Below are 57,287 nucleotides of genomic sequence, written 5' to 3'. Positions count from 1 at the left end.
GCGCGCGACGTCCCAGAACGCGATGGCCTGGCCCCGCTGGACGGCGACGAACCTGCCGTCGGGGCTGAGCGTGGCCACGCCATTGAGCGTCGCGTCGTGGGCGATCTCGCGGCGGCCCGCGACGTCCCAGAGCCGCAGGCCGTCTGTGCCGGACGTCAGCAGCGTCCGCCCGCCGGGAGTGAACGCGATCATGGCCACGGAGCGGCGAGCCCCCCGGCGAACCAGCGGCGGACCGGCGGGCTGCTGCGTGGCCGCGTCCCACAACTGGATCGCGGGGTCCTCCCCGTCGGCCACGCCGGTGGCCAGGGTCCGCCCGTCGGGGCTCAGCGCGACGGCCGCCAGCGCGGGCATGGAGGTCCCGATCTGCAGGTGGACCTGCGGGTCCGCGAGGCGTACCACGCCGTCGTAGCCGGCCGCGGCGAGCAACTTCCCGTCGGGGCTGAACGCCACGCGCTCGACCGCGCTGACGTTGTCGGCGAGCACGAGCATCTGCTCCCTGCCGGCGGTGTCCCACAGAATGGTACGGCCGGTGGCGCCGGCGGTGGCGAGCCGGGTGCCGTCCGGGCTGAAGGCGACCGCGTTGAACCCGGCACTGCGATCCCTGATCACCCCCGTCTGCCTGCCTGTGGCCACGTTCCACAACCGGGCGGTGTCGTCCCAGCTCACGGTCGCGAGGGTAGCGCCGTCCGGGCTGATGGCGACATCGACGACGGCGTCGGCGTGCCCGGTGAACGGGGCGCCGAGCGGGCGGGACGTGGCGGTGTCCCAGAGCCGGGCGGTTCTGTCGTGGCCGGCGCCGGCCAGCGTCCCGCCGTCCCGGCTGAACGTCAACCCGAAGATCTTGCTCGATCGGTCAGGACCGTCCTCGGCTCGGCCCATGGGAGCCCCGTGCGGACGGCGCGTGACCGCGTCCCACTGCTGGATCACGCCTCTGCTGTCGCCGGTCGCGAAGGTCTTCCCGGCCGGGTTGTACGCGAGCGCCGTCACGACCCCCTCGTGCTTCAGCGGAGCGCCCAGCTCACGGCGGGTGGCCACGTCGTAGAACCGGACGGTGCCGAGACATGACGTGGCCAGCGTACGGCCGTCGGGGCTGAAGGCCAGCAGGACGTCTGAGCACTCGAACTTCGGCCGGGCGATCGGCGCGCCGAGCTGCCGCCGCGACGCCGTGTCCCAGAGCCGCGCGGTGCCGTCGTCGCTCCCTGTCGCGACGATCGAGCCGTCGGGGCTGAACGCCAGCGCCATGACGCCTCGCGTGTGCCCGGTGAGCGTTCCACGGCCGGTGCGGGTCGCCGCGGACAACACGCGGTTGCCGGCCTCGTCGGTGGGCGCTATGCGCCACGCCGCCACGGCCAGCATCGAGGACAGCGCGGTGTCGCCGGTGACCTCGCTCTGCGCGGAGAGCTGGCGGGAGATCGCCACCTTGCGCTGGTGGTCGGCCTCGTTCGCCGCGTTGACGGCGACGCCGGCCGCGAGGAGGGCCAGCACCGACAGCACCCCCAGGCCGGACATGACGAGACGACGGCGGCGGCTCGCCCGCCGTGCCTCCCGCGCGGACGCCGCGATGAAGCTCTCCGCGACGGGGCCGGGCGGGGGGAAACTGTCGGGGTCGCGGTCCCAGTTGGGCCGGCTGTCCTGGACGGCCAGCAGCCGGGGGCCCCGATAGAGGAAGGCGGGGTCTCGGTGGTTGTCGGCCCACTGCGCGGCGGCGTCCAGGAGCAGGTCGTACACCGCCTGCGCGGCGAGGTCGGGTTCGAGCCACTGCCGCAGGGTCGGCCAGGCTGTCAGGAGCGCGTCATGGGCGAGCTCGGCGGTGTCCTCGTGCAGGGTGAGCAGGCGCCGGTCGGCGAAGGCGGACAGCAGCGCCGCGGCCCGCTCCCGGCCCTCCTCCGAGCCCGCGGACACGGCGGCGCGCAGCTCGGCCAGCGTCGCCCTGCGCCGCGCCACCTGACCTCCCGCGGTGATCACCGTCATCCGCCGGAAGAACCTGAGCGCGGCCTTGCGATCCTCCGGCGGCAGCCCTGCGAGGGCCTCGTCGGCCGTACGCCGCACGGAGTCGCGGACCCGGCCGGAGTCCTCGTAACCCCGGACGGTCAGGGTGTCGTTCTCGCGCCTCTCCCAGGTGTTGCGCAGCGCCTGCGAGAGCAGGGGCAGGGCCCCGGCCTCGTAACGATCGCCGGCGGCCCGGCCGGCACGCAGCTCGCCGAGGATGATCTCCACCAGACCGGGTTCGAGCTCCAGGCCCACCGCGGCCGCGGGGCCGGTGATGGCCAGCCTGAGGTCCGGCTCCGTCATCGGCTCGACGATGACCTGGCCGTCCTGAATGGCCTCGGCGAACTGCGGGTAGGCGGCGCAACGATCCCAGTAGTCGGCGCGCACGCCGACGATCACCGCGGCGCCGTTCCGGCCCTCGGCCATGGCGTGCAGAGCGCGCACGAACGCCTGGCGCTCGTGCTCGTCGGTCACCAGGGTGAACAGCTCCTCGAACTGGTCCACCACGAGGACGAAACGGCCGGTCCGCGAGGCCGCCTCCCCCGGATCGTCCCGTAATCGTGCGGCCGCCGCGTCGACGAGCCCGCCGAACGCCTGCGCCCATGCTTCGGCGAGCGCGCGAAACGGCTTCGCTGTCGGCGTCATGAGCAGGCGTGGCCAGTCCTGTGATCCGGGGAGCGGCAACATTCCCTCCGCCAGCGCCGGCATCAACCCCGCGCGCAGCAGCGACGACTTGCCCACACCCGAGGCGCCCGAGACCAGGAGGATGGAACCATGCCGCGCCGATCGCCGTCCGAGGCGGTCCAGGAGGTTGTGGGTCGCCCGCGCACGCCCGAAGAACAGCTCGGCTTTGCCTCCCTCGAACGGCACAAGACCTTGGTAAGGGCACACATCGTGGGAATGGCCGCCCCCAGCTCGCTCGCCCATGGCGCTCATTCTGGCCAATCGCCCGCATCCCCATCAATCACATTGCGACCGGCAGCCGGCCCATTCCACCCGTCCAATTCCGTGCAATGTCGTCCGACCAGTGGCCTGAACAGCCGGGACACGGTTTCGATGGTCCTGTTCGTCCGCACCTGCCAGGGCGACGAAGAAGACGGGGGTGTCGCAGTCGTGGATCCCGGTGCCGGAATGTCGCTGGGGGCGCTGCTGCGCATGTGGCGCCGGCGGGCGCTGCTGACGCAGGAGCAACTCGCCGAACGGGCCGGTCTCAACGTCAGGACCGTACGCCGGCTGGAGAACAGGGCGCTCCTGCGGCCGCGCGCCACCTCTGTTCTGCTGCTGGCCAAGGCGCTGGAGCTGGACGGCGCGGAGCTGGCGATGTTGAACGCCGCCGCTCGCGGCCGCCCCGCTCCCGCTGGACGCGACGATCCGGCGGTGACCGATTCGCGGCCGTGGACGGTTCCCCGGCAGTTGCCCGCCGATGTCGCCGTGCCGGCCGTGCGGGAACGCGAGCTGGCGATCGTGGCGGACCGCCGCAGCGTCGTCTGCGTCAACGGCATGGCCGGCACGGGCAAGACGACGCTGGCCGTGCGCGCCGCCCACCGGCTCGCACCGCTGTTTCCCGACGGTCAGCTCTTCGTGGACCTGCACGCCCATTCCGGGGCGACGGCACCGGTCGAGCCGGGCGCGGCCCTCACCCGCGTGCTGCGCACGCTCGGCGTTCCCTGCGAGCACATCCCCTGGCATCTCGACGACCGCGCCGCGCTGTACCGCAGTGTGCTGGCCAGGCGGAAGATCCTGATCGTCCTGGACGACGCCGCCGACGAACACCAGCTCCATCCGCTGCTGCCCGCCGCCCCGGGCTGCCGGGTCATCATCACCAGCCGTCGCCGCCTGACCTGTCCGGGCGATGCCCGAAACCTGTCGCTGGACGTCCTGCCGGTGACGGAGGCGGTCGCCCTGTTCACCCGCCTGGCCGGGCGGGAGGGGGACGCGGGCGCCCCGGTGGGCGTCCTGGTCGAGGTCGTGCGGCGCTGCGGGCTGCTGCCCCTCGCCATCCGCATCGCCGCCGCCCGGCTCCGGGCGCACCCCGCCTGGGACGTGCGTCATCTGCTCGACTCGCTGGCCGGCGACCGGCTGGGCGAGCTGGCGGCCGGGCGGCACAGCGTCGCCGCCGCCCTGGACCGGTCCTACGAACGGCTGCCCGCCGAGCAACAACAGGCGTACCGGCTGCTGGGCTCGGTCGTCCGCCCGGAGTTCGGCCTCGACGCGGCCGCCGCTCTGCTGGACATGACCGCGGTGCAGGCGAGACGGCTGCTGGACCACCTGCTGGACGCCCATCTCCTGCAGGAGCCGGGCCCCGGCCGATATCGGCTCCACGACCTGGTCCACGGCCACGCCTCGGCGTTGTGGTTGTCGGCCGGTCTCAGCGGGCCGGCGGAGTGCGAGGTCGCATCGCTCCACGAGATGGCAGGGGTCCACTTCGGCGTCGAGTGACAGCCCCGGCGCGGGTCGCCTTCACCCGCGGGAGTCCGGCCCCGCGTCCGGCGAGCCGGGCGGTGAAGTGCGCACCATCCGCCGGGCACCGCGGTCGTCGCGGAGTTAGGCTCAAAGCCGTATCCGTCCCGCGACCTCCGAGGGGTCAGCATGTCAACCATGGTGATGACCGGCGGCACTGCGGGATTCGGGGCCATCGCCGCTGAGCGGCTGATGTCAGGTGAAACCCGGCTGATCCGGGGCGCGCGCCGGCCGACCTCCGCAGGCGAGTCCGTTCCTCTCGACCTGACCGGGCTCGACTTGGTGCGAGCGTTCGCGACATCGGTCCGCGAACGGCTGGGCGACACGTCCGTCAACGCGTTGCTGCTCAACGCAGGCGTGATCCTTCCCGATGTCGATGGCCGAACCGTCGACGGCTTCGAGAAGACTTTCGCCGTCAATCACCTTGCCCACTACCTGCTGTTACGCCTGCTCCTGCCCACCCTGGCGGACGGGGCGATCGTCGTACTCACCACCAGCGGCACACACGATCCCGCCACCCGCGCCGGGCTGGCGACGCCGCGCCACGCCGACGCGAACCTGCTGGCGCACCCCGATCGCGATCCCGGCCGTGACACCCGGCCGCGCAAGGCGGGAGAGCACGCCTACACCGCGTCCAAGCTGTGCGCCGTCCTCACGGCCCGAGCATTGTCCCATCACCCCGATTCCCAGGCCAGACGCCTCAGGGTGGTCGCCTACGATCCGGGGCAGGTGTTCGGGACAGGACTGGCCAAGGGCATGCCCTTCCCCTTGCGCACGGCCTGGTCGCTGCTCGGCACGCGGACGCTGAGCCGGCCGATGAGCCGGCTCAACCGCAGTTTCAACAGCCGCGACGCCGCTGGAAACACCTTGGCCGACCTGGCTCTAGGACGCGCGGCGCCCCCGGACGGGCACACGTACGCCGCCCTCCGGCGAGCGCGGCTCACCTGGCCGGAACCGTCGGAGCTGGCACGCGGCGACGAGCTCGCACAGGCGCTGTGGAAAGACAGCGCCAGGCTCGTCGGCCTGCCGGACTGACGCGGATCACCACCTCACGCCCGCCGCCTCCACGACGGCAGGCCAGGAGGCGCCGCGGTGCTGCCGGCCCCGGCTTGGGCGGCGCTCGTCGTCGCCGTCCTCCCGACGATCCGCAAGCGCCGCGAAAGGGGCGTTCACCGAGGACGACGAGGCAGCTCGTCGGCAAGTTTCATGAAATTTCATGAGCCGGGTGATGGCCTGGCCGGGGCGTTCGGGCTGCTCACAACACCTGCGAAGGAGTCCGTGCGCGGCCCACGGGAGCCCGCCGTTGTTGACAGCCGGCAAGGCCGCCCGTGAAGGTAGCAGTCAACCGCCGCCTCCACATCGACATGAACAGGACGGTGACGGTTGGGAGCGCTCCCATCATCCCGGACCCACTTCGCCGGACAGACGGAGAACGCACGATGCAACCTCACGAGCCCGCCGTACCCACCCGCCGGGCGCTTCGCGTCCTCACCATCGTGGCCGCGGCCCTGCTCTGCCTGCTGCCGTGGGCCGAGTCGGCCTCGGCCCACGGGTCGATCGTCGACCCCGCCTCACGCAACTACGGCTGCTGGCAACGCTGGGGCAACGACCACCTGAACCCCGCCATGCAGCAGGAAGACCCCATGTGCTGGCAGGCATGGCAGGACAACCCGAACGCCATGTGGAACTGGAACGGCCTCTACCGCAACAACGTCGGCGGCAACCACCAGGCAGCCGTCCCCGACGGCCAGCTCTGCAGCGGCGGCCACGCCGAGGGCGGCCGCTACCGCTCCCTCGACGCCGTGGGCGCGTGGAAGACCACCAACATCGGCACCAACTTCCGGCTCCACCTGTACGACCAGGCCAGCCACGGGGCCGACTACTTCCGCGTCTACGTCACCCGCCAAGGCTTCAACCCCGCCACCCAGCCGCTCACCTGGAGCAGCCTGGAGCTGGTACGCGAGACCGGCCGCTACGCCCCGAGCCAGGACATCACCTTCGACGCCAGCGCGCCGGGCCGCAGCGGTCGCCACGTCGTCTTCACCATCTGGCAGGCCTCGCACATGGACCAGGCGTACTACATCTGCAGCGACGTCAACTTCTCCTGAGGACCCTGACAGCTGAGAGCCCGGCGAGCCGACGGCCCGATGCTGACCCCGCACGTGATCCCCGCCGGGCGGCCCGGCGGGGATCACGGCGCGGACGGCAGGGACAGCGGGGACACCGCAGCACACCGCAGGGACACCGCGGGCACACCGCGGGCACACCGCGGGCACACCGCGAAGACACCGCAGGGACGCTGCGAAGACACCGCGGTGGCACGGTCGCCCCGCAGGTGGTGTCGCATGCCCGCGAAACGCGAGGCGACGCCTCGACCTCACAGTTCGGTGCCGTGTCTCGTCGTACGGGTAAGTTCAGATGCGACCGAGGGAGCCTGCGGCATTATGACCACCCCACCCGAGCCGGCACACGCCCGGCCCGATCCGGGCCTGAACGCGATCATGAGCGAGCGGCGTCACCTGATCAATCTCGCCTACCGGCTCCTCGGCTCCCTGGCCGACGCGGAAGACGTCGTGCAGGAGACGTACACCCGCTGGTACGCCATGTCCCGCCAGCAGCAGGACGCCATCGACTCTCCCGGCGCCTGGCTGACAAGGGTGGCCAGCCGCATCTGCCTCGACCTGCTCAGGTCGGCACGGGCCCGGCGCGAGCGCTATGTGGGCGAATGGATTCCTGAGCCGCTGCCCGAACACACGGAGTGGAGCGCCGCCCGGCCGGGCGCCACCGGGACCGACCCGGCCCAGCATGTCACCCTCGACGAGTCGGTCAACATGGCCTTCCTCGTCGTGCTCGAATCCATGACTCCCGCCCAGCGGGTGACGTTCATCCTGCACGACGTCTTCCGCTACTCCTTCGCCGAGGTGGCCGAGATCGTCGGGCGCACCCCGGCGGCCTGCCGCCAGCTGGCCACCTCGGCCCGCCGCCGCATCCGCACCGCGCAACCGCCCTCGGCCCCCGCGGCCCGGCAGGCCGGCATCGTCAGGGACTTCAAGCAGGCGTGGGAGGCCAAGGACATCGACGCCCTCGTCAACCTCCTCGACCCCGACGTCACGGGCACCGCCGACGGCGGCGGAGTCGTCAACGCCGTGCTCCGCCCGATCGAAGGCCGCGAGCGCCTCGCGCGGCGCTTCGTCGAGATCGCCCGCATGGCGCCCGACGTGAGCATCCTGGAGCGCACGGTCAACGGCCGGCCCGGACTGGTGGCCCAGCAGGACGGCGCCACCGTCGTGGTGATGGCGTTCGACGTCGCAAGCGACCGGATCAAGCGCATCTGGGCCGTGCTCAATCCAGAAAAACTCCGGTCTTGGACGGAAAACTGACCGTACGCCAGGGCGATTGAATATCTGAAGCGGAAATATCATTCCGCCGGCCATGCCGGCGCGGACGGGTTTTCGGATAGGCCAGGAATTTCGACGGTCAGGAAATCGCCCGCGCCGGGAATGAGAGGCGGGAATAGGTATCGCGGGTTCGAGGGCCGGCGCAGCCGTCGTCATCTCCTTTCGTGTGCGAGAGGGCGCGACGGCGCGAGCAGCGTGGACAGCGCCCAGCGTCCGGGGCCGAGGACGGCGACGAGCAGGAAACCCCAGCAGAAGAGCGCGGCCTTCTCCCCTCCGTTCTGGATCGGGAGGAGCGCTTGAGGCTGGTGGACGAAGAAGTAGGCGTAGGCCATGCTGCCTGAGCAGATGACGGCGGCGGCACGCGCGCCCAGGCCGAGCATGACGAGGACGCCGCCGATCAGCTGGATGACCGCGGCCCACCAGTCGGGCCACTGTCCGATGCCGGGCACCGCGCCGTGCGGACCGCCCAGCACGTCGAAGAGCGTCGCCGCGCCGTGGCAGGCGAACAGCAGCCCTATCACGATCCGGCACAGAGCCAGGAAGAGCCCCTGATTCTTGATCTGTGAATCCACCGCGGTGTCCTTTCAAGGGGGGAAGGTACGGGTGTGGTGCCGGGCTCGGGGAAAGAATCGTGGGAGCGCTCCCAAACTGGTTCTACAAAAAAGTCGACACATGTCAATGCCGGGTCAACCGGTGGGCCCGCCACCCAACGCGGGATATACGCGCCAAAATGGCCGGACACTTCCATGGCGATTATTCCGGTCCATGAAACTTTCATCCGCGCACGAAGGCGGTCCGGCCGTCACGAGACTCTCCAGGGCCGTCGCGGGGCGACGCCCCGCCCGGCGGGCGCCGCACCCGGGGTGACGCGGGGCCCGCTCGGCGCCACCGTCGTCCTCGGTCCGCTGTGGGGCCTCTGGCACCTGCCGCTGTTCCTGAGCGAGTGGGGTGGATGGCCGGACGTCACCTGGTTGAGGGTCGGCGAGTTCGTCGCCTTCGCCTGCGTCTTCAGCGTGATCGTCACCTGGGTGTTCAACCGGACCGGTCAGAGCCTGCCGCTGGTCATGCTGCTGCACGTCAGCGTCAACAACTTCATGTCGATCGTCTACTCGGACATGTTCCCGTCGATCGCCACCGCCGAGCACGCGGGCCGGGTCACTCTCCTCGCGGGCACCACGGCGGCGTTCCTGGTGATCGTCGCGACCCGAGGCCGGCTCGGCTACCGCCCGGCCGAGGAGCCCGTACAGGAGCCCTCACAGGAGATCACCCATCGGCGGTGAACTGCCACGGCGCAGAAGCGGGCGTGGGACCGGCAGCCGGTCCCACGCCCGACGCGTGTCAGCCCCGGCTTAAGCCGGTCGGTATCGGCGAAAGACAGGTGTCATTCCGGCGCAAACGGGACATCACGGCAGCGCCTTCTCAGCCGCCGTGACGGATGATCCACTTTTTCTGTCAACCGCATTGACAACGGCCTTGTTCCGGCCGATGCTTTCTTCGCTGCACGCCCGATTTTTGACCACCGCGCCCATTATTTGGGCATCCGGGAGAAGCCCACGCCGTGTTCGCGATTGATCGCCAGAAACCCGAGGCCGGACGCGCCCCCACGCGCCCCATGGAGGGCGGCGTGGGATCGGGAGTCCGCATCGGTGGCACACTGACCTGCCATTTACTGCCGGCGAGAGCGAGCGCGCCGTGAATGTCCTCACCGATGCCACGAGCCGGCTGCTCTCCCGCTGGTGCGACCTGCCCTGCTCGCCGATCGCCTCATCCATCGCCCGCCGCTGGGTGTCGGGGATGCTCACCTCCTGGGAGCTGCCGCTCTCCCCCGCGAACGAGGCGACGATCGCCGAGCTGACCAGCGAGCTGGTCACGAACGCGGTCCAGCACGCCGCCCCGCCGCCGTGCGGATCCTCCGCGATCAGGATCAACGTACGGGCCGGAGCCGCCACGATCTGGCTGGCGGTCTGCGACCACGACCCCACCCTCCCCACACGCCGGGCTCCCGACTTCCTCGCCGAGAGCGGGCGCGGGTTGTTCCTGGTGGAGGCGCAGGCCGACCAGTGGGGTGCGGTCCAGCACGAGAACGGCAAGTACGTCTGGTTCAGCCTGCAGTGCCACGGCGGCGCCCGGCCCGCGAGCACGATGCCGCCCACCGACCCATCCGGTTGCCACGAACGCTAAGGAGAACACCATGGCCCCCGTCGTCCTCCCCCACGACGTCACCGGCTCCGGGCCGCACCACGTGATCGTGTTGCACGGCTGGTTCGGCGACCGCAGCTCCTTCAGGAAGGTCCAGCCCTACCTGGACGGCGACGCCTTCAGCTACGCCTTCCCCGACTACCGGGGGTACGGCGAAGCGCGCGACCTCACCGGCGAGTACTCCCTCTCCGAGATCTCCGGCGACGTGATCGCGCTCGCCGACAAGCTGGGCTGGGAGACGTTCTCCCTGGTCGGTCACTCGATGGGCGGGACGGCGATGCAGCGCGTGATGCTGGACGCGCCCGGGCGGGTGCGCAGGCTCGTCGGCATCTCCCCGGTGCCGGCCTCCGGCGTGCCGTTCGACGACCAGAGCTGGGCGCTGTTCTCCGGGTCCGCCGAGGAGCCCGCCAACCGCCGCGCCATCATCGATCTCACCACCGGCAACCGGCTTCCCGGCGCGTGGCTCGACGAGATGGTGGCCGGCTCGCTGGGCAACTCCACGGTGACGGCCTACCGCACGTACCTCGACGCCTGGGCCAAGACCGACTTCCACACCGAGGTGACCGGTTCCGCCACGCCGGTGCTCGTCATCGCCGGCGAGCACGATCCCGCGCTCTCCGCCGACGTCATGCGGGGCACCTTCCTGCAGTGGTACACCGACGCCGAGCTGCTGACCTTCGCCGACGCCGGCCATTACGCGATGGACGAGACGCCGCTGGCCCTGGTGTCGGCCATCGAACGTTTCCTGGCCGCCTGACCGATCCCTTGGAGGGTTGCCCGTGAGTACGACGGTCAACGTGTTCGACCCGCGTATCTACGCACAGGGCATCCCGCACGAGACGTACCGCCTGCTACGTGACCACGACCCCGTGCACTGGCAGGAGGAGCACGAGGTCGGCGACTGGCCGGCCGGGCCCGGGTTCTGGGCGGTGACCCGCCACGCGGACGTCGTGCGCGTCCTGCGGACGCCCACCGAGTTCAGTTCCTGGCTCGGCGCCACCCAGATCCGCGACCCCGACCCCGCCGACCTGTCGTTCATCCGGCGGATGATGCTCAATCTCGATCCGCCGGATCACGGGCGGCTCCGGCGGATCGTCTCCGGCGTGTTCACCCCCAGGCGCATCGGACGTTTCACCGCCGGGATCGCGACGCGGGCCCGGCTGCTCGTCGACGAGATCGCGGAGCGGGGCGAGTGTGACCTGCCGGTGGACGTGACCGACGACTACCCGATCCACAACCTCGCGGACCTCCTCGGCATCCCGCTCGCCGATCGCGGCCAGATCCTGGAGTGGACCAACCGCGTGATCGGCTATCAAGATCCCGACCATGCGACCGTCGCCCGCGGCCCGGACGGCGAACCGGTCAACCCGCGTTCCCCGGCGATGCTCAAGGACATGTTCGCGTACGCCCACGCGCTCGCCGCCCGCAAGCGCCGGGAGCCGGCGGACGACCTCATGACCGCGCTGGCCACGGCAGAGGTGGACGGGCAGCGTCTCACCGACCCCGAGCTGTCGATGTTCTTCTTCCTCCTGGTCATCGCGGGCAACGACACCGTGCGTTCGGCCCTGCCCGGCGGGCTGGCCGCGTTGCTCGGCCATCCCGACCAGCATCGCCGGCTGCTCGGCGACCCGGAGCTGCTCGATACGGCCGTCGAGGAGATGTTGCGCTGGCATCCGCCGGTGCTCAGCTTCCGCCGCACCGCCGTACGCGACCTGGTGCTGGACGAGCGGCCCATCACCGCAGGGGACAAGGTCGTCGTCTTCCACGGCGCGGCCAACTTCGACGAGCGGCGGTTTTCCGACCCGATGCGTTTCGACATCGCGCGCCGGCCCAACGACCACGTCTCGTTCGGGGACGGGCCGCACGTGTGCCTCGGCGCCCGGTTCGCCCGGCTGCAGCTGCGCACCTTCTACCGGGAGCTGCTCTGGCGGCTGCCGGACGTGCGGCTCGGCGGACCTCCCGAGCGGCTGGTGTCGAACTTCATCGGCGGCATCAAGCACCTGCCGCTGCGCTACACCCCCGCACCTCGCCTGGGCGCCGCATGAGCGCCGACCAGCCCGGCGCGGCGGGATCGAAGACGATCGACACCGGCCTGCGGCTGCTGGAAATCCTGAAGGACCATCCGGACGGGTTGACGATCAGCGAACTCGCGCGGCTGGCCGCGATCCACCGCAACGCGGTCTCCCGCCACCTCGTCGCGCTCGGCAACCACCGGCTGGCCGCCCGGGTCGGCAACCGCTTCACCCTGGGCCTCGGCATCGTGGAGCTCAACGCCGCCGTGCAGCACCGGCTGCGCAGCGCGGCCTCCGCGGCGTTGCAAAGGCTGGCCGACACCTGCAACGCCACCGCGTTCATCACGGTGCTCGACATCGACGAGAACCAGGCGGTCGTGCTCACCGTGGCCGAGCCGCGCGCCTCGCAGATCCACGTCACCTATCGCGCGGGCACCCGGCACCCCGCGAACCGCGGCGCCTCGGGGATCGCGATCCTGGCGGGCCGTCCGCCCCGCCCTGGCGAACGCCCCGAGATAGCGCAGGCCCGCGCCGCCGGCTACTCGGTCACCGAAGGCGAGCTGCAGCCGGGGGCCTGGGGTGTCGCCGCCCCGATCTCCATCGCAGGACGTCCGGCCCACGCGAGTGTCGGCATGGTGACCATCGGAGAGCGGGACGCGAACGAGATCGCCCCCATCGTGCTCCGCACCGCGACGGAGATCGCCCGGTTCCTCTAGCTTCCGTGTGGGGCGGGCCCGCGCGCGTGGTGAGCCGGTGTTGAGGTCAGCGTTCTGAGGCGGCGGTCCGGGTCTGGACCTCGCGCACCCGCTCCACCTCCAGCTTGCTCGTCCGGTCGAACCGGTAGATGCCGTTCTCCTCCTGGAACACGTCGGTCAGCTGCGTGTAGCAGTATCCGAACATGTCCGGATCCTCCAGCAGCACCTCGGTCAGCCCGGCGAACCGCGCGTGGAACTCGTCCTCGGTCCGCACCCGCTGCCCGTATCCCCAGGACGTCTGCCGGTCCGCCCTCTGATCGGTCCCGGCCAGCTCTGGGTTCCACCAGATCCCGCCGTACTCGCTGACGAAGTACGGCTGCCCCCGGTACGCCACGGAGATGGGCCGGCCGTCGGCGTCGTTGACGAACGGCTCGTCCCTCTTCAGGCCGGACATCAGCCCGGCGAAGGCGGTGGGCTCCTGCTCGTAGTTGTGCGAGTCGTAGATGTCGGTCTCCGGCACCCGGTGGCTGTAGCCGGACGCATCGATGACCGGGCGGGTGGGGTCGGCGAGCTTCGTGGCCAGGTACATGCCGTGGGTGACGTCGTCGAGCTGGGAGACGTGGTCGTGGATCGGCTGCCGGGTCTCGTTGAGCGGGCACCAGCCGATGATCGACGGGTGTGAGACGTCCCGTTCCAGGACCTCCAGCCACTGCGTGATGAAGGACGCGGCCGGCAGCTGCTCGCTCCCGTCGTGGGCGCCCCAGTCGCCGAACTCCCCCCACACCAGGTAGCCCAGCCGGTCGGCGTGGTACAGGAAACGTTCCTCGAACACCTTCTGGTGCAGGCGTGCCCCGTTGAAGCCCGCGGCCAGCGCCAGCTCGATGTCCCGCAGCAGCGCGGCGTCGCTGGGCGCGGTCATCAGGCCGTCGGGGTAGTAACCCTGGTCGAGGACGAGCCGCTGGAACACGGGACGGCCGTTGATGAGGACGCGCTTGCCGTCGATCGCGATGGAGCGCAGCCCGGCGTAGGCATCCACGGAGTCCGTGACGGCGCCGCCGGCGTCGAGCAGCTCCACTTTGACGTCGTAGAGGTGGCCGTCGCCCGGCTCCCACAGGCGCACCCGCTCCTCCGGTATCTCCAGGCGCACGGAGGGGGCGAGGTCGGCGTCGGCGCGGGCGGTCGCGGTGGCGACGGCACCGTCCTTGTCGGCGACGGTCACGCGGATCGAGCTGCCGGGGCGGTTGCCGGACAGCGGGGTGACCACGGCGAAGGAGGAGGTCGCGACGTCAGGGGTGATGCGCGGGCGGCGCAGGTGCACGTCGGGGACGGGCTCCAGCCACACGGTCTGCCAGATCCCCGTCGTGCGGGTGTAGAGGCACTCGTAGTTCGCGTACCGGGTCGACTGCTTGCCCCGCGCCTGGGGTCCGCGGCGGGGGTCGCGGGCGCGTACCACGATCGTGGCGTCCTCACCGGGACGCGCCACGCCCGACAGGTCGGCCGTGAACGGGGAGAAGCCGCCGCGGTGGCGGGCCACCTCGACGCCGTTCACCCACACGGTGGCGTCGTGATCGACGGCGCCGAAGTGGAGCAGCGTCCGGCGGCCCGCCCACGCGGCCGGGACCGTCACGGTGCGGCGGTACCACACCGCCTCCATGAAGTCGGTGTGCCCGAGGCCGGACAACCCCGACTCCGGCGCGAAGGGGACGGTGATCGTCCCGGAGAGCTCACGTTCGCGCAGGCCGCGCTCCAGGCCGGAGTCTCCGGCGTCGACCTCGAACTGCCACCATCCATTGAGGTTGAGCCAATCCTGCCGGACCATCTGCGGGCGGGGATATTCCGGTCGGGGCACGGCGGAACTCGGCATCTGTCAACCTTCCGGAATTGGCAAATACGGGCAAGTCAAGACCTTTTGCTACGTAGCAGAGTGTGCCACACTCCCTCCAACCGGAGTCAACATCCGGCTAACCCCCGGTGTGAGGGCTGGCCGGACCCTCTGCGAGGAAGCACCTTATGAGCAAGTGGCCCGATCCCCGCCTCTCCCGGCGAAGGGTGCTGCAGGCCGCGGGACTCTCCGCCCTGCTCGCCGGCTGCGGTACGGGACCCGCCGCGCGAAGCACGCGAGAGATCGTCTTCTGGCACCTCATGACCGGCGGTGACGGCGAGCGGATGAACGCGATCGTGACCAAGGCCGACGCCGACATGCCCAACGCCGAGATCAAGCAGGTCGTGCTGGCGTGGGGCGCCCCCTACTACACCAAGCTCGCGATGTCGGCGGCCGGCGGCCGTGCACCCGACCTCGGCATCGTGCACATGTCGCGCCTGACCGGGTACGCCCCCGGCGGCCTGCTCGACCCCTGGGACCTCGCCCGGCTCGCCCCCTACGGCATCAGCGAGTCGACGTTCACGGCCCCGGCGTGGAAGAGCTCGATCGTCAACGGCAAGGTCTACGCCCTGGCCCTCGACTCGCACACGTTCGTGGCGTTCTTCAACACCGAACTGGCCGACAAGGGCGGGCTGCTCGAATCCGGCGGGAAACTGCCCGAGATCAAGAGCCTGGACGACCTGAAGAACCTCGGCCGGGAGTTCAAGAAGCTCACCGGCCACAAGTACGGCATCTCGTACGGCTTCCTCGGCGACGGCGCCCAGCTGTGGCGCCTGTTCTGGACCTTCTACACCCAGCACGGCACCACCTTCGACCTGACGGGTGACACGTTCGGCTACGACGCCGAGGCGTTCGGCGAGTCGGTCGAGACGATGCGCAGCCTGGTCGACGGCGAGGTCGCCTCCAACAGCGCCGACTACGCCACGGCGAGCTCGTGGTTCATCGGCGGCGACACCGGCCTGGCCTTCTCCGGCGTCTGGGAGCTCCCGCAGTACCAGGACGCGAAGATGCCCCTCGGCGCCATGCCGATCCCGAACATGTTCGGCATGGACGTCGACTCGACCTGGGGAGATTCGCACACGTTCGTCCTGCCCCATCAGGACGACCCCGACGAACAGCGGCGGGAGCTGGCCTACGAGGCCGTCGCGAACATCCTCAAGAACTCGTTGCCCTGGGGTCAGGCCGGGCACACGCCCGCCTACCAGCCCGTCGTCACCACACCGGAGTTCAAGGCGCTGCGGCCGAACAACGACTACGCGGTCACGGCGACGTACCTCCACTACGACCCGCCGTCCTCCTTCACCGGCTCGGCCTCGAGCTTCATGGACCAGTTCCGCAACAGCATCCAGAACGCGCTCACCGGCCAGACCTCGGTCAAGGACGCCGTCGCCACCTTCGCCGAACGCGTCAACGTCCTCATGTCCAAGGCGGTGCAGCGATGACGTCGGCCACTCTCGCGAAGAAGGGCGCCACGACCCAGGCGGCCACGACGCGGTCGAAGTCCCTCAGGAGCCGGAGCGGGCTCCTCTACGTGCTGCCGTTCTTCGTGACCTTCGTGCTCTTCCTGCTCTGGCCCCTGATCTACGGGATCTGGATGAGCTTCACCGACCGCGACCTCGCGGCCGGGGCCGAGCCCGAACTGGTCGGGTTCGCCAACTACGCCGAGGCCCTCACGGACCCGATGGTGTGGACGACGTTCGGCAACACGGTGCTGTTCACCGTGATGACCACGATCCCGCTGGTCGTGCTGGCCCTCGCGGCGGCACTGCTGGTCAACATGGGGCTGCCGGGGCAGTGGGTCTGGCGCATGGCGTTCTTCGTGCCGTACCTGCTCGCCTCGACCGTGGTCAGCCTCTTCTGGGAGTGGCTCTACAACCCCGAGCTCGGGTTGATCAACTCCGTGCTCGGCGTCTTCGGGATCGAGGGCGAGAGCTGGTTGCAGGACCCGGGCTTCGCCATGGCAGCCATCGCGGTCGCCACCACGTGGTGGACACTCGGGTTCAACTTCCTGCTCTATCTGGCCGCGTTGCAGAACATCCCCGGCACGGTCTACGAGGCCGCCTCGATCGATGGGGCGGGCAAGTGGCGGCAGTTGTTCTCGATCACGATGCCGCTGCTGCGGAACATCACCATGCTCATCCTCGTGCTGCAGGTGCTGGCCTCGCTCAAGGTGTTCGACCAGATCTTCCAGATGACGGCCGGCGGCCCTGACGACTCCACCCGCTCGATCCTGATGTACGTCTACGACACCGGTTTCACGAACTACCGGCTCGGCTACGCCTCGGCGATCTCGTACATCTTCTTCGCCATCATCCTGATCCTGTCGCTGCTGCAGCTGCGGTTCGCCCGGAGGTCCGACCAGTCATGAGAAGCATCAATCCCGGGCGCGTCGTGGCCTTCGTGGTGCTGGCCCTGTTCAGCCTCCTGATGCTGGCGCCGTTCCTGTGGGCGATCAACACCTCGTTCAAGACCGAGGTGGACGCCGGCGCCAGCCCCGTGACGATCCTCCCCGAGGGCGGCTACACCTGGGACACCTACGCGAACCTCTTCCAGATGGGCAGCATCCCCACCTGGATGATCAACAGCCTGATCGTGGCGACCGGCGTCACGATCATCACGCTGGTGATCTCCGCGCTGGCGGGCTACGCGTTCTCGCGGCTGGACTTCACCGGGCGCAAGGTGCTCCTGGGCCTCACCGTCGCCTCGATCATGGTCCCCGGGACGATCTTCATCGTGCCGCTCTTCGACGAGATGCTCGCCTTCAACATGGTGGACACGTACTGGGGAATCATCCTTCCCCAGGTGGTCGCGCCGGTGATGGTGTTCATCCTCAAGCGGTTCTTCGACAACATCCCCCGCGAGCTGGAGGACGCCGCGCGGGTGGACGGAGCGGGGTCGTTCCGCATCTTCCTGCAGATCGTGCTGCCGCTGTCGCGGCCGATCATCGCGGCGGTGGCGATCTTCACGTTCGTCGGCGCGTGGAACAACTTCCTGTGGCCGTACATCGTGACCAACGACCCCGATCTCATGACCCTGCCCGTCGGCCTGGAGACCGTCTCCACCGGCTTCGGCGTCGTCTTCGCCGAGAACATGGCCAAGTCCGTGCTGGCCGCGCTGCCCCTGATCGTCGTGTTCCTGTTCTTCCAGCGGCAGATCATCAAGGGCATCGCCACCACCGGGCTCGGCGGTCAGTGACCGGCCTCACCACGGGACGCAGGCGTCGCGGTCGTCCCTACTGACTCGACTCGCGCACCTTCAGATGGAAGTCGACCATGATGTGCGGCTTGCGCCCACTGGGCTTTCCGGTGATCTGCTCGTGGAGCATCGCGACGGCGTTGGCGGCCATCGACTCGACGTCGGGAGAGACGGAGGTCAGCGACGGCGTCGAGTAGCCTGCCTCCTCCACGTCGTCGAAGCCCACCAGCGCGACCTCCTTCGGCACCCGGACGCCCCTGGCCTGCAGCGCCCGGAGCGCCCCGAGGGCGATGGAGTCGTTCATCGCGAAGATGGCGTCCGGCATCGGGAGCCCGGAGCCGAGATGCCGCTCGATCGCCTGCCGGCCGCCCTCGCGGGTCCAGTCGGCCCTGACCAGCAGGGTTTCGTCGGCCGACAGCCCCGCCTGCGCCACGCCTTCGAGAAAGCCCCGCGCGCGCATGCGTGCCGTCAGCCCTCCGTCGGGGTCGTAGCCGAGCAACATCAGCCGCCGCCTGCCCGTGTCGACCAGGTGGCGGGCCACCGCCAGGGACGCCTCACGGTTGGGGATGCCGACGTGGCAAACCTGGCCCTCCAGCACCTGGTCGCCCATCAGCACGATCGGGTAGTCCGCGCGGCGGCGCTGCCCGTCGTCGGGCCGCAGCGTCATGGCCATCATGATCGCGCCGTCGGTCAGCTGGTTGCGGCCGCCCGTCAGGACCTGCAGCTCGTGTTCCCGGTCGGATTCCGTCAGCTCGATCAGCACCGTGTAGCCGAGCGCCCCGGCCTCGCGCACGACCGGGTCGGCGAGGTCGGCGAAGATGCGCGCCCTGAAGTCGGGGACGACGAGCGCGATGAGCCCCGTGCGGGCGGAGCGGAGGCTGCGCGCGGCCGCGTTGGGGACGTAGCCGAGCATCGCCATGGCGTCGAGCACGCGCTGGCGGGTCTCCGGGCGGACGTGTTCGTAGTTGTTGACGACGTTGGAGACCGTGCGCTGGGACACACCGGCGGCGCGAGCCACGTCGTGCATGCTCACAGCCATCACGCAACGCCTTACCCGGGGTCCGTATCAGAGAGGGCTTTCATCGTACTGTTCGCGACCTTGCGATCTCATCGGGTTTTCGCCGTACGAGCGGGCCGCACGCCGCCGCTGAATCTCACTCGTGAAACGCCATGCCGTGGTGCAGGCAAGGAGTGAACGGTAAACTGTCTCACTCTTTGTCACCTATGCCTCGTCCGTGCGCTTTTCTCCCATCAGTCCGCAGGTTGAAACGGCGGCTCAGCCGGCACCGGCAGGACCTGCTCGACGCGGTGGGCGAGCTCAACAGCGCCCAGGACATCGTGCGCAACATGTGGAACACCGTGTGGCCGTTCGACGGCGGCATCGTCGACGAGATCGGCCGGGCCATCGGGGCCATCAACGGCGCCATCAAGGTCTTCGAAGACCTGCGGACCGCTGGGGAGACGCTGAAGCGCGGGTTACGCGACGTGCAGGGCAAGGCACGCGCGGGCGCCGTCCGGTCGCCGCACATCGACGCCTTCGACGCGGTGCTGCTGGCGGCCGCGGGCATCGACGGCACCGCGCAGGAGGAGAACGGCATCCTGACCACGGCGCAGCTGGCCAGGGCCGCCGAGAAGATGGAGGCCCTGTCGGACGAGGACCGTGCCCGCATGCAGCGCCTCCTCGACGACGCCGGCTCCGAGGCGGAACGCGCCTACCTGATGAAGGCGCTCGCGGCCGGCCACTCGGTCGATGACATCTCCACCTTCGCCTCGGCCATCCGCGGCAAGAGCGAGAGCTGGTTACGCGAGCACCTCAGCCTGGTCGACCCGGGGAGCAGCGGAACGGTGCTCGTCAACGGCGTCGAGCTGGAGCAGCAGAACCAGACGACCTGCGGCTCCACCTCGATCATGGTGGCCCGCGCCATGAACGACCCGCTGTACGCGCTGGGACTGACCACGGACGAGAAGGGCAACCCGCTGTCGGCCGCCGAGCTCCGGGAGAGGTTCACCGACGAGCAGAACCGCATCCACGACTCCACCAACACCCTGTGGCCGCAGAGCCTGGGCACCTCCCCCTGGGGACTGAACGACGAGATGAACGAGCACGCCGACTCCTTCGGCACGCGCTACGAATGGCGGATCGTCGACGACACCGACGCCGGCTCCGTCAACGCGGCGCTCGACGACGCCGTCGGCGCGGTGGACGCCGGCCACACCGTGCCGGTCCTCATCGGCGACTCCTACCCTGCCCACTACGTGCTGCTCGTCGGGCACGAGGGCGACAACCTGGTCTTCTACAACCCGAGCGGGGAGATGACCCGCGTCAGCGAGGACGACTTCCGCAACGGCAACGTCTCGGCTCTGGGCTACGGCCGTTCGTCAGCGAGGCCGTCAAGGAGCCGGCCCGCAGGGTCGCGTTCCAGAAGTCGGACGACCTGCCCGCCACCCGCGGCACGGTGACCGTGGTCCTGGCCGACGGACCGGCCGCGGCCCCGGCCGACGAGGCGCGGAGGTGGGCCGCGAAGGGCATGCGGAAACTGCGTGACGGCGGCTGGACGGTCTACGCCACGGTGTGCCTGCCGCCGCGCAAGTCCGGCGACCCCGACCCGCCGGCGGAAGGCGCCTGGGACGCGTGGTCATTCGCCGCGCACGCCTACAAGGTCGTGGAAGGCGTGTCCTACTTCGCCATCGCCCAAGGGCTCGGGCAAGTGTCGGGCGACGTCGAGATGACCATCGAGATGCGCGCGCCGAGCTCGCACGAGCCGGTCACCGACCTGTTCCCCGACCGGCCGCCGCCGCTGCCGGCGGGAACGAGCTGCGTGGAGCCGGTGACCTGCCCGCGGAAAAGCTCACCGACGGCCCGCCGGTGGTCATGGGCGAGAGCGCCCGCACGCCATCGGGCAACGTACGGTGACATCCACGCACGTGTGCGGTCTGGGCTGGGAAAACTAGATCATGTAGGGTGAGCCCGGCATACCCCCCAACGGCATGGAGTCCGCAGTGCCGCACATGTCCCGCCGCCAGGTCCTCTCCCTCCTCCCCACCGCCGCTCTGCTCTCCATGGCCGCACCCATGCGTGCCGCCGCCGCGGCACCGGCCGATCACGCGAGGCTGCTCGCCAACACCGTGGCGACCTTCGCGGGAACCGCGGAGGTCAACGCCCGCCCCGAGGTCGCCGGCAGACTGGCGGCGATGCTCGACACCGCCAGGCGACGGCTGACCGCGATGGACCAGGCGGGCGACGGCGAGTTGTTCGCCGGTCTGACGCTCGGCACCAACGACGCCAACCTGCGCTCGGCCTACCAGTACCTGTACGAGATCGCGCTCGCGACCCGCACGTCCGGCGGCGAACTCGACGGTGACGCCGCCGTCCAGCGGCGGGTCGTCGACGGACTCCAATGGTTGCACGAGCACCACTTCGGCGACCAGTCGAAGGGCTACTACGGCAACTGGCACAGCTGGGAGATCGGCATCCCCACCCACGTGAGCAGGACGCTGGTCCTGCTGGACGAGCGGGTGCGGGAAGTACGCCCCGACCTTACGGCCACGTACATCGCCTCGATGGACGCCTACCTGCGCAACGGCAAGGACGGCGACGTCGACCTCGATTCGCGCTTCCACACCGGGGCCAACCTGGCCGACATCACCGGCAACCGCATCCTGCAGGGCGCGCTCACCGGCGACGACGCCCGCGTCTCCAAGGCCATCTCCGACCAGGCCACCGTCTTCGCCACGATCGACCCCTACGACCTGCAGCACGGGGTCACCGACGGCTACTACCACGACGGCTCCTTCATCCAGCACCACTCCGTCGCCTACACCGGCTCCTACGGGCGTGCCCTGCTGACCCGCGTCGTGCAGACCCTCAAGACGCTCGAAGGCGCGACGAGCGGCGGCGGCTCCGACCTGCCCGGCGTGGTGTACCGCTGGATCGCCGACGGCTTCGCCCCGCTGATCTTCGAGGGGTGGATGATGGAGATCGTCAAGGGGCGGGCGGTCTCGCGTACGAACACCGGCTACTCCGACGTCCAGGTGATCGTGGAGGCCATCGCCGACCTGGCCGACCGCGTCGAGGGCGACGGTTCGCAAGCCCTGAAGAAATACGTCAAGTTCCTGCCGGAGGCCGACACGGGCACGTTCGTCTCCCCGGTCAGCATCGCCCGCTACGCGGCCATCCGCGCCGACTCCGCCATCCCGGCCGCCGACCTGAACCCGCCCGAGCGCTCCGTGGCGTTCAACTCGATGGACAGGACCGTGCACCGCCGCCCCGGTTACGCCTTCGCGCTGGCGCGCAGCTCCGACCGGATCAGCAAGTACGAGTACATGAACGGCGAGAACCTCATGCCCTGGTTCCAGGGCGACGGCGCCTCCTACCTCTACCTCGCGGGCGAGGACCAGCGTGAGGTCTTTGGCGTCGACTACTACACGGTCGTGTCGCCGTACCGGCTGGCCGGGATCACCGCACCGGAGGAGGAGCGGCGCACGGTCCCCGAGTTGTACGGCCGGTACTGGTACGAGAACCCGGACCATCCGCTCAACTTCACCTCCTCCTCGGAGTCGCAGAACACCTACGTGTACTTCCCCCTCGCCGGGAACACCTTCTCCGGCGGCGCCACGCTCGGCGCGTACGGCGCGGCCGGCATGGTGCAGTCGGACGACGCCGCCTACACCGCCAAGCAGCAGGGCATCCTGCCCGGCGACTTCGTCGTCTACCGCAACGCCCGCGCGACCAAGTCGTGGTTCATGTTCGACGACGAGATCGTGGTGCTGGCCGCGGACGTCTCAGGCCAGGGCCGCCGCGCCGCGGTGACCACCGTGGACAGCCGCATCGCCGCCACCGGTGACTCGATCGTGCTGACCGGCGAGGGCTGGCGTGGCGGGTCCTGGCGGACGGGCGACACGTCGCCGCCGCGCTGGCTGCGGTACGCCAACGACACCCGCCGCACCGCGATCGGCTATGCCTTCCTCACCCGCCAGCCCGTCGCCGCCGGGCTGGAGACGGTGACCCGCAGCCGCAGGGTCGTGCGGGCGAGCAACCCCGACACGAGCGTGACCAAGAACGTCTTCACCGCCTCCATCGCCCACCCGGCCGCCGGCGGGGTCTCGGCCGTCGCCTACGCCCTGGTCCCGAACGCGACCGAGGCCCGGCTGCGCGGCTACGCGGACGGCCCGCTGACCGTGCTGGCCAACGACCGGCACGTGCAGGCGATCAAGCACAAGGCGCTCGGGATCGTCGCCGCCAACGTCTTCGCCGACGGCCCGCGCCACGTGGAGCGCCTGCTCATCGACGGCCCCGCCTCGGTCATCGTCCGGAGCGGCGGGCGCACGGTCGTCGCCCTGTCCGACCCCACGATGAAACGCGACCACGTCACGGTCCTCCTGCGCGGCAGGCCCCTCCGCCTGGACACCGCCGACGAGGGTGTGACGGTACGCCGCGTGCCGGGCGGCACCCAGGTCCGGGCGACGACCCGCCACGCCCATGGCCGTACCTTCACCACCACCCTCCGCTGAACCGGCCGGACGGCTCCGGACCCACGCGCGGAGGACGGAAGGTGACCTGATCAAGGCCGCCATCAAGCGGGACGGCAGGTGGCACACCGCCACCTGGCGGGGCTGATCAGCGCAGGGCATCGGCCGGGTTGCCCCAGCGAGACGCCCCCCGGTGGCGACCGGGGGGCGTCTCGCTGGTGGACCTAAGCCTCGCGCGACGTGTCGCCAACGGCCTTGGCGTCCTCGGCGTTGTCGCCGTTGGGGCCGACGACGGCGAGTTCGAACTCGCCGTCGTAGAGCTCGTGGCCGGTGATGACGGCCGACTCCACGGCCTCTTCGCCGCGCTGCCCGCGCAGGATCAGCGGGTCGTGCCGCAGGTCACGCGTGAGCGCCACGCACATGCCCACCATCACCACCATGAACGGCACCGCGGCCAGGATCGTCAGGTTTTTCAGTCCGGTGAGCGCCGCGTCGCCGCCCCCGCCGAGCAGCAGCATGATGGCCGCGACCGCGCCGGTCAGCACGCCCCAGACGATCACCACGACCCGGCTGGGCTCCATGGTGCCGCGCTGCGAGAGCGTGCCCATCACGATCGAGGCGGCGTCCGCCCCGGAGACGAAGAAGATGCCCACCAGGATCATCACGAGCAGGGTCGTGGCGCCCGCCAGGGGGTATTCGTTCAGCAGCGCGAACAGCTGACCCTCCGCGGTGGCCTCGCGGGTCAGCCCCGCGCCGCCGGCTTCCGCCTGCATGGCCGTGCCGCCGAAGACCGCGAACCAGACCAGGCTGACCACGCTGGGCACCAGGATCACGCCGCCGACGAACTGCCGGATGGTGCGGCCCCGGCTGATGCGGGCGATGAACATGCCGACGAACGGGGTCCAGGAGATCCACCACGCCCAGTAGAACACCGACCAGAACGACAACCAGGTGGCGACCTCCTCACCGCCGCTGGCCTCGGTGCGGGCCGCCATCTGGGCCAGGTCACCGATGAACGAGCCGAGGGAGGTGGGGAGAAGGTTGAGGATCAGCACGGTCGGGCCGGCCAGGAAAATGAACAGGACCAGCACCAGCGCCAGCACCATGTTGGTGTTGGACAGCCACTGGATGCCCTTCTCCACCCCGGACACCGCCGACAACACGAACGCCAGCGTCAGCACCGCGATGATCATGATGAGCAGGCCCTCGCCGACCTCCGTCATCCAGCCGACCTCCCTGACGCCGCTGCCGATCTGCAGCGCGCCGAGGCCGAGCGAGGCGGCCGAGCCGAACAGCGTGGCGAAGATGGCCAGGATGTCGATGACCTTGCCGACGGCTCCGTTGGCGTGCCGCTCACCGATCAGCGGGGTGAACACCGCGCTGATCGTCTGCCGCCGGCCGCGGCGGAAGCACCCGTAGGCGATGGCCAGGCCGACCACGGCGTAGATCGACCAGGGATGCAGCGTCCAGTGGAAGAGCGTGGTGGCCAGCGAGGTCTCCATCCGCTGCGCCGCGGCCGCGGTGGCCTCGTGCGTGCCGGGCGGAGGCTCGGCGAAGTGCGTGAGCGGCTCGTTCACCCCGTAGAACATCAGCCCGATGCCCATGCCCGCGCTGAACATCATCGCGACCCAGGACACCGTCCTGAACTCGGGCTCCTCGCCCTCCTGGCCCAGGGTGATCTTGCCGTACTTGCTGAACGCCAGCCAGAGCACGAACACCACGAAGCCCGAGGCCGCGAGCACGAAGGCCCAGCCCATGTTGTGCATCGCCCAGCCGAGCATGGAGGTGGACACGCCCTCCAGCGTGTCGGTGGCGACCGCTCCCCAGACGACGAAGGCGAGGGTCAACGCAGCGGCCACCCCGAACACCACCCAGTCCGTCCGGGGTGGAAGGGCGGCTTTGATACCTCCCGACGTATCCATGATTTTTCCGGTGTCCTGTGGTTGCTGTTCCACGAGTTCCTCTGGCCTTCTCTCGTGTACGCGTCCGTCTGCCGTGTACGCGTCCGTCTCGGATGCGTACGGGCTGCTTACATAACGTTACCGAACGATCTCCGAACGACCAAAAAAACTATTACAATAAGTCAAACGCCGTAAACCTTTGTTCATGATCAAGCGTCCTCCGATACCACGGTGATCCGTGCCCGTGACTCCTTCGTTAAGGACGTCCCGCCGCGTTCAGCGTTCCCAGCGGATCTCGCCGTCGTGCCACCGTCCGGTGGAACGCAGACCCGCGGCCGTGGCGACGGCGGCCGAGGCCGCGTGGCCAGGATGGATGTGCGCGACGATCGGGCCCATCCCCTGCCCCACCAGCCAGCACACCAACGCCTTCGCCGCCTCCGTGGCCAGGCCGCGCCCCTGCCACGGCGTGCCGATCACCCAGGCGATCTCTGCGGTCCGGCCCTCGACCGTGGCCTGCACGTAGCCGGCGAGGCACTCTTCCTCCCGCGACCACACCACCCAGTTGCGCCAGCCAGGCGGCCCGGCCACCAACCGCTCATAGCGGGCGCGCAACTCCTGCGCGGTGAGCGGGGCGCCGCCGGTGAAGGCGTGCAGGGCGGGGTCGGACAACACGGCGGCCATCTCGTCGGCGTGCTCGACGCGCAGCGGCCGCAGGACGACGCGCGTCGTCTCGATGATCTCCACGCGCCACCCCACCCCACGGCCTTGGCCGCTCACCCTACTCGCCCGGGGATCATTCGTGGGCGTACGACCGGATGACGGCCTCCGCCAGCAGCGTCACCTGGTTCTCCCCGTAGCAGTCGGCCTGGTGGATGGCGAGTTCCGCGCAACAGGCCGCGCAGACGAGGTTGGCGCCGTTGACCGCGCTGATCCCGCAGCAGCCGGTGAGCCGGGAGACGTCCGGATGCAGCCGCATGCCGACGGAGTCGTCGGGATGGATCACCAGGCCGGCGGGCTCTCCCGACAGCTCGCAGGGGTGGTGGTTGGCCGAATACGCCCCGCGCGGCGTCCGCGGCGGCCTGATCCTTTCGTACGGCGTGGTCGCACCGACCGGTTCCTCCTTGCCCGGGGGCAGCGGGATCTTCCGCACGGACAGGGTGATCGGACTACGGCAGGCGAAGCAGAGGAAACACGCCACATCGCGGACGATACTCCTGCCGTCCGGTGGCCATGTGCCAAGCGGGCGACCGTCACCTGATGCGCGCCTGGCAGCAGGACGCTGGAGGGCGGCATCCGGGGATGCCGCCCTCCAGATGGTCCGCGCTGTTCAGATCAGCGCGGGCCGGTGCTCAGGAGGGGCCGGCCGCGGACGCGACGGGGCTGCCCCACTTGAGCCCGTCCGTCGGCCACACTTCCTTCTTCAGCATCTTGAGCGTCGGGTCGGTGCCGCCGACCTCGCAGCGGGCGCCCTTCTTGGGCATCTTCAAGGAGATCAGATACTCGTCGAAGGGCACGGTGCTGCACCTGTCCTTGCCGTAGATGCGGTGGCCCCAGCCCTCGTAGGTGAGGAGCACGGCCTTGGAGCCGAGCTGGCGGGCCACGTTGGCGGACCAGATCCACGGGGTGGAGGGGTCGTGGATCGAGTTGCCCAGCAGGATCGGGGCGTCACCCGTGTAACGCAGCCGGTGCTGCGGGTTGTTGGTGGGGTGGCCCAGGCAGACGGGCAGGTCCTCGACCGGCATCGGGTTGAGGCGCATGTCGGGGGCGATGCGGGAGGAGACGCGCATCAGCGCGGCGTACTCCCGGTAGTTGCGCACCGGCAGCTTGTAGTCCTCGCAGAGGATCGTGGTGTTCAGCTCGACGGTCGCGCCCGTCACCGGCTGCCGACCGGGCAGCGGCGGCACCTCGTCCGGCAGCGGGCCGCCGTCCAGGGCGTTGAGCATCTGGCTCAGCAGCTGCCAGGCGGGGCCCTCCGTGCCGAGCACGCCCTGCCACAGGACCTGGATCTCGGTCATCGGGCGGTCCTTGACGCCCGGGTAGTAGAGCTTGCCGTCACGCGCCTTCTTCAGCAGCCGCTCCCACACCTCACGGACGTCCTTGCCGTGCAGGGCGCACGCGGTCTCCTGCTCGCACCAGCCGACGAACTGGTCGAACGCGTCCTCGACGGCGGCGGCCTCGGTGGTCAGGAACGCCGCGACGCCGAGGCTGTGGTCCATGTTGCTGTCGAGCGCCATGGTCCGGATCTTGTCCGGGAACAGCTCGGCGTACATCTGGCCGATCAGCGTGCCGTACGAGATGCCGTAGAAGTTGAGCTTCCCCTCGCCGAGGGCGGCGCGGATGGCTTCCACGTCACGGGCCACGCTGACCGAGTCGACGTGGTCGTAGAGAGGGCCGGTGCGGGCCCGGCAGTCCTCGCGCAGCTCCTTGGCGAACGCCTTCCACTTGTCGAAGTCGGCCTGGCTCTTCATGACGGCGTACGGGAACTTGTTGTACACCGACGCCGAGCAGGTCACCGGATGACTGCGGCCCACGCCCCGGGGGTCGAAGCCGACGATGTCGAAGTGCTTGCGCAGCTCTTCGGTGTAGGAGCCGGGGGCGGCGTAGACGGCCTCCACGCCGGATCCGCCCGGGCCGCCGGGGTTGATCACGAGGGATCCGACCCGGGCCTTCGGGTCGAGGGCCTTGCGACGAGCGAGGGAGATCTCGACCTTGGGGCCGTTCGGCTTGGACCAGTCGATCGGTACGGCGAGCTTGCCGCACTCGGCTTCTGGCTCCTCCTCACAGGGCGCCCAGGTGATGCCGCCCTTGACGGCGGCCCCCGTGGCCCCGTCCGCGGCGGCCGCCGCCCCGGCCGTCGAAAGGGGTATCAGCGCCGCCAGTACCGTGAATGCGGCGGCGAGCAGGGAAGATCGTCTTCGCACGTTGCTCCAATCGTCAATCGATCAGCCGGGCGCGCGCGGCGCACGGCCAGGCCTGATCATCCCTGGTCGCACGGGCGTATGTGGCAAAGCTGAAAAACTCGACGCAAAGTGCGCCTATCTCGACATCTGCCAAACTGGGTTTCCCAACAGTCCACGCCACACAGGGGGACAGAACCGGATGAACGGGACGGTCACGGCGGTCAGCAGCAACGGCGAGCACTCCTTCACCAAGCCGAACCGGGAGAGCATCACCCTGCTCGCCGGTCTAGGAGTGGAAGGCGACGTGCACGCGGGTGTGACGGTCAAGCACCGTTCCCGCGTGACCAAGGGTCCCGCCCAGCCCAACCTGCGCCAGGTGCACCTCATCCACGAGGAGCTGTTCGCGGAGCTGGGCGAGGCCGGCTACACGGTCAGGCCGGGCGAGCTCGGGGAGAACGTCACCACCAGCGGCATCGACCTGCTCGGCCTGCCGGCCGGCACGCTGCTGCACGTCGGCGAGCAGGCCGTCGTGGAGGTCACCGGGCTGCGCAACCCCTGCGTGCAGATCGACAACTTCCAGGGCGGCCTGCTCAAGCAGGTCATCGGCCGCGACGAGGCGGGCACCCTGGTACGCAAGGCCGGCATCATGAGCATCGTCAGGACGGGCGGCGTCGTGCGCCCCGGCGACCCGATCAAGGTGGAGCTCCCGGCCGAGCCGCATCGCCCGCTCGACCCTGTCTGAGCCCCGGTCACCTCAGACGCCGCCGCCCTAGGGCGGCGGCCTCAACGCACACCGGCCCAGCCGCCGCCTGATCATGGGCGCGGCGTGCCCTCCTCCGGCACGAGGCCGACATCGAACCGCACCTCGACCTCGTCGCTGAGCTTGAGCGCGCCGAAAAACGCCGAATAGGGCCGGATGCCCCACTGAGACTGCACGATGGCCGCCGAGCCCCGCACCCGGCCCTCGGCCAGCGAGCCGCGCACCTCGGCCGGCCGCGTGACACCGACGAGGGTGAGCTCACCCTCGACGCGGAACTCCTCCGGGGTCCCCTCGACCCTGGTCGACCGGAACGTGATCGTCGGGTGACGCCGGGTGTGCAGGATCTTCTCGCGCAGGATCTTCCCGATCTCCCGGCGATCCGACTCCGTGAGCGGCTTGACGCCGCCCGTCCCTTGCCTGACGGCGAGCGAGTCCGCGTCGACCTCGACGGTCACCCAGGAACCGGCCGGATCGGCGGGATCGAGTGCGGGACCGACCACGGCCTCGCCGTGCCAGCGAGTGACCTCGATCGTGAGGTCATGACCGGCCTTGGCGCCCAGCCCGGTGCGGGTCGTGTGCACCAGCAGCTGCCCCGACTCGGGCCCCAGCCCGTAGCCACCTGCGGAAACGTCCATTCTGCCAGGTTAGCCCCGCGCCCGCCGCAGCCAGGCATGCCCGCTCCGGACCTCGCACGCCCCGGCGGCTGGACAAGGAGCGGCTGACGTGATCTGACAGAGGAGGAGTGCCATCGATCACGGACAGGAGCACCTGGAGATGAGCGATACGCGGCGACTGCACACCGCCGGCACCACACTGCTGGAGCGAGCCCGCGCCCTGCGCCCCCTGATCGACCGCTGGACGATGTCAAGATGCTCGGCAACTGGGACGTCCTGGGCCTGCGCGCCACGGGCAGCATCGACTACGCCATCGACGGAGCCTTCGTACCGGAGTCGCAGTCGCACGTCTTCACCCAGAACGAGCCGCTGCGCGGCGGCGCGCTCTACCGGCTCGGCCTGGTCGACCAGGCGCTGATCTGCCATTCCGGCTGGGCGCTCGGCGTCGGCCGCCGGCTCCTCGACGAGCTGATCCGGCACGCGGGGGCGCGGGCGGGACGTCCTGGCCAGCTCGCCGACAGTGACGCCTTCCACACCGGCTTCGCCCGGACGGAGGCGGCGTTCCGCGCGGCCAAGGCGCTGGTGCACGAGACGTGGGACGACGCGGAACACACCCTGGACGCGGGCCGCTCGCTCGACGTACGCCAGGAGACGATGGTGCGGCTGGCACTCAACCACGCCACCTCGACGATCGCCGAGGTGTCCCGGTTCGTCTACGCGTCGGGCGGCACCTCGGCGCTGCGCGACGGGCTGGTGCAGCGGCTGTTCAGGGACGCCCACGCCGGCACGCGCACATCACCTCGGGCCCGCAGGTGCTCCAGGAGTGCGGCCGCGAGCTGGCCGGGCTGGCTCCCGGCGAGTCGTGGGAAGTGTTCGCCCTGAAGGCGTAGATTCCCGCGAACGGGAACGTACGGACCGATGAGTTTCGCCGCCGCCGCAGGTCTCCATCACCGTTGTCGAGGAAGGACGAACCCATGACGCATACCCTCGAAGTGTCCGGCGGCACTCTGCACTACGACGTACGGGAGGGTGCGACGAGCACCGCGCCGATGTTGCTGATGATCGGATCGCCGATGGACGCCAGCGGCTTCACCGGCCTGGCCGCACGTTTCCATGACCGTACGGTGGTCACCTACGACCCGCGCGGGGTCGGCCGCAGCACCCGCACCGGCGGCGGCGAGTCGACGCCCGAGCAGCACGCCGACGACCTGCACCGTCTGATGGGCGCGCTCGGCCGCGGGCCGGTGGACATCTTCGCCAGCAGCGGCGGCGCCGTCAACGGGCTGGCGCTGGTGGCCAGGCACCCGGAGCAGGTGCGTACGCTCGTCGCGCACGAACCGCCCGCCGCCCAGGTCCTGCCGGACCGCGAACAGGCGCTGGCCGCCGTCGCCGACATCCGCCGCACCTACGACCGGCACGGGTTCGGGCCGGCGATGGCGAAGTTCATCGCGGTCACCAGCCTGCGTGGCGAGATCCCCGCCGACTTCGCCGACCGGCCCGTGCAGAGCCCCGCCGAACTCGGGCTGCCGTCGGAGGACGACGGTTCCCGCGACGATGTGATGTTCGCGCAGAACCTCATGACGTGTACGCACTACGAGCATGACTTCGAGGCGCTGCGCGCCGCCTCGACCCGCGTGGTCATCGGCGTCGGAGCCGAGTCCGAGGGCGAGATGGCCTACCGCGCGGGCGTGGCCGTCGCCGAACACCTCGGCACGGAGCCGGTCACGTTCCCCAGCCACCACGCCGGGTTTCTCGACGGCGCGTTCGGCATGAAAGGCGACCCGGACGCCTTCGCCGCCACGCTCCGCCAGATCCTGGCCACGTAGGCGCGGCGCCTGCGGGATCGTAACGGAAGGGCAACGGTGTGTGACGAATCGGTGGTACGCGGATCTTGATCGGGTAATCATCCCGTCATGTCGGTTTCGCCCTATGAAGGATGGTTGCTGGCCGGGCGCTACCGGCTGCTCGCCGAGCTGGGCCGGGGTGGCATGGGAACGGTCTGGCGCGGCCACGACGAGCTCCTTGACCGCCAGGTCGCGGTCAAGGAGCTCAGCATGCCCCACCGGTCAGGACCCGAGCGGGAGGTGCTGCTCGGGCGCACCATGCGCGAGGCCCGCCTGTCCGCCCGGCTGAGCCATCCGAACATCGCCGTCGTGTACGACGTGGTGGAGGCCGACGAGCGGCCGTGGATCGTCCTGCAGTACGTGCCCTCGCGCAGCCTGGGCGACGTGATCAGGGAACGGGGACCGCTGCCCGCCACCACCGTGGCGCGCATCGGGCTGAATCTGCTGGAGGCGCTGCGCGCCGCGCACACGAAGGGCATCGTGCACCGCGACGTCAAGCCCGCGAACGTGCTGATGACCGACGACGGCCACGCCGTGCTGACCGACTTCGGGCTGGCGACCACGCTGGACGACCAGGCCCACCTCACGCGGGAGGGCATCGTGCTCGGCACGCCCGCCTACATCGCCCCCGAGCGGGCGCGCGGCGGGCCGTCCACCCCGCAGGCCGATCTGTGGTCGCTGGGCGCCACCTTGTACGAGGCCGTCGAGGGCCGCTCCCCCTTCGGCAACGGCGGCGCGCTGGCCACCCTGAGCGCGGTGCTCACCAGCAGCCCCGCCCCGTTGCGGCAGGCCGGGCCGCTCGCCCCGGTCATCACCGGCCTGCTGGACAAGGACCCCGGGCGGCGCATCGGGGCCGCAGAAGCCCACCAGGAGCTGCTCCGGGTGGCGGAGCCGGAGCGGCCGGCCCACCAGGAGGCCGCTCCGAGGGGGGCCGAGCCCGCGTCCCTCGTCCCCGCCAACGGTGCTCTCTTCCCCGTCCCGGCCCTGGGCATCCGCCCGCGGGCCGCCGCGCCCGGACGGTGGCGGCAGGCGGCCGCCGTGACCGCCTTGATCGTCGCGGTGCTCGCCACGACCTCCTGGCCCGATGGCGAGGTCACGGGCCCCCGCCACGACAAACCACGCGCCGAACCCGTCACGTACCCGGCGCCGCAGCCCAGCGGCGCGCTGCACGCCTACCGCGTGTCAGGCGACAGGCCGCACGAAGACGACCCGTCCCGGACCGCCCGGCCACCCGATGACCCGCCCCGGACCGCCCGGCCGCGCTCCACCGGCGCGTGGCGCACGGAGCGCCTGCCGCCGGGGCAGGCCAAGAAGGGCGGCAAGGCCAAGCGGGCCACGTACGCGAACCCCGGCAACGGCTGGGGACGCGGCCGCCGCTGAGCGGATGACCGCCCCGCCGGCGACCCGCCCGCCTGTGCGCGCGTACTCGTCGATCGGTGGTCAAGCCCTGATCGTCAGCCCCTGGCGGGCACGAGGATGCCGCGGCCCTGGAGGCGTCCGCCGTCCAGGTCGTCCATGGCGTCGTTGACGGCTTCCAGCGGGTACGTCCTCGTGTGCAGGCTGACCTCGCCCTGGGCGGCCAGGGCCATGAGCTCGTCCAGGTCGTTGTAGGAGCCGACCAGGTTGCCGATCACGTTGATCTCGGCGGAGATGATGTCGATCGTGGGGATCTCGACCCGCCCGCCGTAACCGATCACGAAGTACGACCCCGCGCGGCGCACCATGGCCACGCCCTCGGCCTCGGTGCCTCCTTCGCCGACGAAGTCCAGCACCACGTGGGCGCCCTGCCCGCCGGTGAGGTCCGCGACCGCCTCGACCTGGCGGCCGTCGGCCTGGACGGTGTGGGCGGCGCCGAACCCCTGGACGAGTTCGAGCGCGGCCGGTGACCGGTCGACGACGATGATCTCGGCGGGCGTCATGGCGGCCAGGCACTGGACGCCGATGTGGCCCAGCCCGCCGGCGCCGATGATCACGACCTGCGTGCCCGGGTAGAGGAGCGGTACGGCCTTGCGTACCGCGTGGTAGGCGGTCAGGCCCGCGTCGGCCAGCGCCGCGACGTCCGCCGGCGGCAGCGAGGGATCCAGCTTGACCACGGAGCGGGCGGTGGTGAGCAGCAGTTCGGCCATGCCGCCGTCGGTGTCGATGCCGGGGAACTTCGAGGCCGAGCAGTGCACGTCGTCGCCGGCGCGGCACGCCCGGCACGATCCGCACGTGACGAGGGGGTGCAGGATGACCGCGTCACCGGGCTGGACGCCGGTCACGGCCGAGCCGACCTCGCGCACCCAGCCGGCGTTCTCGTGCCCGATCGTGTACGGCAGCGTCACACCCGATTTGCCAGCCCACTGACCTTCGACGATGTGCAGATCCGTACGGCACAACCCGGCGCCGCCGATCTCGACCAGCACGTCCAGCGCACCGCCGATCCCGGGCTCGGGGACGTCCTCGACGACCGGACGTTTGTCGTACTCGTGCAGGCGTACCGCTCGCATCGCCACTCCCTGTCCGACAGATAGGTCGTAGGTCGATAGTTGATGCGTTCGCCGCGAACGGTCAACGACCGGTGGCCCATGAAGGGGTAAATCCCTGTTCTTAGTAGATGCGGTACTTACGGCCGCAGTTGTCGAATTTGCCCGCCCAGCAGGTGAACGTGTAGACCTTCTTGATCCCGTGACCGTGCCAGGCGCCTGCGACCTTGCCGTCCCACGCCTTGTTGAACCTCTTCCAGTGACCGTTCTGGTACACCTCGAACCACACCCACGCCTGCTTGCCACCACGCTTGTCGACCCCGTACCACTTCGTGAAGACCTTCCCGTGGCTCTTCCACGTCTTACCGAACGTGTACGCCTTGTGATCGCTGGAGAAGAACTTCCCCCAGCTCACCGTCGACGACGTGGTGGCCGCGGTGGTGGCCGCCTGCGCTGCCGCCGGAGAGAGGGACAGACCGGTGACCGCCATCGAACCGGCCAGAGCCGCGACCGCCAGAGCCTTACGCATGCAGATCTCCTCCTTCGTCTGGTGCCGCCTGGGGGATTCCGTCCGGCACGGCACTGACTCTAGGAAGACCGCCCACGATCATCTGTGCACGAATCCACACACCCCACGTGATGGGCGTCACAGGGCACGGGGGTCCGCGTTCGGTACGACGCCACCGCCGGCTACCCCGTGAGGCGAAGGCGGGCCGGCGCCGGCGTACGCGGGACGGCGTAGCCGGGTCGCCGCTCACCGGCGGATTCCCCGGGAGACGGATCCGGCGACGCTTGGTCGTGTAGCAGGAAACGACGGAAGAGAGAAGCAAGCAGATGACTGCCACGTACACGAAGATGCTCGCCACGACGACCGAGTGGCTCGCCCGCCACAGCATCGACGCCCTGCGGATCAGCGTCGGCCTGGTCTTCCTGGGGTTCGGGTTCCTGAAGTTCTTCCCGGGCGTCAGCCCCGCGGAAGAACTCGCGGTGGGCACCCTGGAACAGCTGACGTTCGGCGTGGTGTCGGGCGGCGTCGCACTCGCCGTCGTCGCCGCCACCGAGTGCTTCATCGGGCTGACCATGGTCACCGGGAAGTTCCTGAAAGCCGGTCTGCTCGTGATGGCCGGGGCGCTGGTGGGGTTCATGTCGCCGCTGGTGCTGTTCTTCACCGACATGTTCCCCGGTGGCCCGCCCACCCTGGAGGCCCAGTACATCCTCAAGGACATCGTGCTCATCACCGCCGCCATGGTGATCGCGGCCCGGGCGCTGGGCGCTCGGCTCGTCCCGGCCCGCGAGCGGACGGCTTCGGACGTCAAGCTGGCCGCCTGACCGGACGGCGAGGGCCCGCGGAGCGGGATGGCTCCAGACCTGGAGCGTCGGCTGCCGAGACCGGCGCATTCCGGCCCGACGGTGAAGCCCCGTGGAGCAGGACGCTCCGCGGGGCTTCACCCTTGCCAGACCGCGCTACCCGCTCAGGACCGCGCGTAGACGCGGTGCACGAACTCGGCCAGCTTGCTGTCGGGCAGTTCCTTGGCCAGGTCAGCCTCGGTGATCATGCCGATGATCCGGCGCTCGCGGATGACGGGCAGCCGCTTGATCTGGTGCTGCTCCATCTTCTGCAGCGCCTCCTCGACGCTGTTGTGGGCCTCCACCCACACCAGCCCGTGAGCCAGTTCGCCCGCCGTGGCGGAGTCGAGGTCCTTGCCCTCGGCGCAGCATTTGATCACGATGTCGCGGTCGGTGATGATTCCCTTGAGCCGGTCGTCGTCGCCGCAGATCGGCAGCGCTCCGACCGACAGGTCGCGCATCATGCGCGCGGCGGTGCGCAGGCTGTCGTGCTCGCCGACGCACTCCGCTCCCTGGTGCATCACGTCCTGGACCGTCCTCGCGACCCCTGATGTGTCCATCGTCGCCTCCTTCAGCAGGATTGACGGCACTTCAAGCGCCCTCTACCCACGAGGTGGTGGCTCAGTACCGTGCCGGGCCGGCGGGTGACCAAGGACGTAAGGCCGTACATCGATCGGTGTACGGCCGTTCTCGTCAGGTGGGACGACGGCGGCGGGCTGTGGCGGCGCGGTGGAGACCTTCGTGGGGTTTCCTGTCCAGTTGACCAGGTCTTGACGATGTCCTGGCCGACGCGGGCCCCTTCCGGATCTAGCCTTGAAGGGAGGGACTCACCATGGTCACCATTATCGTGTTCGGGTTGATCGTCGTGATCGCGGTCTGCCTGGCGGTCTACGGTGTCAGGATCGTCAATCAGATCGAGCGCGGCGTGGTCTTCCGCTTCGGCAGGGCCCAGCGGAGGGTACGCTCGCCAGGGCTCACGTTCCTCATCCCGGTCGTCGACCGGTTGAAGAAGGTGAACGTGCAGATCGTCACGATGCCGGTGCCCACACAGGACTGCATCACCCGTGACAACATCTCGGTCCAGGTCGACGCCGTCGCGTACTTCCGGGTCGAGGATCCGCTGCGAGCGGCCATCGCGGTGCAGAACTACCTGTTCGCCATCGAGCAGGTGGCGCAGACCTCGCTGCGCTCCATCATCGGCAAGAGCGATCTGGACGACCTGCTCTCCAACCGTGAGGAGCTGAACAAGGGCCTGGCGCTGATGATCGACAGCCCAGCCCTCGGCTGGGGCATCCACATCGACCGTGTGGAGATCAAGGACGTGCATCTGCCCGAGGACATGAAACGATCCATCGCCCGCCAGGCCGAGGCCGAACGGGAGCGCAGGGCCCGGGTGATCACCGCGGACGGAGAGTTCCAGGCCGCGCGGAAGCTCGCCGACGCCTCGGCCATCATGACCGAGACACCGGGCGCGCTCCAGCTGCGCCTGCTGCAGACCGTGGTGGAGGTGGCGGCCGAGAAGACCTCGACGCTGGTCATGCCGGTGCCCGTGGAACTGCTGCGCTTCTTCGAGCGCGCCACGAGGAGCGGCGAGGCGGCGGCCGGGTCCTCGGCGCGGCAGCCCCAGGAGCGGCAGCCCGAGGAGCACCCGGCTTTGGGGGACGCCGCCGCGCCCGAGCTGTCCCCACCGGCGCCTTCGTTGGAAAGCGCGAAGCCGGCCGCGAAGAACGGCGCCCTGCCCACCGGATAGCCCCGGCGCGCGCCAGATGCTTCGTGGCGAGCGACTCACGGCGATGAGCTGTACATTATGCGCGGCACCGACACGCACACCGCGTGCCGGGGTTGAACGGCCCGTCAGGTCCGGAAGACGTCAGGGCCCGCTGTAGCCGGCGGCCCTGGCCTCCCGCTCCGTGCAGAAGAACGAGCTCTCCAGCGGCGTCACCCAGTAATGCGCGCTGCCGGGGGTGTTGTAGGTCATGGAGGCGGCGAATCCCGTCGCGACAACGGGCAGGCCACCGCACCTGACCACGTGCACCGGATAGCTCGCCATCACGTGGAACGGCGTAATCCATGCGAGCGCGAAGACGGCGACCGCCGCGACGAGCGCGCGCAGGAAGGCGGGCAGGAACCTGAGCACCGCGAGCGGCACCAGGCCCAGCACCGGGACACCGATGATGAGCACGGCCAGCCACCCGCTCGCCCGCGCGAATGATCTCGGCCTCATACCCGGGTGAGACGTTCCCCTGCGACCGCCGGTTCCGGCGGCCGGCGGAGGTCATGCCTGCCGCCCGCCGGATCGAGTGTCCCCGCGGTCGGTCGAAGTGGCTGACCAGACCGTTGCCTGAGGTCGGCTGCGCCGCGCCCCTGACGTACGCCGCCTGGTCACACGGCCTCGTGCTCCACTGACGGGCGCGGGCGGCGGTGCAGGTGGCCGCGGCGGTGGGCCATCCGCAGGAACAACACCGTGGGCACGCTGCACACCAGGATCGCGACGACGCTCGCCTCGGGCCCGAAGGCGCCGCCGGTCAGCGCCGCCGGTCCGGACATCGCCGCTTCGAGCAGCCCGTGCGAGTCCGCTCCCGAGCCGGAGACGGTGACCCCGAAGATGCCGGCTTCGGCGGCGTTCCAGCCGAGGTGCAGTCCTATGGGGACCCACAGATTGCGCGTGGCGGCGTACGCGGCGCCGAGCATCAGGCCGGCCTCGATCGCGATGGCCAGCGCTCCCCAGCCGGTGGCGCCCGGGTTGACCAGGTGCAACGCTCCGAACAACACGCCGGAGACCAGCAGGGCGCCCCACGTGCCGGCCATCTCCTCGACGATGCGGAACAGTACGCCACGGAAGAGCAGTTCCTCGACCACCGCGACCGCGCACATCGTCCCGAACACGGTCACGGCGCCCTCGATCGACCCCCACCCAGCGATGCGGTAGCCGCCGAACACGGCGATGACGCCGATCGTGACCGTGAACAGCGCCAGGCCGGCGAGCGTCCACCGCCACAGCGTCGACGCGGCCTCCTCGCGGCCGGGCAGCAGCTCCATCACGTGCCGCCGCTCGGTGGCCCGCACCGCCATCGCGTAAGCCCACATCGCGAACGCCGCGCCCAGACCGCCCGCCGCCAGGCCGCCGACGGGCCCCGTGGCCATTCCGGCGGCGATCGCGTTGACGACGACGGTGACTCCGGCCAGCAGGGCGATCATGATCAGTAGCCGGACCATCGGCCGCGCCCACCACTTGGCCTCTGCTACGGGAAGCACCCACACGTCCGTCTCCATCGAAATGACCTCCGCCATCACGGCCTCGCGGCACCACGCCGCGGCCACGCCAAGGACGCTACGGCGGGAGACCGGCCGAGATCATCACGCTGGAGTGGACAGCCGAGGGTAGCTCGCTCGGGGGATCAGCAGGGAGGGTCGTCACCCCGCCCGGTGGGGCGAAGACGACACACGTCGACGTCGGACAGGCTCCCGAACCGTGCACGAGGTGCTCGCCGGGCACCGACGGTTCAGGGGGCTGTTTCGTGACCTGGCCGGCCAGGGGTGCGGCGGCGCTGCTTCAGCTCCGCCTCGTACAGGTGGCGGCGTCCCCCGGCCAGTTCGTCGCGGATCTCCCGTTCGAGGTCCTGGAACTCGCGGTAGTAGCCGTCGTCGTACTCCTCCACGAGTTGGAACGTCCACCGGCCGGCGAGGACGTTACGGCCGATCAACTCGCGCTCGATCCGGTCGGCCCACGCGTCGTGCCCGCCCTGACGCAGCAGCTCCACCACCCGGTCCAGCGCGAAGTCGGCGCTGCCGGTGAGCTGGTGCATCGCATACAAATGGCCTCTGGCCCGGTGGGTCATCTCCAGGGCCTCGCTGAAGCCGCCCAGCGCCTCGACGGTGACATCGTCCAGCCCCGCTGGGCGGCGGTGGGCGGGGTCGGGCACACGTTCTGTCATGAGGTCACTGCTACCCCACCAACCTCTGCCCTATACGGCGAAACGCGGTCAGCCGCGCTCCTGCCAGGTGCACAGGCAGACCCGGTTGCCCTCGGGGTCGGCCAGCACCCAGAAGCTCGGCGCCGCCTCGTCGTCCACGAGCGTGCCCCCGGCTGCGAGCGCGGCCTCGATGCGCGGCCGCACCTGCTCGGGATCCACCCACACGTCGAGGTGCCAGTGCTGGCGGGGCTCCTCACCGCCGGACTTCTGGAACCAGATCGCGGGCAGCACGTCGTACGGGTCGCGCACCTCGTCGTCGATCCCGGCCTCCGACTGGTCCTTCATGGCCAGCACGGCGCCCCAGAACGGCAGGATCCGCTCGTGGGACGGGGTGTCGAGGGCGAGCTCCATGCGGGAGACGCTCCCGCTCTCCAGCTTCACGCCGGCGTCGGCGGCGATCCGGGAGATCGTACGAGCCAGCCGGATGTCACGGCCGGTGACCCCGCGCTCGTCATGGCTGCTGAGCCGGACGTCGACGTGGGTGTAGCGCAGGTCGAGATCGGGATGGTGGTCCATCTCCTCGGCCGCCGTGCCGATGGCGTCGACGACGGAGAGCCCGGTCGCGAAGTTCCCCGTCCTGATGCGGGTGTGCAGAGCGCCGAGCAGGAGAACCCACCCGTCCAGCGCCTCGCCGGCGATCTGCTGTCCAGTGAGCTTGGTCATGGGTTCATGCTGGCGTACCACTCGCGGATGAGGAAGACCGGCCCGCCTCGGGGGCACGGTCGCAGGCGCGCGGCGTCGTGTCCGTGCGTGACCGCACCGAGGCAGGCCATCGTCGAACCGCGGTTCGCCATCCCGGGGAACGTCCAGGGCGCGCCGTGGTTCATGGCCGAGTTCCGCCGCAAGGACAACAACTCCTGGTCGCAGGCGGTCTTCAAGAAGACGCAGGACGGCTGGCGCATGACCCTCATGTCCATCAAACGCCGACGCCAGGCGCGACGTGCCCCGGACCACCGCCACGATGAGGTTCACCGACCGCGTGCCCGCCGCGCTGAGCCACGGCCGCAGCTACGCCCGCAAGGCGGACCACAGGAAGGCCGGGATCTACCTCGCCGTCGTGCCACGGTCGCCCGGCCTGGTGCGCGTCCCCGCGGAATGGTTCACCAGCCTCGGCATCAGCGGGTCCTGACCCGTCGCCGCGCTGAACAGTGCACCTAGGTACACCCCCGCCGTGCCCTCACCCTCATTCCGGCCCCTGGCCTGGCTCATTAGCGTCGAAGCCAGTATCCAAGGGGGTTTCAGCCGTGAACATGCCACTCCAGTCCTCGACCTCTCCGAAGGGTCCGGTCGCCACTGCCGCGCGGGCGCCCGCCCCGGACCTGGCCCGGGGCATCATGCTGCTGGCGATCGCGTACGCGCACGCACCGCTCTACGTGCAGACCGTCGACCGCGGCCCGTCGCTGCTCAACGACATCCTCGCCTTTCTGCACCAGCTACTGATCAACAACCACGCGCGGCCGATGTTCGCGTTCCTTTTCGGCTACTCGCTGGTGCAGTTGCTGAACCGGCAACTGGAGCGCGGCAACGACTGGGTGAGCGTGCGCAAGCTGCTGCGCCGCCGGGGCTGGTGGTTGTTCGCGATCGGGTTCGTGCACGTCCTGGTGCTCATCCCGCTCGACATCCTGGCTCCGTACGGCATCGCCGCCCTGCTCTGCGTCGGCTTGCTGCGGGCCAAGGACGCGACGCTCCTGTGGGTGTCGGGCATCGTCCTGGTGCCGTCGGCGCTGCTGGTCGGCCTCGCCATGTGGTATCCGCTGACGGAGGGAATGTCGACGTACGAGGCCGGCAGCATCGCACCCGGCGCGCTCGGCCCTGTCGAGATGCTGATGGGCCGGCTCGTGGGCTGGCCGTTCGGGCTGGTCATCGGCGTCATCATGGTCATCCCCGGGGTGTTCGTCGGGATCTGGGCCGCGCGGCGGCGGCTGCTGGAGGAGCCCGTCCGGCACCGTTCGTTCCTGATCCGCGTCTCGGTGATCACCACGGCGGTGTCGCTGCTCGGCTCAATTCCCGCGGGGCTCATGCAGGCCGGCTGGTGGGCCGAGCCGTCGGGCACGGCGACGCTGGTCGCGTCGCTCATCCAGCCGCTCAGCGGGCATTTCGGCGGCATCGGCCTGGCCGCGGTCATGGGGCTGGCCGCGATCCCGGTCATCCGGCGGCCGAACGCCCTGGCCACCGCCCTCCAGTCGCTCGGTCAGCGCTCCATGAGCCTGTACCTCTTCCAGTCCATCGTGTTCGTCGCGCTCTTCTTCCCGTACGGGCTCAGCCTGCAGGACGACCTCGGCCTCGCGGGCGCCACGGGAGTGGCCACGGCGACCTGGCTGCTGTCGATCCTCATCGCCGACCTCATGCGCCGCGCCGGGCACCGCGGCCCGGCGGAGATCCTGCTGCGCCGCCTGGCCTACCGGTGACGGGTTAACCCTCGGTCCGCTCAACTTAACCCTCGGTCCGCTCAACGGGTGGCCGCGACCGGTGTCACACCGGATCGCGGCCACCCGTCCGCGCTTCGGTGCCGGAACAGGGTGACCGGTGGTCGTCCAATGGACTCGGTGCCGATCCCGGTGGCTCTCAGACCGTGCTCGTGACGAGACTGCCCCGGTCGACGAACACCCTCATCGTGGCGCGGGCGACTCGGGGCACATCTGCCCAGCGGCCGGAGATCGACGTACGCGGGTAGCCGCAGCGGCGAAACGTACATGAGCCACACCCAACAGGTGACCTTGAGAGCGGACGCTGTACCCGGCGTCGCCCGTTCGCGCGGAAGTGGCGTGGCTCATGACACGCTGGTTCATGGCGCAAGGATTCATGGACAGGCCTGGGGCCGCTCCGCCGTGTGCCGAGCCGTCGCCTGCGGATAAGGTCGAAAGCCAACCCGGGAGCGGAGGTAACCGATCATCACCAGCGACCACTCCCGCCCGTACGATGAACGATCGCCGCGCCGCCGGGTGACCGAGGCGGCGATCCTGAGCGGCCACGACCAGAGCCGGGCCGACATCGCCCAGTGGACGTGTCCCCACGGGCGGCATGCCGGGAACGGCTGCGTCATCTGCTATCACGCCGCGAGCGGGGCCGACCCGGCGTTGCCGCTGTGGGATGTCGCGGTGTGGTTCACCTCGGTGCGGCCCATCCCGATCAGGGCGCTGCACGACGTGCACCGCCATGACCGCCAGTTCGCGATCGACCAGCCGTCGACGCCGCTGGTCTACCTGCTGAGCGGGCAGGCCAGAGCGGCGCTGGGCGCGGAGGCGGTGGCGGGCGTGGTCGGGTTCCTGGTGCAGAACCAGCACATCGTGGACGAGTTCGTCGTGACGGAGGTTCGTGCCGTGCATTCATGATGCGCATGGGCAGGCGATGTGTGGTATCGTGGAGTCAGTTGCAGATGTGTTACCCATAAGACTTGTGCGCACCTGACGAGATTGATCTTCAGGTGCGTTTTTTGTTTCCGGTCATCTCCGGATGGGCTCATTCCAGCGACGCGAGGTCCGTAAAGTGCGGATCTCGTCTCCGCCTCCTATCGAAGGAGATAGACATGGCGACCGGAACCGTGAAGTGGTTCAACTCCGAAAAGGGCTTCGGCTTCATCGCGCAGGACGGCGGCGGCGCCGACGTCTTCGCTCACTACTCCAACATCGTCTCCAACGGTGGCTACCGTGAGCTGACCGAGGGCCAGAAGGTGGCCTTCGACGTCGTCCAGGGCCAGAAGGGCCCGCAGGCGGAGAACATCGTTCCCGCCTGACACGGCATCAAGCTCGCAGAGCCGGGGCCCGCACCAGAACTGGTGCGGGCCCCGGCTCAGTTTTGGGACAAAACGCTCATGGGCGAGGAATCCCTGGGTAAGACGCTGATGTAACAGGAGGGTCACGAGGAGAGTCCTGCGCATGCGGTGTGACGGCGAACTGATGCTGGGTGGTCTGCTGGAGGCGGCCCACCTCATCGCGCTGGAGCAGGTCCCCGGTGTGGTGGCCGAGCATGCCCGGCTGGCCGGATTCACCCGGCCCCTGATCTACGTGACCGATCTGCAGCAGCAGCGCCTCGTGCCCCTGCCCGGCCAGAGCGGCGACAACGGTGAAGTGCTCGATCCGATCCTGATCGACACCACGCTCGCCGGACGGGCCTTCCGGAATGTGGAGATCGTACGCAGCCGCCGAGGGCCGGACACCACGCCCAGACCCGAGGAGGAGCCGCGGGTGTGGGTGCCGATCCTGGACGGCACCGATCGCCTCGGCGTGCTCCAGGTGACCCTCCCCGACCTCGGAGAGCTCGCCGAGCGGCGGGTCGTTCATCTGGCCTCGCTCCTCTCGCTGATCCTGGCGACCAAGCGTGCCCACAGCGACTCCTACGCGCGACTGGTCCGCATCCAGCCGATGACCCTGTCGGCCGAGGTGCTGTTCAACCTGCTGCCGCCGGGCGCCTTCGCCAACGACCGCGTGGTGGTCAGCGCCATGCTGGAGCCGGCGTACGAGGTGGGAGGCGACGCCTACGACTACGCCATCGACGGCCACACCCTGCACGTGTCGATCTTCGACGCCATGGGCCACGACACGTCGGCCGGGCTGACCGCCACCGTCGCCATGGGTGCCTGCCGCAACGCACGGATCCAGGGGGCGGACCTGACCACCGCCGGCGAGGCGATCGACGAGGCGATCGCGGAGCAGTTCACCGGACGGTTCGCCACCGGGATCCTGGCCGACCTCGACCTGCGCACCGGCGAGCTGAGCTGGGTGAACCGGGGCCACCACCCGCCGCTGGTGCTGCGCGGCGGCCGATGGGTGGCCACGCTGGCCGCCGAGCCCGACCCGCCGATGGGCTTTCGGCTGGGCGCGGGCACCGGGCTGCTCGGCTATCAGCTGCAGCCGGGCGATCGCCTGGTCTTCTACACCGACGGGATCATCGAAGCGCAGAGCCCGAACCGGGAGTTGTTCGGGCTGAAGCGGTTCATCGACTTCCTCATCCGCCACGAAGCCGACGGGCTGACCGTTCCCGAGACGTTGCGGCGGCTGATCCAGGCCATCCTGAAGCACCAGCGCGGCAGGCTCCAGGACGACGCCACCGTGCTCGTGGTGGAGTGGCAGAGCCGGACGCCGAAGCAGCTCGTGCTCTGAAGGCCGCACCATACTGGAGGCCCGCTCCAGCCCTCGGAGCCGACCGGTGCGGCACCGGACGGCACCGGACGGACGGACAACGGTGGCCTTATGGTCACGGTGAGCCGACGGGGACGAACCCGGAGCCGGCTCGGTAGTTGGGCGACTGGTGGCGGAAGTAGGTGTTGTAGACCTGGCAGTAGCGGCCGCCACGGGCCAGCAGCGTGGAGTGGTCGCCCTCCTCGACGATCTGGCCGTGGTCGAGCACGATGATGCGGTCGACGTGTTCGATCGTGGAGAGCCGGTGGGCGATGACGATCGAGGTGCGGCCGGCCAGCACGACGTCGAGGCCCTCCTGGATCTGGGCCTCGGTCAGCGGGTCGACGCTCGCCGTGGCCTCGTCGAGCACCACGATCGCGGGATCCTGGATGAGCAGGCGGGCCAGCGCGACGAGCTGGCGCTGGCCCATGGACAGGGCGCGGCCGTGCTCGCCCACGTCGGTCCGCAGGCCGTGCGGGAGCGCGTCGACCCAGTCGCCGCCGCCGACCGCCGACGCGGCCGCGAGCACGTCGTCGTCGCTCGCCTCCGGCCGCGGGTAGCGGATGTTGTCGGCGACCGTGCCGCTGAACAGGAACGGCGCCTGCGGGACCGCGCCGATCTGCCGGCGGTAGGCGGGCAGATCGAGGCCACGGATGTCGTGGCCGTCGATCAGCAGGCTGCCCTCCTGGAACTCGTAGAAGCGGGTGATCAGCTTGCTCAGCGTCGACTTGCCCGCACCGGTGTGGCCGACCAGCGCGACGGTCTCGCCCGCCTCGATGAGCAGGTTGAAGTCGCGGAGCACGGGGTTGCCGGCGTCGTAGCCGAACGTGAGCCCGCGAAACTCGATGCGGCCGGCGATCCTGCCGGGATCCTGCGTGCCGGTCTGCACCACTCTCGGCTCGGCGTCGATCAGGGCGAAGACCCGCTCGGACGCGGACAACCCCTGCTGGAACTGGGACCAGAACGCGGCGATGGACGTCAGCGGGAACCAGAAGAGCACGACCCCCTGCAGGAAGAGATACCAGTCGCCGGCGCTCAGGCCGCCGCCGAGCACCGCCGAGCCGCCCAGCTGGACGAGGGCGACCGTGGCGAGCCCTGCCACCAGGAAGAGCACAGGGAAGATGGCGGAGAAGACGAACCCCTGCCGCAGCGTCACGCGGTAGCTCTGCCGGTTGATGGGCCGGAACTCGTCGTAGACCTGCCGCTCCTGGCGGAAGTTCTTCGCCACCGCGATGCCGCCCATGGTCTCCTGCAGGTTGGCGTTGACCCGGCTCAGCGAGCGTTGCGCGTGGCGCGTGCTGGCCCGCGCGAGGCGGCGGAAGACCAGCGCGAGGCCCACCACGATCGGCACGACCAGCATCGTCAGCAGGGCGAGCTCGACGCTGCGCAGGAACAGCAGGACCGTCACGAAGCCGACCATCAGCACCTGGCTGATCAGGTCCATCGTCAGAGTGGAGACCGTGGCGAAGTCGTCGGTGTCGGACGTCACCCGGCTGACGATCCGGCCGGACGGCGTCTCGTCGTAGAACGACAGGTCGCGCTCCAGCACGGCGTCGAACGCGTCTTCGCGCAGCCGCAGGACGACGTCGCCGGTGACCCGCGCGCTCTGCCACTGGCGGACGAAGTTGAACCCCCACCCGAGCACCCCGGCCAGCAGGGTGCCGGCGACCAGCTGCCAGCCCACCTCGGCGATCGTGCCGTCGGCGAGCGCGTCGACGGCCAGGCTGGCCAGCAGCGGGATGGCCGCCTGGCTGACCGACCCCAGCACGATCATTGCGGCCACCACGAACATCGCGCCGATCTTGGGCCTGAAGTAGGACAGGATCCGGCGGAGCAGGTCGCGGTCGTTGTAGGTGCGGTCGTAGTCTTCGGCGTCGAGGCCGTCCATGACGAAGCCCATCAGCGGGCCCTCCCCTGCTCGCTCTCCAGGACCGGGGCCTCGTGCGCGGGATCCAGCCCGTCAGGCTCGAACGCCGGGCCTCCTGTCTCCTCCGGCTCGAACGCCGGGCCTCCCGCCTCCTCCGGCGTGTCGCCCAGCAGGGCCACGTCGGCCTCGTCGTAGTGGGCGAAGATCCGGCGGTAGAGGCGGCTGCGCTGGATGAGCTCGTCGTGCGTGCCGCAGTCGACCAGCTCGCCCCGCCTGAGCAGCAGGACCTTGTCTGCCCAGCGGATCTGGGAGAGCCGGTGGGTGATCAGCAGCGTCGTGCGCCCGTCGAGGACGCGGCCGATCGCCTGCTGGATCTTGTCTTCCGTGGCGGAGTCGATGGCGCTCGTCGAATCGTCGAGCACGAGGATCGCCGGGTCGGTCAGCAGCGCCCGCGCGATGGCCAGGCGCTGGCGCTGGCCGCCGGACAGCGTGACGCCGCGCTCGCCGATGACGGTGTCGTAGCCGTCGTCGAGCTCGGCGATGAACTCGGCGGCCTGGGCGTCCTCCGCCGCCCGCACCACGGCCTCGCGGTCGGCCCGCTGGCCCAGGCTGAAGGCGATGTTCTCGGCCACGGAACGGGAGAAGAGCACGATGTCCTGCTCGATGGTGGAGATCTGGGAGCGCAGCGAGTCGAGGTCCCAGTCGCGTATGTCGACGCCGTCGACCAGGATGCGGCCCGAGGTGACGTCGTAGATGCGTGGCACGAGCTTGGTGAGCGTGCTCTTGCCCGATCCGGTCTCGCCGACGATCGCCACCGTCTCGCCGGGCCGCACGCTGAACGTCACGCCGCGCAGCACCGGGTCGCCCTCGTCGTAGCCGAACGTGACGTCCTCGAAGAGGATCTCTCCCGCGATGGGCGCGGCGCGGCCGTCGGGCCGCTGCTCCAGCTCGGCCTCGGCGCTGATGATGCTCAGGATCCGGCGGGAGGAGGCGATGCCGATCTGCACCAGCGAGAAGGTGAAGATCGAGATCTGCGTCGGGAAGCCCAGCATGACGACCAGGCCCATGTAGGCCACCAGGTCGCCGACCGTGATCGCCCCCGCGCTCTGGAGCTGGAGGCCGTGCCACAGGGCGCCGGCCACCGCGAAGGCGTAAAGAAGGGTGGGCAGGTAGCGCGCCTGGACGAGGCCGTTGCGTACGAAGGAGTCGCGATATAGGCGCGCGTTGGCGCGGAACCTCCCCCGCTCCTGCCCTTCCTGCGCGGTCACCTTGATCACCTCGATGCCGCGCACGGCCTGGTTGAGCCCGGCGTTGAGCTCGCCGAACTGGTCGCGCATGCGGGTCGACACCGGGTTGAGCCTGCGCATGTAGTGGCGGAGCGCGAACACGAAGACGGCCGCGTAGATGCCTGGCACGAGCAACAACCGGGGGTCGATGGTGGCGATGAAGAAGAACGGCACCAGGCCGGTCAGCCACGAGTCGACGATCAGGTCGACGCCGGGACTGATCATGATGGACAGCTGCCGGATGTCGTTGGCCGCCCTGGCCATGAGGTCGCCGACCCGCTGCCGGTTGTGGAAGGTCTGGCTCTTGCCGAGCAGCGCGACGTAGAGCTCGTCGCGGGTGTCGCGCTCCAGCCGTTTGGCCAGCACCTCGCTCCCCATCCTGGCGACCATGTCGGACAGGCCGCGGGCCGTCACCAGCGCCAGCATCGCCATCGTGATCGACCACAGCGCGGAGGCCGGCTCGCCCCGCTCGCCCAGGACGGCGTCGAAGGCGTCGCCGGTGAACTGGGGCACGGAGGCGTTGAGCACCACCATGACCAACGACCCGCCGAGGAACCCGACCAGGTGCTGCGGGTGCCTGCGCAGGTGGGACCAGAGCCAGCGCACAGGACCGCGCCGGTCGTAGCGCGGACCGGAGACGGAGAACTCCGAGCTGTTGGTGGTCACCGGCAGGTCCTTTCCCCCTTGGCCGCGGTGGCGGCATCGGACCTGTTCCTATCACCGGAGTCTGACAGATTCCCATCGCTTTTCGTGGCGCTTGACAGAAACCTGCAACTGTAGTTATATGTTTTATGAAGCCACACGTAGAAGGATCGAGCCACACGCACGGAGGTGGAAGACGATGGTGCCCACGTCGATCGATTCGGCTCTCCGCGAGCTGGAGCGGCAGCTCGGCCGGCTGACCCGGCCCGTGCTCGGCGACGCGTGGGCGGCGATGCCGATGGACGCCGTCCGCCGTCAGGACGAGATCCTGCTCCGCTTCGACCTTCCCGGCGTCGACCCCGACTCGATCGAGGTCACGGTCGACCGCGGCGTCCTGGCGGTACACGCCAGGCGCGAGGAGACGTACACCGAGGACGAGAGCGTGTTCGTCCAGGAGCGCTCGACCGGCGACTACTCCCGGCAGGTCTACCTGCCTGACCGCCTCGACGCCGACGGCGCCCGGGCGGCATACGACGACGGCGTGCTCACCGTGCGCGTGCCGGTCCTGGAGTCGTCCCGGCCGCGCAAGGTCGAGATCGCCAAGGAGCTCTCGACGTGACCCATGGGCGTGGCGCTCTCGCCACGCCATCACGAAGGAAGGGGACCACGATGTTCAAGACGGCACCGACGGTCATCCTGCCGGCAGCGGAGGACCGCCCGGTGATCGGCACCTACACCACCGCCGAGCAGGCCAAGAAGGCCGTCGGTTTCCTGGCCGAGAACGGTTTCCCCGTGGAACGCTCCGCGATCGTCGGCCACGATCTGCGCCTGGTCGAAACCGTCATGGGCCGCGCCACCGCGGGACGCGCCGCGGGCGCGGGGGCCGCCACCGGCCTCTGGTTCGGCCTGATGATCGGCCTGCTCATGCCGCTCTTCACGGGCTCGACGGGCTCGACGGGGGCGTTCGTGCTCGGCGGGATCGCGTACGGCGCGCTCTTCGGCGCCGTCTTCGGACTGGTCACCTACCTGGCCAACAAGGGTCCCGGGTTCGTCTCCCAGCAGGCCGTCATCGCCGACCGCTACGACGTCGTGGCCGATGCGGCGGTCGCCGACGACGCCCGCAACCTGCTGATCAAACACAACTGGCGCACATAGGCGAGAGGCGACAGCGGGTCCTGAGCGCGGGACCCAGCCCGCTCGTACGGAACACCCAATCGCCCCACCGCCGGCGCTGTTGTCATATTCATGACATGGCGTGATGTCGCCTCGGGTAGTGCTTGAAGGCCGCGCGAGTCGTGGGCCAGGCTGCTCCACGGCGTTCGTGGCGCTCGTCGACATCGATGGCCGGGCGCCGCGAGTGGAGGCCCCCCGTTGCGACAGCACGTCTTTCCCGCCCGGCCACCCCGCCGTACCGCCGCCGCGATCTCGGTCGCGACAACGGCGCTGCTCGTCCTGACCGGGATGACGGTCCCCGCACAGGCACAGGCCGAACCGGCCCGAACCCCGCTCCCCCAGGCGGCGGACGGCGACACACCTGGCGACACATCCGGAGACGCGGACGGCGACCCTGGCGGTGACGCGGGCGGTACGGGGGTTCAGGCGGAGCTGGCCGCGCGGCTGGCGGGCGGGGACTCGGCGTTCTGGGTGGAGTTCAAGGCACAGGCAGCGCTGAAACGGGCGCCTGCGATCAAGGACTGGACCGCGCGCGGCGCCGCCGTGGTGGACGAGCTGCGCTCGACCGCGGAGTCCAGCCAGGCGAAGGCGCGGGAGCTGCTGAGGAAGGCGGGGGCGCGGCACACGTCCCTGTTCATCGACAACTCGATCTACGTGCACGGCGGCTCGGCGGCGCTGGCGCGTGACCTGGCACAGGACCCGGCGGTCGAGCGCGTCCGGATGCCGCGCACCTACCGGCTGCCCGAGCGCAGGCCGGGCGAGCGTGTGGCCGCCGCGAGGGCGGTGGAGTGGGGTGTGGCCGCCGTCCACGCCGACAAGGTGTGGAGCGACTACAAGAGCGACGGGCACGGCGTCGTGGTGGGCACCATCGACTCCGGCGTGGACGTGTCCCACCCGGCGCTCGCCGGGGCGTACCGGGGCGCGGGCGGGACGCACGACTACAACTGGTACGACCCCACGGGGCTCTGCACCGCGCCGGGCCCGTGCGACACCTACGGCCACGGCACGCACACCATGGGGACGACGGTGGGCTCCGAGGGCATCGGCGTCGCGCCCGGCGCCCGGTGGATCGCGGCGAGGGGTTGCCAGGACTACCGGTGCGGCGAGCTGACGCTGGCGTTGTCCGCGCAGTGGATGCTGGCCCCCACGGCGGCCGACGGCTCCGCGCCCGACCCGGCCAAGCGGCCGAACATCCTCAACAACTCCTGGTCCTCGGCGCCGGGTGACGAGTGGTACCGCGACTACGTGCGCCAGTGGGTGGCGGCCGGCATCTTCCCGGCCTTCGCCGTGGGCAACGACGGGTCCGGCTGCGGCACCCAGCGTTCCCCCGGCGAGTACCCGGAGTCGTACGCCGTCGGAGCCGTCGACCAGAACGGCACGGTGGCCTGGTTCTCCTCGCGCGGCGCGGGAGGGGTCGCTGACAGCAAGCCGGACATCGCCGCGCCCGGCCAGAACGTACGGTCCAGCGCCCCCGGTGGCGGCTACGAGGTTCAGAGCGGCACGTCGATGGCCGCCCCGCACGTGAGCGGCGCGGTGGCGCTCATGTGGTCGGCCGCGCCCGCGCTGGCCGGGGACATCGCCGCGACGAGGGACATCCTCGACCGCACCGCGCAGGACCGCGCCGACGCGACCTGCGGCGGGACCGCGGGCGACAACAACGTGTACGGCGAGGGCATGCTGGACGCCTACCGGGCCGTCGGCGCGTCGCCGAGGACAGGGGCCGGCACGCTGACCGGCACCGTCACCGACGAGCGCACCGGCGAGCCGGTCGCGGGCGTGCGGGTGTCCGCCACCGGGCCGCGCACACTGGACACCACGACCGCCGCCGACGGGACGTACCAGCTCTACTTGGACGAGGGCGGCTACGACGTCAGCCTGTCGTTCTTCGGCTACCGGACGCACGACCTCAAGGACGTGCAGGTGAGCGGCGGCGAGACGCGGACCCGCGACGTCGGGCTCTCCCCCGCGCCCACGGGGCGCGTGACCGTCCGGGTCGCGGACGGATCGGGGCAGGGCTGGCCGGTGTACGCGGCGGTCACCGTGACAGGGGCAGGTCTCACCTGGTTCGGCCGCCCCGGCGACGGGCGGGCGGTTCTCGACCTGCCCCTGGACGGCACGTACGAGATCACCGCCACCCCGCGCTACCCCGGCTACGCTTCCGTGACCGGCCAGGTCACGGTCGGCGGCGACGTCACGCTCGACCTGTCCGCGCGGATCGACGCGGCGGCCTGCGCGGCCCCCGGCTACGCCGCCGCGAACGGCGCGTGCGCTCCGGTGCCCGGCGCGCTCGTGCACGGCGCCGTCACCGACGCGAACACGGGCGACCCGGTCGACACCGCCACCGTCACGAGCGGCGGCGGCACGGAGAGCGACACGGCTTCCACCCCTGACGACGACGCTCTGCCTGACGGCTTCTACTGGGTGTTCGCGCCCATGTCGGGCGAGCGTGTGCTCACCGCCGCGCAGCGCGGCTACCGGCCGGCCTCCGCCCGCGTGACCGCGGGAGCCGGCGAGGTGGCGAGGACCGACTTCACGTTGGAGGCCGGCCGGCTCTCGGTCAAGGAGGACGACGTCTCGAAGCGGGCCAGACTCGGCCAGAAGGTCAGGACACGCCTGACCATCACCAACCGGGGCACCGCGCCGCTGACCTACGACCTCGCCGAGTCGCGGCGGGACGTCGTGGCCGCGCTGCGGGGCGCGCCCGTGCGCCGGGTCGAAACGGACGGCCTCAGCCCCGCCGCGACCACGGCGGCCAGACCCGAGCAGGAGCAGGCCACACCCGGACAGGCCACGGCCGCGACGCCGTGGGCGGGCGTCGCCGACTACCCGACCACGATCAGGGACAACGCCGCCGGACTCCACGACGGCAAGGTGTACTCCTTCGGCGGCTCCCTGCGCGGCCAGGGCGGCACGCCCGCCTCGTACGTCTACGACCCGATCGCGACCTCCTGGGCTCCCATCGCGGACATGCCGGAAGCCCGGCAGAAGGCCGCCTCTGGGTTCGTGGACGGCAGGTTCTACGTCGTCACCGGCTGGGACGCGCAGGGCGAACCGGCCGCGCGTACCCTCATCTACGACCCCGCGACCGACGGCTGGAGCACCGGCGCGGACAACCCGCACCCGTGGGGCGCGGTCGGCTCGGCCGTGCTCAATGGCAGGATCTACGCCGTCGGCGGCTGCGCCGGCGAGTGCCAGACGGCGACGGCCCAGGTCACGGTGTACGACGTGGCGGGCGACAGCTTCACCGCCGCGGCCCCCTACCCCGAGCCGATCTCCTGGGCGGCCTGCGGCGGCCTGGGCGGCAAGGTCTACTGCGCGGGCGGGCTGGCCGAGGGGCCGCGCGGCACGCAGCGCTCCTACGTGTACGACCCGGCCCGCGACGCCTGGGACCGGATCGCCGACCTGCCGTTCGACCTGTGGGGCAGCAGTTACACGGTGGCGAACGGCAGGCTGGTCGTCGCCGGCGGGGTCACGAAAGGCGGCACCACCCTCACCAACGAGGCGTTCGCCTACGACCCCGACGCCGACACCTGGACGCCGCTGCCGAACTCCCGCTACGCCCTCTACCGGGGCGCCGCCGCCTGCGGTCTCTACAAGGTGGGCGGCGCGGACGGCCCGCGCGTCACACCGTTCACGGAACTGCTGCCCGGCCATGACGGCTGCGACGCGGCCGGCACGGACGTTCCCTGGCTGAGCGCGAAGCCGGCGCACGGCACGCTCGCTCCCGGCGCCAGGGCCCGCGTCACCCTCACCCTGGACGCCCGCGCGCTCGCCAGGCCCGGCACTTACGAGGCGGAGCTGGTGGTGAACGAGGACACACCGTACCCGGCGCCAAGCCTCGGCGTGACCCTGGAGGCGCGGGCGCCGTGGCACTGGGCGCGGCTGTCCGGTCAGGTGCGCTCGAAGGCGTGTGACGGGACGGTGACCCCGCTGGCGGGGGCGACGGTCACGGTCGAACGCCACCGCGAGTCGTGGACCGTGGGCGCCGACGCCGGGGGCCGCTACGAGCACTGGCTCGGAGGCGGCCGGTCGAAGGCGAAGATCACCGTCACCGCCGGTGGGCACAGGACGTCCGCCTTCGACGTCCGGCCGCTGCCGCACGCCGACGTCCGGCGCGACGTCACGCTGACCCGCGAGGGCTGCTGACCGGCCGCCGCTCACCGGCGCGCCGCCCAGGCCCGTTCAGAAGGCTGACTGCCGAGGGCGGCGATCAGGTGGGCCGGCCGTCGAGGTCGGCGGCGGCCCGCGTACTCTCCACGGTCCCTTCGTAGGGGGTGGGCACGACCCCCGCCGAGCGGCACAGCTCGACGACGAAGCCGTTGAGCTCGGGTGTCTGGGCCTCCTCGCCGAACAACAGCAGTTCGCCGGCGAGGGCGGCCACGGGGACGCTCGCCAGACGGGCCGCGGGATGGTGCTCGGGGAGCAACACGCCGAGCGGGTCGAGCCGGATCAGCTCCGAGCTCACGCCAGGAGGGGGCGGGGAGGCCCACCCGACGCCGACGTCCAGCCCTCACGTCACCGGCGACGCGAGTTGCGCCGCCTGGCCACTCTCAGTGAAGGCGATCAGGAGGACGACGGAAACGCCCATTCCGAGCAAGCCTCATCACGCACACCGATCGCGCCCGGCGCCTAGCGGCGGACGCCCGCTCCCATGGGTCACCGGTCACCGTGCAGTCCCGCCCATTCGGGGCAGAGGTGGCAGTGTGAAACCTATGAAGCCCGTTCAGGAGCCCCTGTGGGGGCTGGTGCCACCGCTGCTGGCCAGAATGGCCGCGTGGAGTGCGTGTCTGGTCCTCATCGGCGTGGTGACCAACTACTTGATCGGCGTCGTGGCGGCGATGCGCCTCATCGCGCTGCCGGTGGCGGTCGCCCTGCTGCTCACCGCGCTGCTCTTCCCCCTGACCAAGCGCCTGGGCAAGGCGGGCATGCGGCCGATCTACGCCACGTGGGTGACGATGCTCGTCGCGCTCGCTGTGCTGGGCGGGACGGGCTGGATCATCGGCGTACGCGGCAACGAGGAGTTCCCCGGCCTGGTCAAGCAGGTTCAGGAGACCGCGAAGACCGTGGAGGGCTGGCTCTACAGCGGCCCGCTGCGCCTGGAACCCAACCAGCTCAGCCAGTGGGTCGAGGACATCGCCGGGCTGATCAGGGCGCAGCAGCAGCAGATCACCACCACGGTGCTCCAAGGCACCATGGTGGTGCTGGAGGTGCTGGCCTCCATCGTGCTGCTGCTGTTCGTGACGTTCTTCCTGTTGAAGGACGGCGACCGGATCTGGGGCTGGTTCCTCAAGGGGTTCGGGACGGCTGCGCCGCGGGTCGACAGGGCGGGAAGGACCGCCTGGACCACGCTCTCGCATTACGTCCACGGCACGGTGGCTGTGGCGGCGGTGCACGGCGTCGTCATCGGCATCGTGCTGGCGATCATGGGGGTTCCGCTCTGGCCCGCGCTCGCCCTGCTGATCTTCCTGGCGAGCTTCGTCCCCATCGTCGGCATCTTCTTCGCCGGTGCCGTCGCGACACTGGTCACGCTCGGGTCCAAGGGCCCCATCTACGCGCTGATCTTCGTCGGCATCCTCGTGGTGGAGCAGCAGTTGGAGAACCACGTGCTGCAGCCGCTGATCGTCGGCCGGTTGCTGCACTTCCACCCGCTGGCGATCATCATCGTGCTCGCCGTCGGCGGCATCCTGGCGGGCATCGCGGGCGCGGTCGTCGCCGTGCCGATCGCGGCGATCCTCTACCGGTCGATCCCCGAGCTCTTCCGTGACCCGCCGCCGGAGCTGCCGCCCCCGAAGCCGGCCGTGCCGGGAGGAGACGAGCCGCCGCGTCTCCGGCCGGCCGTGCCGCGAGGCGGCGAACCGCCCGCCGGTCAGGACGTGAAGGTAGACTAGGAGTACCGAGGACTTTTCGTGCGTTGGCATCAAGGTTGGCGTCGCCCGCGGCGATAGATGCATACGGCCCCCGAGGGCCTGGACGGGTCAGGCGATCATGACGCCGACATCACGCACGTTTCCGCGATCGGTGCGCTACACCGCCGCCGGCGTCCCCGAGTTCGACTCCATGGCGCGGCTCAGCCTCGCGCCGCCGGGGCGGCACGGCGGCGTCGACGGCCTCTGGTGGCCGTGCTCCCGCGACGCCGGGGCCGAGCTTCCCGCTCTCATCGCCGCCGTCGACCACCGCCTCGGCCGCACCACGCTCGGCGTCGCCCTGCATCCGGACGCGTGGGGCCGTGTCCCCCTGTGGGTTCCGGCGCGCGGGCGGCAGATCCGGGTGAGCCGCGCCCGCGGCGCCGATCCCCGCGTCGTCACCCTGACGCTCGCCGACGCCGGGCGCCTCATCCTGCTCATCGTCCCGGTGGCCGCCGAGAGCCCGCCGGGGCATGCCCTCGCGGGGGCTCTCCGGCCGGAGTCCGCCGCCGCAATGATCGGAGCATCCCATGAGCATCTGTGAAGTCTCGCCTTCCGGCGACGCCTGGCCCGCGGCCACCGTGGTCCGCCTGTCCGGCGACATCGACATCTTCACCAGCAAGGCCATGCGCACGCAGCTGATGGACGCGCTGGACTCCAGCCATGAGCTGCTCGTCCTCGACCTGTCCGACCTGGAGTTCTGCGACTCCTCCGGGCTGGGCGTCCTGGTCGGCGTGCAGCGCCGGGCCCGGTCGATGGGCGTCACGCTCGCCCTGACCGCACCCACCCCGCACATGTCCAGGCTGCTGCGCGTCACCGGCCTGGACCGATGCCTCCCGACGGCAGTGTGATCGCCTGCCCGGGCGGTGGCTTTCCGGGCGTAGTGTGCTGATCGTGAGTGGTGCCGTGGCGAAGTTGTGGTTTGATCCGTCCTGCCCGTATACCTGGATCACCTCCCGCTGGCTGCTGGAGGCGGCGAAGGTGCGGCCGATCGAGGTGCGCTGGCATGTCATGAGCCTGTCGGTGCTCAACGAGGACCGCGACGACGATCCCGAAGGCGATCCCGAGGGCTACCTGTGGGTCCCGGTACGCGTGTGCGCGGCCGTCCGGCGGCATCACGGCCAGGAGGCGCTGGGCCGGTTCTACACCGGGCTGTGGACCACTCGCGGCGGCGACTGGATCGGCGACCTGCGCACGGCCCTGGAGACCGCCGGGCTCCCGCCCGGGCTGGCCGCGGCCGGCACGTCCACCGACTACGACGACGACGTGCGGGCCTCGCACGCCGAGGGCATCGCCCTGGTCGGCGAGCACGTGGGCACGCCGATCGTGGCCGTCACGGGCACGGACGGCGGCACGGACGGCGGCACGGACGGCGGCGGGCGCGTCGCGTTCTTCGGCCCGGTCGTGTCGCGCATCCCGCGCGGTGAGGACGCCGGCCGGCTCTGGGACGGGACGCTGCTTGTGGCGGGCACCGCGGGTTTCCACGAGCTGAAGGGCGGGCCGCACCAGGAGCCGGTGCTCGGCTGAGACCTCCCACGGCCATCCGCAAGGTCGGGTGGCCGACGCTGGTGTTCTTCGCGGGGTTGTTCGTCATGGTCGGGAGCCCCATCGTGGCCGAGCTCGTCCAGGCCGCGGGGCGGCGGCGAGTCGGCGCAGGCGTTGTGGTGGGCCCTGGCCATCGGCGCCGACCTGGGCGGCGGCCAACGTCGTCATCTTCGGCATCGCCTCCCGCAACGGCACCCCGATCAGCTTCTGACAGTTCGAGAAGTAGGGGCTGGTCGTCACGTTCGTGACCGTGGCGCTGTCGACGCCGTACCTGTGGCGGCGTTACCTCACCTGAGCGGGCCGCCCCCATTGCGGGCCGTCCCCATTGCCGGCCCTCACCGGAGCGGCAGGACGTCCACCCCCTGCTCGGCCTCGCCGCGCGGGCCGAAGATGCGCCGCTCGGCCTCCGTGATGCGCACGTCGTTGATGCTCGCCTCCCTGCGCCGCATCAGGCCCGACTCGTCGAACTCCCACTGCTCGTTGCCGTAGCTGCGCCACCACTGCCCGGAGGCTCGTCGCGGTTGCGCCACACCGAGTCCTCGGTGTACGCGCCCGCGACCTTCTCGGGGTCGCGGGTGTTCCAGGCGTCCTCGGCGGCCTGCACCTTGACACGGGCGCTCTCCTCGGTGAACGGCGGGACGGGCGGGCGG

General features: G+C 70.4%; 52 protein-coding genes and 1 pseudogene (1 of these 53 running past the window's edge). 33 read left to right on the top strand and 20 right to left on the bottom strand.

Annotation, left to right across the window (positions count from 1 at the left end):
• Nucleotides 1-2,916, bottom strand: the 5' portion of a protein-coding gene (locus E1294_RS02715; protein ID WP_342775003.1) for an NACHT and WD repeat domain-containing protein. Its footprint begins 633 nt before the window's first position; only the first 2,916 of its 3,549 coding nucleotides appear in the window; the start codon lies at nt 2,914-2,916; its stop codon lies beyond the left edge, outside the window.
• Between the two features lie 129 nt (nt 2,917-3,045).
• Here E1294_RS02715 and E1294_RS02710 point away from each other — a divergent pair, with 129 nt between their 5' ends.
• From E1294_RS02710 to sigJ, 4 genes are all read left to right on the top strand, one after another.
• Nucleotides 3,046-4,428: an XRE family transcriptional regulator gene (locus tag E1294_RS02710; RefSeq protein WP_165977044.1), complete on the top strand. Its 1,383-nt coding sequence runs from the start codon at nt 3,046-3,048 to the stop codon at nt 4,426-4,428.
• A gap of 150 nt (nt 4,429-4,578) precedes the next feature.
• A complete protein-coding gene (locus E1294_RS02705) occupies nt 4,579-5,484 on the top strand; it encodes an SDR family NAD(P)-dependent oxidoreductase (protein ID WP_132504086.1) in 906 nt (301 codons plus the stop codon).
• Nucleotides 5,485-5,888: 404 nt separating this feature from the next.
• Nucleotides 5,889-6,557, top strand: coding sequence for a lytic polysaccharide monooxygenase auxiliary activity family 9 protein (locus E1294_RS02700; protein ID WP_132504084.1), 669 nt, complete (start codon nt 5,889-5,891; stop codon nt 6,555-6,557).
• Nucleotides 6,558-6,893: 336 nt separating this feature from the next.
• Nucleotides 6,894-7,829: an RNA polymerase sigma factor SigJ gene (gene sigJ, locus E1294_RS02695; protein WP_132504082.1), complete on the top strand. Its 936-nt coding sequence runs from the start codon at nt 6,894-6,896 to the stop codon at nt 7,827-7,829.
• 170 nt (nt 7,830-7,999) lie between these two features.
• On the opposite strand, the gene E1294_RS02690 is transcribed toward sigJ, so the two are convergent.
• Entirely contained in the window at nt 8,000-8,419 is a 420-nt protein-coding gene (locus E1294_RS02690) for a DoxX family protein (RefSeq protein WP_132504080.1), read from the bottom strand.
• A gap of 291 nt (nt 8,420-8,710) precedes the next feature.
• Here E1294_RS02690 and E1294_RS02685 point away from each other — a divergent pair, with 291 nt between their 5' ends.
• The 5 genes from E1294_RS02685 (at nt 8,711) to E1294_RS02665 (ending at nt 12,774) form a co-directional block, all read left to right on the top strand.
• A complete protein-coding gene (locus tag E1294_RS02685) occupies nt 8,711-9,127 on the top strand; it encodes a CPBP family glutamic-type intramembrane protease (protein ID WP_246082769.1) in 417 nt (138 codons plus the stop codon).
• Nucleotides 9,128-9,539: 412 nt separating this feature from the next.
• Nucleotides 9,540-10,028, top strand: coding sequence for an ATP-binding protein (locus E1294_RS02680; protein WP_132504076.1), 489 nt, complete (start codon nt 9,540-9,542; stop codon nt 10,026-10,028).
• 10 nt (nt 10,029-10,038) lie between these two features.
• Nucleotides 10,039-10,803 carry an alpha/beta fold hydrolase gene (locus E1294_RS02675; protein ID WP_132504074.1) on the top strand — a complete coding sequence of 255 codons (765 nt, stop codon included), beginning with the start codon at nt 10,039-10,041 and terminating at the stop codon, nt 10,801-10,803.
• Between the two features lie 22 nt (nt 10,804-10,825).
• On the top strand, nt 10,826-12,091 hold the full coding sequence (locus E1294_RS02670; RefSeq protein WP_246082768.1) for a cytochrome P450: 1,266 nt from the start codon (nt 10,826-10,828) through the stop codon (nt 12,089-12,091).
• The gene (locus tag E1294_RS02665; RefSeq protein ID WP_132504072.1) at nt 12,088-12,774 is read left to right on the top strand and encodes an IclR family transcriptional regulator; all 687 of its coding nucleotides are present in this window, start codon (nt 12,088-12,090) and stop codon (nt 12,772-12,774) included. The genes E1294_RS02670 and E1294_RS02665 overlap by 4 nt, the downstream gene beginning before the upstream one ends.
• A gap of 46 nt (nt 12,775-12,820) precedes the next feature.
• On the opposite strand, the gene E1294_RS02660 is transcribed toward E1294_RS02665, so the two are convergent.
• Nucleotides 12,821-14,617, bottom strand: a complete 1,797-nt coding sequence (locus E1294_RS02660; protein ID WP_132504070.1) for a glycoside hydrolase family 2 protein — start codon at nt 14,615-14,617, stop codon at nt 12,821-12,823.
• Between the two features lie 146 nt (nt 14,618-14,763).
• On the opposite strand from E1294_RS02660, the gene E1294_RS02655 reads away from it, so the two are divergent.
• From E1294_RS02655 to E1294_RS02645, 3 genes are read left to right on the top strand one after another with little or no spacing between them, the layout of a single operon-like run.
• A complete protein-coding gene (locus E1294_RS02655) occupies nt 14,764-16,077 on the top strand; it encodes an extracellular solute-binding protein (RefSeq protein WP_132504068.1) in 1,314 nt (437 codons plus the stop codon).
• Nucleotides 16,074-17,003: a carbohydrate ABC transporter permease gene (locus tag E1294_RS02650; RefSeq protein ID WP_132504066.1), complete on the top strand. Its 930-nt coding sequence runs from the start codon at nt 16,074-16,076 to the stop codon at nt 17,001-17,003. Before E1294_RS02655 ends, E1294_RS02650 begins: the two co-directional genes overlap by 4 nt.
• Entirely contained in the window at nt 17,000-17,830 is an 831-nt protein-coding gene (locus E1294_RS02645) for a carbohydrate ABC transporter permease (protein ID WP_132504064.1), read from the top strand. The genes E1294_RS02650 and E1294_RS02645 overlap by 4 nt, the downstream gene beginning before the upstream one ends.
• A gap of 37 nt (nt 17,831-17,867) precedes the next feature.
• Here the strand turns inward: E1294_RS02645 and E1294_RS02640 are convergent, their stop codons facing one another.
• Nucleotides 17,868-18,869, bottom strand: a complete 1,002-nt coding sequence (locus tag E1294_RS02640; RefSeq protein ID WP_132504062.1) for a LacI family DNA-binding transcriptional regulator — start codon at nt 18,867-18,869, stop codon at nt 17,868-17,870.
• Between the two features lie 224 nt (nt 18,870-19,093).
• Between E1294_RS02640 and E1294_RS02635 the strand changes: the two genes are divergently transcribed.
• The 3 genes from E1294_RS02635 to E1294_RS02625 are packed head-to-tail and all read left to right on the top strand — an operon-like array spanning nt 19,094 to nt 23,341.
• Nucleotides 19,094-20,290: a hypothetical protein gene (locus E1294_RS02635; protein WP_132504060.1), complete on the top strand. Its 1,197-nt coding sequence runs from the start codon at nt 19,094-19,096 to the stop codon at nt 20,288-20,290.
• Nucleotides 20,287-20,796: a hypothetical protein gene (locus E1294_RS02630; protein ID WP_132504058.1), complete on the top strand. Its 510-nt coding sequence runs from the start codon at nt 20,287-20,289 to the stop codon at nt 20,794-20,796. The genes E1294_RS02635 and E1294_RS02630 overlap by 4 nt, the downstream gene beginning before the upstream one ends.
• A gap of 22 nt (nt 20,797-20,818) precedes the next feature.
• Nucleotides 20,819-23,341, top strand: a complete 2,523-nt coding sequence (locus tag E1294_RS02625; protein ID WP_220447517.1) for a polysaccharide lyase family 8 super-sandwich domain-containing protein — start codon at nt 20,819-20,821, stop codon at nt 23,339-23,341.
• Between the two features lie 182 nt (nt 23,342-23,523).
• Here the strand turns inward: E1294_RS02625 and E1294_RS02620 are convergent, their stop codons facing one another.
• From E1294_RS02620 to E1294_RS02605, 4 genes are all read right to left on the bottom strand, one after another.
• On the bottom strand, nt 23,524-25,158 hold the full coding sequence (locus tag E1294_RS02620; protein WP_246082767.1) for a BCCT family transporter: 1,635 nt from the start codon (nt 25,156-25,158) through the stop codon (nt 23,524-23,526).
• Between the two features lie 318 nt (nt 25,159-25,476).
• Nucleotides 25,477-25,944 carry a GNAT family N-acetyltransferase gene (locus E1294_RS02615; RefSeq protein ID WP_246082766.1) on the bottom strand — a complete coding sequence of 156 codons (468 nt, stop codon included), beginning with the start codon at nt 25,942-25,944 and terminating at the stop codon, nt 25,477-25,479.
• 49 nt (nt 25,945-25,993) lie between these two features.
• Complete coding sequence (locus E1294_RS02610) at nt 25,994-26,350, bottom strand: hypothetical protein (RefSeq protein WP_132504054.1); 357 nt, start codon at nt 26,348-26,350, stop codon at nt 25,994-25,996.
• Between the two features lie 199 nt (nt 26,351-26,549).
• On the bottom strand, nt 26,550-28,121 hold the full coding sequence (locus E1294_RS02605) for an alpha/beta fold hydrolase (protein ID WP_165977043.1): 1,572 nt from the start codon (nt 28,119-28,121) through the stop codon (nt 26,550-26,552).
• Nucleotides 28,122-28,299: 178 nt separating this feature from the next.
• Between E1294_RS02605 and E1294_RS02600 the strand changes: the two genes are divergently transcribed.
• The gene (locus E1294_RS02600; protein WP_132504050.1) at nt 28,300-28,842 is read left to right on the top strand and encodes an MOSC domain-containing protein; all 543 of its coding nucleotides are present in this window, start codon (nt 28,300-28,302) and stop codon (nt 28,840-28,842) included.
• 71 nt (nt 28,843-28,913) lie between these two features.
• On the opposite strand, the gene E1294_RS02595 is transcribed toward E1294_RS02600, so the two are convergent.
• Entirely contained in the window at nt 28,914-29,495 is a 582-nt protein-coding gene (locus E1294_RS02595) for a YceI family protein (protein ID WP_132504048.1), read from the bottom strand.
• A gap of 234 nt (nt 29,496-29,729) precedes the next feature.
• Between E1294_RS02595 and E1294_RS02590 the strand changes: the two genes are divergently transcribed.
• From E1294_RS02590 to E1294_RS02580, 3 genes are all read left to right on the top strand, one after another.
• Nucleotides 29,730-30,356 (top strand): acyl-CoA dehydrogenase family protein, encoded by a 627-nt coding sequence (locus E1294_RS02590; protein WP_132504046.1) that lies wholly within the window; start codon nt 29,730-29,732, stop codon nt 30,354-30,356.
• A gap of 92 nt (nt 30,357-30,448) precedes the next feature.
• Nucleotides 30,449-31,300, top strand: coding sequence for an alpha/beta fold hydrolase (locus tag E1294_RS02585; RefSeq protein ID WP_132504044.1), 852 nt, complete (start codon nt 30,449-30,451; stop codon nt 31,298-31,300).
• An 87-nt stretch (nt 31,301-31,387) separates the two neighbouring features.
• Complete coding sequence (locus E1294_RS02580) at nt 31,388-32,698, top strand: serine/threonine-protein kinase (RefSeq protein ID WP_132504042.1); 1,311 nt, start codon at nt 31,388-31,390, stop codon at nt 32,696-32,698.
• Nucleotides 32,699-32,772: 74 nt separating this feature from the next.
• Here the strand turns inward: E1294_RS02580 and E1294_RS02575 are convergent, their stop codons facing one another.
• Nucleotides 32,773-33,807 (bottom strand): NAD(P)-dependent alcohol dehydrogenase, encoded by a 1,035-nt coding sequence (locus E1294_RS02575; protein ID WP_132504040.1) that lies wholly within the window; start codon nt 33,805-33,807, stop codon nt 32,773-32,775.
• A 100-nt stretch (nt 33,808-33,907) separates the two neighbouring features.
• The gene (locus E1294_RS02570) at nt 33,908-34,312 is read right to left on the bottom strand and encodes a hypothetical protein (protein ID WP_132504038.1); all 405 of its coding nucleotides are present in this window, start codon (nt 34,310-34,312) and stop codon (nt 33,908-33,910) included.
• Nucleotides 34,313-34,617: 305 nt separating this feature from the next.
• Between E1294_RS02570 and E1294_RS02565 the strand changes: the two genes are divergently transcribed.
• Nucleotides 34,618-35,112: a DoxX family protein gene (locus tag E1294_RS02565; protein ID WP_132504036.1), complete on the top strand. Its 495-nt coding sequence runs from the start codon at nt 34,618-34,620 to the stop codon at nt 35,110-35,112.
• Between the two features lie 143 nt (nt 35,113-35,255).
• Here the strand turns inward: E1294_RS02565 and E1294_RS02560 are convergent, their stop codons facing one another.
• A complete protein-coding gene (locus E1294_RS02560; RefSeq protein ID WP_132504034.1) occupies nt 35,256-35,690 on the bottom strand; it encodes a CBS domain-containing protein in 435 nt (144 codons plus the stop codon).
• Nucleotides 35,691-35,962: 272 nt separating this feature from the next.
• Between E1294_RS02560 and E1294_RS02555 the strand changes: the two genes are divergently transcribed.
• Nucleotides 35,963-36,880 carry an SPFH domain-containing protein gene (locus E1294_RS02555; protein WP_132504032.1) on the top strand — a complete coding sequence of 306 codons (918 nt, stop codon included), beginning with the start codon at nt 35,963-35,965 and terminating at the stop codon, nt 36,878-36,880.
• Between the two features lie 120 nt (nt 36,881-37,000).
• On the opposite strand, the gene E1294_RS02550 is transcribed toward E1294_RS02555, so the two are convergent.
• From E1294_RS02550 to E1294_RS02535, 4 genes are all read right to left on the bottom strand, one after another.
• On the bottom strand, nt 37,001-37,354 hold the full coding sequence (locus E1294_RS02550) for a sunset domain-containing protein (RefSeq protein ID WP_132504030.1): 354 nt from the start codon (nt 37,352-37,354) through the stop codon (nt 37,001-37,003).
• Nucleotides 37,355-37,512: 158 nt separating this feature from the next.
• The gene (locus E1294_RS02545) at nt 37,513-38,451 is read right to left on the bottom strand and encodes a CPBP family intramembrane glutamic endopeptidase (protein WP_246082765.1); all 939 of its coding nucleotides are present in this window, start codon (nt 38,449-38,451) and stop codon (nt 37,513-37,515) included.
• Nucleotides 38,452-38,633: 182 nt separating this feature from the next.
• Complete coding sequence (locus E1294_RS02540; protein ID WP_132504028.1) at nt 38,634-39,065, bottom strand: hypothetical protein; 432 nt, start codon at nt 39,063-39,065, stop codon at nt 38,634-38,636.
• Between the two features lie 48 nt (nt 39,066-39,113).
• Nucleotides 39,114-39,767: a 4a-hydroxytetrahydrobiopterin dehydratase gene (locus E1294_RS02535; protein WP_132504026.1), complete on the bottom strand. Its 654-nt coding sequence runs from the start codon at nt 39,765-39,767 to the stop codon at nt 39,114-39,116.
• 298 nt (nt 39,768-40,065) lie between these two features.
• Between E1294_RS02535 and E1294_RS52335 the strand changes: the two genes are divergently transcribed.
• The 5 genes from E1294_RS52335 to E1294_RS02515 all read left to right on the top strand — a co-directional run bounded on the left by E1294_RS52335 (nt 40,066) and on the right by E1294_RS02515 (nt 44,203).
• Nucleotides 40,066-40,233, top strand: a complete 168-nt coding sequence (locus E1294_RS52335) for a hypothetical protein (RefSeq protein WP_165977042.1) — start codon at nt 40,066-40,068, stop codon at nt 40,231-40,233.
• A 121-nt stretch (nt 40,234-40,354) separates the two neighbouring features.
• Complete coding sequence (locus tag E1294_RS02530) at nt 40,355-41,512, top strand: DUF418 domain-containing protein (protein WP_132504184.1); 1,158 nt, start codon at nt 40,355-40,357, stop codon at nt 41,510-41,512.
• Between the two features lie 534 nt (nt 41,513-42,046).
• On the top strand, nt 42,047-42,436 hold the full coding sequence (locus tag E1294_RS02525; protein ID WP_132504024.1) for a hypothetical protein: 390 nt from the start codon (nt 42,047-42,049) through the stop codon (nt 42,434-42,436).
• Nucleotides 42,437-42,630: 194 nt separating this feature from the next.
• Complete coding sequence (locus tag E1294_RS02520; protein WP_055509312.1) at nt 42,631-42,837, top strand: cold-shock protein; 207 nt, start codon at nt 42,631-42,633, stop codon at nt 42,835-42,837.
• A 142-nt stretch (nt 42,838-42,979) separates the two neighbouring features.
• Nucleotides 42,980-44,203 carry a PP2C family protein-serine/threonine phosphatase gene (locus E1294_RS02515; RefSeq protein WP_132504022.1) on the top strand — a complete coding sequence of 408 codons (1,224 nt, stop codon included), beginning with the start codon at nt 42,980-42,982 and terminating at the stop codon, nt 44,201-44,203.
• Between the two features lie 94 nt (nt 44,204-44,297).
• Here E1294_RS02515 and E1294_RS02510 read toward each other — a convergent pair whose 3' ends face one another.
• Together E1294_RS02510 and E1294_RS02505 are read right to left on the bottom strand one after the other, a co-directional pair.
• The gene (locus E1294_RS02510) at nt 44,298-46,121 is read right to left on the bottom strand and encodes an ABC transporter ATP-binding protein (protein WP_132504020.1); all 1,824 of its coding nucleotides are present in this window, start codon (nt 46,119-46,121) and stop codon (nt 44,298-44,300) included.
• On the bottom strand, nt 46,121-48,040 hold the full coding sequence (locus E1294_RS02505; RefSeq protein ID WP_165977041.1) for an ABC transporter ATP-binding protein: 1,920 nt from the start codon (nt 48,038-48,040) through the stop codon (nt 46,121-46,123). The genes E1294_RS02510 and E1294_RS02505 overlap by 1 nt, the downstream gene beginning before the upstream one ends.
• Nucleotides 48,041-48,215: 175 nt before the next feature.
• Here E1294_RS02505 and E1294_RS02500 point away from each other — a divergent pair, with 175 nt between their 5' ends.
• The 3 genes from E1294_RS02500 to E1294_RS02490 all read left to right on the top strand — a co-directional run bounded on the left by E1294_RS02500 (nt 48,216) and on the right by E1294_RS02490 (nt 53,335).
• Nucleotides 48,216-48,635, top strand: coding sequence for an Hsp20/alpha crystallin family protein (locus E1294_RS02500; RefSeq protein WP_132504018.1), 420 nt, complete (start codon nt 48,216-48,218; stop codon nt 48,633-48,635).
• 50 nt (nt 48,636-48,685) lie between these two features.
• Nucleotides 48,686-49,171, top strand: coding sequence for a YflT domain-containing protein (locus E1294_RS02495; RefSeq protein WP_132504016.1), 486 nt, complete (start codon nt 48,686-48,688; stop codon nt 49,169-49,171).
• Nucleotides 49,172-49,387: 216 nt separating this feature from the next.
• Nucleotides 49,388-53,335 (top strand): S8 family serine peptidase, encoded by a 3,948-nt coding sequence (locus E1294_RS02490; RefSeq protein WP_132504014.1) that lies wholly within the window; start codon nt 49,388-49,390, stop codon nt 53,333-53,335.
• A 64-nt stretch (nt 53,336-53,399) separates the two neighbouring features.
• Here E1294_RS02490 and E1294_RS02485 read toward each other — a convergent pair whose 3' ends face one another.
• Entirely contained in the window at nt 53,400-53,696 is a 297-nt protein-coding gene (locus tag E1294_RS02485; protein ID WP_132504012.1) for a LysR substrate-binding domain-containing protein, read from the bottom strand.
• A gap of 205 nt (nt 53,697-53,901) precedes the next feature.
• On the opposite strand from E1294_RS02485, the gene E1294_RS02480 reads away from it, so the two are divergent.
• From E1294_RS02480 to E1294_RS02465, 4 genes are all read left to right on the top strand, one after another.
• Nucleotides 53,902-55,077 (top strand): AI-2E family transporter, encoded by a 1,176-nt coding sequence (locus E1294_RS02480; protein ID WP_132504010.1) that lies wholly within the window; start codon nt 53,902-53,904, stop codon nt 55,075-55,077.
• Nucleotides 55,078-55,207: 130 nt separating this feature from the next.
• A complete protein-coding gene (locus E1294_RS02475; RefSeq protein ID WP_132504008.1) occupies nt 55,208-55,636 on the top strand; it encodes a DUF5994 family protein in 429 nt (142 codons plus the stop codon).
• Nucleotides 55,623-55,943 carry an STAS domain-containing protein gene (locus tag E1294_RS02470; RefSeq protein ID WP_132504006.1) on the top strand — a complete coding sequence of 107 codons (321 nt, stop codon included), beginning with the start codon at nt 55,623-55,625 and terminating at the stop codon, nt 55,941-55,943. The genes E1294_RS02475 and E1294_RS02470 overlap by 14 nt, the downstream gene beginning before the upstream one ends.
• Before the next feature lie 40 nt (nt 55,944-55,983).
• Nucleotides 55,984-56,619 (top strand): DsbA family protein, encoded by a 636-nt coding sequence (locus E1294_RS02465; protein WP_220447525.1) that lies wholly within the window; start codon nt 55,984-55,986, stop codon nt 56,617-56,619.
• Nucleotides 56,620-56,972: 353 nt separating this feature from the next.
• Here the strand turns inward: E1294_RS02465 and E1294_RS02455 are convergent.
• Nucleotides 56,973-57,287: pseudogene (locus tag E1294_RS02455) on the bottom strand (DUF1348 family protein); the annotation flags it as partial.

This window comes from Nonomuraea diastatica (genome assembly GCF_004349015.1).
Taxonomy (GTDB): domain Bacteria; phylum Actinomycetota; class Actinomycetes; order Streptosporangiales; family Streptosporangiaceae; genus Nonomuraea; species Nonomuraea diastatica.
Note: the sequence above shows the minus strand (reverse complement) of the source record. Positions and strands in the feature narration are given on the sequence as shown.

Excerpts from the sequence above, each read along its gene's own strand:
- E1294_RS02590 (WP_132504046.1), top strand. The coding sequence starts at position 29,730 with ATGCTCGGCAACTGGGACGTCCTGGGCCTGCGCGCCACGGGCAGCATC.
- E1294_RS02540 (WP_132504028.1), bottom strand. The coding sequence starts at position 39,065 with ATGACAGAACGTGTGCCCGACCCCGCCCACCGCCGCCCAGCGGGGCTG.
- E1294_RS02580 (WP_132504042.1), top strand. The coding sequence starts at position 31,388 with ATGTCGGTTTCGCCCTATGAAGGATGGTTGCTGGCCGGGCGCTACCGG.
- E1294_RS02585 (WP_132504044.1), top strand. The coding sequence starts at position 30,449 with ATGACGCATACCCTCGAAGTGTCCGGCGGCACTCTGCACTACGACGTA.
- E1294_RS02510 (WP_132504020.1), bottom strand. The coding sequence starts at position 46,121 with ATGGGCTTCGTCATGGACGGCCTCGACGCCGAAGACTACGACCGCACC.
- E1294_RS02650 (WP_132504066.1), top strand. The coding sequence starts at position 16,074 with ATGACGTCGGCCACTCTCGCGAAGAAGGGCGCCACGACCCAGGCGGCC.
- E1294_RS02665 (WP_132504072.1), top strand. The coding sequence starts at position 12,088 with ATGAGCGCCGACCAGCCCGGCGCGGCGGGATCGAAGACGATCGACACC.
- E1294_RS02660 (WP_132504070.1), bottom strand. The coding sequence starts at position 14,617 with ATGCCGAGTTCCGCCGTGCCCCGACCGGAATATCCCCGCCCGCAGATG.
- E1294_RS02560 (WP_132504034.1), bottom strand. The coding sequence starts at position 35,690 with ATGGACACATCAGGGGTCGCGAGGACGGTCCAGGACGTGATGCACCAG.
- E1294_RS02645 (WP_132504064.1), top strand. The coding sequence starts at position 17,000 with ATGAGAAGCATCAATCCCGGGCGCGTCGTGGCCTTCGTGGTGCTGGCC.
- sigJ (WP_132504082.1), top strand. The coding sequence starts at position 6,894 with ATGACCACCCCACCCGAGCCGGCACACGCCCGGCCCGATCCGGGCCTG.
- E1294_RS02500 (WP_132504018.1), top strand. The coding sequence starts at position 48,216 with ATGGTGCCCACGTCGATCGATTCGGCTCTCCGCGAGCTGGAGCGGCAG.
- E1294_RS02495 (WP_132504016.1), top strand. The coding sequence starts at position 48,686 with ATGTTCAAGACGGCACCGACGGTCATCCTGCCGGCAGCGGAGGACCGC.
- E1294_RS02640 (WP_132504062.1), bottom strand. The coding sequence starts at position 18,869 with ATGGCTGTGAGCATGCACGACGTGGCTCGCGCCGCCGGTGTGTCCCAG.
- E1294_RS02655 (WP_132504068.1), top strand. The coding sequence starts at position 14,764 with ATGAGCAAGTGGCCCGATCCCCGCCTCTCCCGGCGAAGGGTGCTGCAG.
- E1294_RS02700 (WP_132504084.1), top strand. The coding sequence starts at position 5,889 with ATGCAACCTCACGAGCCCGCCGTACCCACCCGCCGGGCGCTTCGCGTC.
- E1294_RS02520 (WP_055509312.1), top strand. The coding sequence starts at position 42,631 with ATGGCGACCGGAACCGTGAAGTGGTTCAACTCCGAAAAGGGCTTCGGC.
- E1294_RS02530 (WP_132504184.1), top strand. The coding sequence starts at position 40,355 with ATGCCACTCCAGTCCTCGACCTCTCCGAAGGGTCCGGTCGCCACTGCC.
- E1294_RS02555 (WP_132504032.1), top strand. The coding sequence starts at position 35,963 with ATGGTCACCATTATCGTGTTCGGGTTGATCGTCGTGATCGCGGTCTGC.
- E1294_RS52335 (WP_165977042.1), top strand. The coding sequence starts at position 40,066 with ATGAGGTTCACCGACCGCGTGCCCGCCGCGCTGAGCCACGGCCGCAGC.
- E1294_RS02550 (WP_132504030.1), bottom strand. The coding sequence starts at position 37,354 with ATGAGGCCGAGATCATTCGCGCGGGCGAGCGGGTGGCTGGCCGTGCTC.
- E1294_RS02515 (WP_132504022.1), top strand. The coding sequence starts at position 42,980 with ATGCGGTGTGACGGCGAACTGATGCTGGGTGGTCTGCTGGAGGCGGCC.
- E1294_RS02565 (WP_132504036.1), top strand. The coding sequence starts at position 34,618 with ATGACTGCCACGTACACGAAGATGCTCGCCACGACGACCGAGTGGCTC.
- E1294_RS02710 (WP_165977044.1), top strand. The coding sequence starts at position 3,046 with ATGGTCCTGTTCGTCCGCACCTGCCAGGGCGACGAAGAAGACGGGGGT.
- E1294_RS02480 (WP_132504010.1), top strand. The coding sequence starts at position 53,902 with ATGAAGCCCGTTCAGGAGCCCCTGTGGGGGCTGGTGCCACCGCTGCTG.
- E1294_RS02675 (WP_132504074.1), top strand. The coding sequence starts at position 10,039 with ATGGCCCCCGTCGTCCTCCCCCACGACGTCACCGGCTCCGGGCCGCAC.
- E1294_RS02535 (WP_132504026.1), bottom strand. The coding sequence starts at position 39,767 with ATGACCAAGCTCACTGGACAGCAGATCGCCGGCGAGGCGCTGGACGGG.
- E1294_RS02705 (WP_132504086.1), top strand. The coding sequence starts at position 4,579 with ATGTCAACCATGGTGATGACCGGCGGCACTGCGGGATTCGGGGCCATC.
- E1294_RS02595 (WP_132504048.1), bottom strand. The coding sequence starts at position 29,495 with ATGGACGTTTCCGCAGGTGGCTACGGGCTGGGGCCCGAGTCGGGGCAG.
- E1294_RS02625 (WP_220447517.1), top strand. The coding sequence starts at position 20,819 with ATGGAGTCCGCAGTGCCGCACATGTCCCGCCGCCAGGTCCTCTCCCTC.
- E1294_RS02470 (WP_132504006.1), top strand. The coding sequence starts at position 55,623 with ATGAGCATCTGTGAAGTCTCGCCTTCCGGCGACGCCTGGCCCGCGGCC.
- E1294_RS02600 (WP_132504050.1), top strand. The coding sequence starts at position 28,300 with ATGAACGGGACGGTCACGGCGGTCAGCAGCAACGGCGAGCACTCCTTC.
- E1294_RS02570 (WP_132504038.1), bottom strand. The coding sequence starts at position 34,312 with ATGCGTAAGGCTCTGGCGGTCGCGGCTCTGGCCGGTTCGATGGCGGTC.
- E1294_RS02575 (WP_132504040.1), bottom strand. The coding sequence starts at position 33,807 with ATGCGAGCGGTACGCCTGCACGAGTACGACAAACGTCCGGTCGTCGAG.